Annotated in this window: 51 protein-coding genes and 1 tRNA gene (1 of these 52 cut by a window edge); 34 read left to right on the top strand and 18 right to left on the bottom strand. The window is 66.4% G+C overall.

What is annotated here, in order from left to right; translation table 11 throughout:
• Positions 1-158: 158 nt before the first annotated feature.
• The 3 genes from ACYQ4T_RS00255 to ACYQ4T_RS00265 form a co-directional block, all read right to left on the bottom strand.
• A complete protein-coding gene (locus ACYQ4T_RS00255; protein WP_459849766.1) occupies positions 159-1,625 on the bottom strand; it encodes a multicopper oxidase family protein in 1,467 nt (488 codons plus the stop codon).
• Positions 1,626-1,705: 80 nt separating this feature from the next.
• The gene (locus ACYQ4T_RS00260) at positions 1,706-2,044 is read right to left on the bottom strand and encodes a hypothetical protein (RefSeq protein WP_459849767.1); all 339 of its coding nucleotides are present in this window, start codon (positions 2,042-2,044) and stop codon (positions 1,706-1,708) included.
• A gap of 122 nt (positions 2,045-2,166) precedes the next feature.
• Positions 2,167-3,108, bottom strand: a complete 942-nt coding sequence (locus tag ACYQ4T_RS00265) for a diguanylate cyclase domain-containing protein (RefSeq protein WP_459852006.1) — start codon at positions 3,106-3,108, stop codon at positions 2,167-2,169.
• Between the two features lie 498 nt (positions 3,109-3,606).
• On the opposite strand from ACYQ4T_RS00265, the gene ACYQ4T_RS00270 reads away from it, so the two are divergent.
• A complete protein-coding gene (locus ACYQ4T_RS00270; protein ID WP_459849768.1) occupies positions 3,607-3,780 on the top strand; it encodes a Flp family type IVb pilin in 174 nt (57 codons plus the stop codon).
• A 121-nt stretch (positions 3,781-3,901) separates the two neighbouring features.
• On the opposite strand, the gene ACYQ4T_RS00275 is transcribed toward ACYQ4T_RS00270, so the two are convergent.
• Positions 3,902-4,831 (bottom strand): diguanylate cyclase domain-containing protein, encoded by a 930-nt coding sequence (locus ACYQ4T_RS00275; protein ID WP_459849769.1) that lies wholly within the window; start codon positions 4,829-4,831, stop codon positions 3,902-3,904.
• Between the two features lie 704 nt (positions 4,832-5,535).
• Here ACYQ4T_RS00275 and ACYQ4T_RS00280 point away from each other — a divergent pair.
• The 10 genes from ACYQ4T_RS00280 to ACYQ4T_RS00325 all read left to right on the top strand — a co-directional run bounded on the left by ACYQ4T_RS00280 (position 5,536) and on the right by ACYQ4T_RS00325 (position 14,695).
• A complete protein-coding gene (locus tag ACYQ4T_RS00280; RefSeq protein WP_459849770.1) occupies positions 5,536-5,709 on the top strand; it encodes a Flp family type IVb pilin in 174 nt (57 codons plus the stop codon).
• 7 nt (positions 5,710-5,716) lie between these two features.
• Positions 5,717-5,920 (top strand): Flp family type IVb pilin, encoded by a 204-nt coding sequence (locus tag ACYQ4T_RS00285; protein WP_459849772.1) that lies wholly within the window; start codon positions 5,717-5,719, stop codon positions 5,918-5,920.
• Between the two features lie 117 nt (positions 5,921-6,037).
• Positions 6,038-6,589, top strand: coding sequence for an A24 family peptidase (locus tag ACYQ4T_RS00290; protein WP_459849774.1), 552 nt, complete (start codon positions 6,038-6,040; stop codon positions 6,587-6,589).
• 287 nt (positions 6,590-6,876) lie between these two features.
• A complete protein-coding gene (gene cpaB / locus ACYQ4T_RS00295; RefSeq protein ID WP_459849776.1) occupies positions 6,877-7,830 on the top strand; it encodes a Flp pilus assembly protein CpaB in 954 nt (317 codons plus the stop codon).
• A 1-nt stretch (position 7,831) separates the two neighbouring features.
• Positions 7,832-9,280: a type II and III secretion system protein family protein gene (locus ACYQ4T_RS00300; protein WP_459849778.1), complete on the top strand. Its 1,449-nt coding sequence runs from the start codon at positions 7,832-7,834 to the stop codon at positions 9,278-9,280.
• A gap of 11 nt (positions 9,281-9,291) precedes the next feature.
• Entirely contained in the window at positions 9,292-9,966 is a 675-nt protein-coding gene (locus ACYQ4T_RS00305) for a CpaD family pilus assembly lipoprotein (RefSeq protein WP_459849780.1), read from the top strand.
• An 18-nt stretch (positions 9,967-9,984) separates the two neighbouring features.
• Complete coding sequence (locus ACYQ4T_RS00310) at positions 9,985-11,199, top strand: AAA family ATPase (RefSeq protein ID WP_459849781.1); 1,215 nt, start codon at positions 9,985-9,987, stop codon at positions 11,197-11,199.
• Between the two features lie 66 nt (positions 11,200-11,265).
• A complete protein-coding gene (locus ACYQ4T_RS00315) occupies positions 11,266-12,675 on the top strand; it encodes a CpaF family protein (protein WP_459849783.1) in 1,410 nt (469 codons plus the stop codon).
• Positions 12,668-13,684, top strand: coding sequence for a type II secretion system F family protein (locus ACYQ4T_RS00320; RefSeq protein WP_459849785.1), 1,017 nt, complete (start codon positions 12,668-12,670; stop codon positions 13,682-13,684). The genes ACYQ4T_RS00315 and ACYQ4T_RS00320 overlap by 8 nt, the downstream gene beginning before the upstream one ends.
• 36 nt (positions 13,685-13,720) lie before the next feature.
• Positions 13,721-14,695 carry a type II secretion system F family protein gene (locus tag ACYQ4T_RS00325; RefSeq protein WP_459849787.1) on the top strand — a complete coding sequence of 325 codons (975 nt, stop codon included), beginning with the start codon at positions 13,721-13,723 and terminating at the stop codon, positions 14,693-14,695.
• Between the two features lie 26 nt (positions 14,696-14,721).
• On the opposite strand, the gene ACYQ4T_RS00330 is transcribed toward ACYQ4T_RS00325, so the two are convergent.
• The gene (locus ACYQ4T_RS00330; RefSeq protein ID WP_459849789.1) at positions 14,722-15,552 is read right to left on the bottom strand and encodes a tetratricopeptide repeat protein; all 831 of its coding nucleotides are present in this window, start codon (positions 15,550-15,552) and stop codon (positions 14,722-14,724) included.
• 239 nt (positions 15,553-15,791) lie between these two features.
• On the opposite strand from ACYQ4T_RS00330, the gene ACYQ4T_RS00335 reads away from it, so the two are divergent.
• Both ACYQ4T_RS00335 and ACYQ4T_RS00340 read left to right on the top strand, forming a co-directional pair.
• Positions 15,792-16,328, top strand: coding sequence for a pilus assembly protein N-terminal domain-containing protein (locus ACYQ4T_RS00335; RefSeq protein WP_459849791.1), 537 nt, complete (start codon positions 15,792-15,794; stop codon positions 16,326-16,328).
• A gap of 177 nt (positions 16,329-16,505) precedes the next feature.
• Positions 16,506-18,242, top strand: a complete 1,737-nt coding sequence (locus ACYQ4T_RS00340; protein WP_459849793.1) for a TadE/TadG family type IV pilus assembly protein — start codon at positions 16,506-16,508, stop codon at positions 18,240-18,242.
• Between the two features lie 88 nt (positions 18,243-18,330).
• Here the strand turns inward: ACYQ4T_RS00340 and ACYQ4T_RS00345 are convergent, their stop codons facing one another.
• The 4 genes from ACYQ4T_RS00345 to ACYQ4T_RS00360 form a co-directional block, all read right to left on the bottom strand.
• Complete coding sequence (locus tag ACYQ4T_RS00345) at positions 18,331-18,957, bottom strand: TadE/TadG family type IV pilus assembly protein (protein WP_459849795.1); 627 nt, start codon at positions 18,955-18,957, stop codon at positions 18,331-18,333.
• A 2-nt stretch (positions 18,958-18,959) separates the two neighbouring features.
• The gene (locus tag ACYQ4T_RS00350; RefSeq protein WP_459849797.1) at positions 18,960-19,640 is read right to left on the bottom strand and encodes a TadE/TadG family type IV pilus assembly protein; all 681 of its coding nucleotides are present in this window, start codon (positions 19,638-19,640) and stop codon (positions 18,960-18,962) included.
• Between the two features lie 168 nt (positions 19,641-19,808).
• Entirely contained in the window at positions 19,809-20,273 is a 465-nt protein-coding gene (locus tag ACYQ4T_RS00355) for a DNA polymerase III subunit chi (RefSeq protein WP_459849799.1), read from the bottom strand.
• Positions 20,270-21,769 (bottom strand): leucyl aminopeptidase, encoded by a 1,500-nt coding sequence (locus ACYQ4T_RS00360; protein WP_459849801.1) that lies wholly within the window; start codon positions 21,767-21,769, stop codon positions 20,270-20,272. The genes ACYQ4T_RS00355 and ACYQ4T_RS00360 overlap by 4 nt, the downstream gene beginning before the upstream one ends.
• Before the next feature lie 362 nt (positions 21,770-22,131).
• Between ACYQ4T_RS00360 and ACYQ4T_RS00365 the strand changes: the two genes are divergently transcribed.
• The 5 genes from ACYQ4T_RS00365 (at position 22,132) to ACYQ4T_RS00385 (ending at position 27,893) form a co-directional block, all read left to right on the top strand.
• Positions 22,132-24,315 carry an LPS-assembly protein LptD gene (locus tag ACYQ4T_RS00365; protein WP_459849803.1) on the top strand — a complete coding sequence of 728 codons (2,184 nt, stop codon included), beginning with the start codon at positions 22,132-22,134 and terminating at the stop codon, positions 24,313-24,315.
• 227 nt (positions 24,316-24,542) lie between these two features.
• Entirely contained in the window at positions 24,543-25,826 is a 1,284-nt protein-coding gene (locus tag ACYQ4T_RS00370) for a peptidylprolyl isomerase (RefSeq protein WP_459849805.1), read from the top strand.
• Positions 25,823-26,698: a 16S rRNA (adenine(1518)-N(6)/adenine(1519)-N(6))-dimethyltransferase RsmA gene (gene rsmA, locus ACYQ4T_RS00375; protein ID WP_459849807.1), complete on the top strand. Its 876-nt coding sequence runs from the start codon at positions 25,823-25,825 to the stop codon at positions 26,696-26,698. The genes ACYQ4T_RS00370 and rsmA overlap by 4 nt, the downstream gene beginning before the upstream one ends.
• 158 nt (positions 26,699-26,856) lie before the next feature.
• On the top strand, positions 26,857-27,387 hold the full coding sequence (locus tag ACYQ4T_RS00380; RefSeq protein WP_459849809.1) for a hypothetical protein: 531 nt from the start codon (positions 26,857-26,859) through the stop codon (positions 27,385-27,387).
• On the top strand, positions 27,381-27,893 hold the full coding sequence (locus tag ACYQ4T_RS00385; protein ID WP_459849811.1) for a hypothetical protein: 513 nt from the start codon (positions 27,381-27,383) through the stop codon (positions 27,891-27,893). Before ACYQ4T_RS00380 ends, ACYQ4T_RS00385 begins: the two co-directional genes overlap by 7 nt.
• A gap of 558 nt (positions 27,894-28,451) precedes the next feature.
• On the opposite strand, the gene ettA is transcribed toward ACYQ4T_RS00385, so the two are convergent.
• From ettA to ACYQ4T_RS00410, 5 genes are all read right to left on the bottom strand, one after another.
• A complete protein-coding gene (gene ettA, locus ACYQ4T_RS00390) occupies positions 28,452-30,128 on the bottom strand; it encodes an energy-dependent translational throttle protein EttA (RefSeq protein ID WP_459849813.1) in 1,677 nt (558 codons plus the stop codon).
• Positions 30,129-30,219: 91 nt separating this feature from the next.
• Positions 30,220-30,972, bottom strand: a complete 753-nt coding sequence (locus ACYQ4T_RS00395; RefSeq protein WP_459849815.1) for an alpha/beta fold hydrolase — start codon at positions 30,970-30,972, stop codon at positions 30,220-30,222.
• Positions 30,973-31,015: 43 nt separating this feature from the next.
• On the bottom strand, positions 31,016-31,225 hold the full coding sequence (locus ACYQ4T_RS00400) for a DUF3606 domain-containing protein (RefSeq protein ID WP_459849816.1): 210 nt from the start codon (positions 31,223-31,225) through the stop codon (positions 31,016-31,018).
• 108 nt (positions 31,226-31,333) lie between these two features.
• Positions 31,334-32,347: a diguanylate cyclase domain-containing protein gene (locus tag ACYQ4T_RS00405; protein ID WP_459849818.1), complete on the bottom strand. Its 1,014-nt coding sequence runs from the start codon at positions 32,345-32,347 to the stop codon at positions 31,334-31,336.
• A 243-nt stretch (positions 32,348-32,590) separates the two neighbouring features.
• Complete coding sequence (locus ACYQ4T_RS00410) at positions 32,591-34,255, bottom strand: MFS transporter (protein ID WP_459849819.1); 1,665 nt, start codon at positions 34,253-34,255, stop codon at positions 32,591-32,593.
• 195 nt (positions 34,256-34,450) lie between these two features.
• Between ACYQ4T_RS00410 and ACYQ4T_RS00415 the strand changes: the two genes are divergently transcribed.
• The gene (locus tag ACYQ4T_RS00415; RefSeq protein WP_459849821.1) at positions 34,451-38,206 is read left to right on the top strand and encodes a hybrid sensor histidine kinase/response regulator; all 3,756 of its coding nucleotides are present in this window, start codon (positions 34,451-34,453) and stop codon (positions 38,204-38,206) included.
• Between the two features lie 124 nt (positions 38,207-38,330).
• Here ACYQ4T_RS00415 and ACYQ4T_RS00420 read toward each other — a convergent pair whose 3' ends face one another.
• A complete protein-coding gene (locus ACYQ4T_RS00420) occupies positions 38,331-39,017 on the bottom strand; it encodes a response regulator (protein ID WP_459849823.1) in 687 nt (228 codons plus the stop codon).
• 165 nt (positions 39,018-39,182) lie between these two features.
• Here ACYQ4T_RS00420 and ACYQ4T_RS00425 point away from each other — a divergent pair, with 165 nt between their 5' ends.
• From ACYQ4T_RS00425 to ACYQ4T_RS00475, 11 genes are all read left to right on the top strand, one after another.
• Positions 39,183-40,901 carry an ATP-binding SpoIIE family protein phosphatase gene (locus tag ACYQ4T_RS00425; protein WP_459849825.1) on the top strand — a complete coding sequence of 573 codons (1,719 nt, stop codon included), beginning with the start codon at positions 39,183-39,185 and terminating at the stop codon, positions 40,899-40,901.
• A gap of 1 nt (position 40,902) precedes the next feature.
• Positions 40,903-41,253, top strand: a complete 351-nt coding sequence (locus ACYQ4T_RS00430) for an STAS domain-containing protein (protein WP_459849827.1) — start codon at positions 40,903-40,905, stop codon at positions 41,251-41,253.
• 12 nt (positions 41,254-41,265) lie between these two features.
• On the top strand, positions 41,266-42,063 hold the full coding sequence (locus tag ACYQ4T_RS00435) for an MlaE family ABC transporter permease (protein ID WP_459849829.1): 798 nt from the start codon (positions 41,266-41,268) through the stop codon (positions 42,061-42,063).
• A gap of 4 nt (positions 42,064-42,067) precedes the next feature.
• Positions 42,068-42,961 (top strand): ABC transporter ATP-binding protein, encoded by an 894-nt coding sequence (locus ACYQ4T_RS00440; RefSeq protein ID WP_459849830.1) that lies wholly within the window; start codon positions 42,068-42,070, stop codon positions 42,959-42,961.
• Between the two features lie 43 nt (positions 42,962-43,004).
• Positions 43,005-44,024 (top strand): MlaD family protein, encoded by a 1,020-nt coding sequence (locus ACYQ4T_RS00445; RefSeq protein WP_459849832.1) that lies wholly within the window; start codon positions 43,005-43,007, stop codon positions 44,022-44,024.
• A gap of 1 nt (position 44,025) precedes the next feature.
• Positions 44,026-44,619, top strand: coding sequence for an ABC-type transport auxiliary lipoprotein family protein (locus tag ACYQ4T_RS00450; RefSeq protein WP_459849833.1), 594 nt, complete (start codon positions 44,026-44,028; stop codon positions 44,617-44,619).
• A 212-nt stretch (positions 44,620-44,831) separates the two neighbouring features.
• A complete protein-coding gene (gene pheA, locus ACYQ4T_RS00455; protein WP_459849835.1) occupies positions 44,832-45,809 on the top strand; it encodes a chorismate mutase in 978 nt (325 codons plus the stop codon).
• Positions 45,806-46,906 carry a histidinol-phosphate transaminase gene (hisC, locus tag ACYQ4T_RS00460; RefSeq protein WP_459849837.1) on the top strand — a complete coding sequence of 367 codons (1,101 nt, stop codon included), beginning with the start codon at positions 45,806-45,808 and terminating at the stop codon, positions 46,904-46,906. Before pheA ends, hisC begins: the two co-directional genes overlap by 4 nt.
• On the top strand, positions 46,903-47,784 hold the full coding sequence (locus ACYQ4T_RS00465; protein ID WP_459849839.1) for a prephenate/arogenate dehydrogenase family protein: 882 nt from the start codon (positions 46,903-46,905) through the stop codon (positions 47,782-47,784). The genes hisC and ACYQ4T_RS00465 overlap by 4 nt, the downstream gene beginning before the upstream one ends.
• Before the next feature lie 77 nt (positions 47,785-47,861).
• Positions 47,862-48,185, top strand: a complete 324-nt coding sequence (locus tag ACYQ4T_RS00470) for a chorismate mutase (RefSeq protein WP_459849841.1) — start codon at positions 47,862-47,864, stop codon at positions 48,183-48,185.
• Positions 48,186-48,395: 210 nt separating this feature from the next.
• Positions 48,396-49,820: a homospermidine synthase gene (locus ACYQ4T_RS00475; protein WP_459849843.1), complete on the top strand. Its 1,425-nt coding sequence runs from the start codon at positions 48,396-48,398 to the stop codon at positions 49,818-49,820.
• Positions 49,821-49,823: 3 nt separating this feature from the next.
• Here the strand turns inward: ACYQ4T_RS00475 and ACYQ4T_RS00480 are convergent, their stop codons facing one another.
• Positions 49,824-51,908, bottom strand: a complete 2,085-nt coding sequence (locus tag ACYQ4T_RS00480; RefSeq protein ID WP_459849845.1) for a mechanosensitive ion channel domain-containing protein — start codon at positions 51,906-51,908, stop codon at positions 49,824-49,826.
• A 223-nt stretch (positions 51,909-52,131) separates the two neighbouring features.
• Between ACYQ4T_RS00480 and ACYQ4T_RS00485 the strand changes: the two genes are divergently transcribed.
• From ACYQ4T_RS00485 to ACYQ4T_RS00495, 3 genes are all read left to right on the top strand, one after another.
• A tRNA-Gln gene (locus tag ACYQ4T_RS00485) sits at positions 52,132-52,205 on the top strand.
• Positions 52,206-52,336: 131 nt separating this feature from the next.
• Positions 52,337-52,537, top strand: coding sequence for a hypothetical protein (locus tag ACYQ4T_RS00490; protein WP_395018880.1), 201 nt, complete (start codon positions 52,337-52,339; stop codon positions 52,535-52,537).
• A gap of 94 nt (positions 52,538-52,631) precedes the next feature.
• The gene (locus ACYQ4T_RS00495; protein ID WP_459849847.1) at positions 52,632-53,750 is read left to right on the top strand and encodes a THUMP domain-containing class I SAM-dependent RNA methyltransferase; all 1,119 of its coding nucleotides are present in this window, start codon (positions 52,632-52,634) and stop codon (positions 53,748-53,750) included.
• On the opposite strand, the gene ACYQ4T_RS00500 is transcribed toward ACYQ4T_RS00495, so the two are convergent.
• Complete coding sequence (locus ACYQ4T_RS00500; RefSeq protein WP_459849848.1) at positions 53,747-54,544, bottom strand: HpcH/HpaI aldolase family protein; 798 nt, start codon at positions 54,542-54,544, stop codon at positions 53,747-53,749. The two genes, ACYQ4T_RS00495 and ACYQ4T_RS00500, sit on opposite strands and share 4 nt — an antisense overlap.
• A 43-nt stretch (positions 54,545-54,587) precedes the next feature.
• Complete coding sequence (locus ACYQ4T_RS00505; protein ID WP_459849850.1) at positions 54,588-54,815, bottom strand: hypothetical protein; 228 nt, start codon at positions 54,813-54,815, stop codon at positions 54,588-54,590.
• Positions 54,816-54,971: 156 nt separating this feature from the next.
• Between ACYQ4T_RS00505 and ACYQ4T_RS00510 the strand changes: the two genes are divergently transcribed.
• Positions 54,972-56,725: the 5' portion of a GcvT family protein gene (locus ACYQ4T_RS00510; protein WP_459849852.1), read on the top strand. Its footprint extends 682 nt past the window's final position; 1,754 of the gene's 2,436 nt are visible here — the first part of the coding sequence; the start codon lies at positions 54,972-54,974; the stop codon falls past the right edge of the window.

A 56,725-nucleotide genomic window follows, 5' to 3' on the forward strand; every position in this document is an offset into this window, starting at 1 on the left:
GGGTCTGCGGGTTGGCGATTACCATGTTCCCGCCACGCCGGGCAGGGGCCGCGGCGTCGGGGCACCCATGCTGAAACGCACGGGTGCCCGCGAACCGTCGGACGAACCGGGATTTTCGGAGCCGGGGCCGCCTGGAACTGGCGGCGCCGGGCCGTCCGTCAGGCGTAGGCGACCTCGGTCATCATGCCGGTCGCCATGTGATAGAGGTTGTGGCAGTGGAACAACCAGCGGCCGGGATTGTCGGCGTCGAAGGCCAGGGTCACGCTGCCGTTCACCGGCACCAGCACGGTGTCTCTGACCGCACCCGACAGCGGCTTTCCGTTCAGCGCCGTGACCTGGAAGTGATGGCCGTGAAGATGCATCGGATGCGCCATCATGCTCTGGTTCACGAGCTCCACGGCGACGCGCTGGCCGGCCGTGACCGCGAGCGGCACGTGATCCCGCCAGGTCCGACCGTCGAACGACCACTGATATGGCATCATGCCGCCGGTGAGGTTGAGGCGATGCGTGACATCGATCGGCTTTTCGGCGAGCGGTGACGCCGCGGCCAGCCGCGCCTCCAGCGCATTGTCGATCGGCGCCGCCGCCTGGCCGGCCTGGTCGGCGAGCTTGGCGATCGCCGCGCCCGGGGTCGCCAGGATGAAGCCGGTGCGCGCCGAGTCGCCCTCGCGCTGCGCCAGGATCGGGAAGGCGCCGCTCTCCGGCAACGCGATCAGCAGGTCCAGGCGCTGGCCTTGCGCCATCGGGAAGCGGCGGCCTTCGAGCGGCTGCACCGGATTGCCGTCGGCGGCGATCACCGTGCCGCTGAGCGCGCCGAGATCGATCCAGAAGGCGGTCGACGTGGCGCCGTTGATCAGCCGTAGATGCACCCGGCCGGCGCGTTCGACCCGGATCACTTCCGGATCGGCCAGCGTGCGGTCATTGGCGAGGAAGGCGTCGTAGGCGACGTCGTTGAGATCCATGCCGGCCATGCCGCCGCTCATGTTCATGGCGCCATGGTCCATCTGGCCCATGTCCATGCCCGGCATGCTGGACATGCTGCCGTGGTCCATGCCGGGCATGCCGCCTGCTCCGCCGGTCAGGTCGGCGAGGATCTCGCCCGGATCGCGGAAGCTGAAGTCGTGCAGCAGCACGGTCACCTCCTGCGCATCGCGCCGGCGGTCTTCTTCCGTGCGCACGACCAGCGGCGCCGCCATCAGGCTTTGCTCCTGCAGCCCGTGGTGCGAATGCATCCAGTGGGTGCCGCTGCGCGGCGCGAAATCGTAGGCCTGGCGCGCGCCAGCCGCGATCGGCTGCACATAGCCGGTATCGGTGACGCCGTCCTGGTCCGGGCTCGGTGTCTGGCCGTGCCAATGCACGATCAGCGCCTCGTCGATCTCGTTGACGAGCGCGAGATTGAAGCGCTCACCCGGATCGAGCGCGATACCCGACCGGCCGTCCGGGCCGATCAGGCCGAAGACCGAGGCGGCCTTGCCGTTGACCTCGATGGTCCGGCGCACGGCGCGGAGCGTCCGCGCCGTTTCGGCGCGCGCGGGAAATCCCGCCAGGCCGATGCCGGCGGCCAGGGTGGCGCCCAGGGTTGCCGTCGACACCAGAAAACGGCGTCGCGAAAAATTCTGATTCATGAGTTTCATCCAACCAAATGCCTAAGGGTCCGCGCTTGCTCTGGCGCGGATCGGATCGTGCGGTGTGGTTCGCTACGGTTTCAGGCGAGCGGCTTGGGCGGATGGGGCAGCGGGGCGGCGGTGATGCTCGCCGGCTGCAGCAGGGTGTGGAAATCATAGCCCCGCATTTCCGACGCCGCCGGCGCGGTCACGCCGGATGGTGCCACGGGCAGCGCCAGGGTCATGGCACAGACATTGACCGTGCAACAGAGGTCGACGCCGGGAAGATGCCGGACCGGTGCCGGGGCGTGGCGGCCCTGGTTGCAGTCCATGGCGGCATGTTTCTGAGCGGGCGCGGGAGGCGTCATGGCGAAAGAGGCCGGCGCCGCCGCGCCGATCAGGCCGGCGAGCAGGGCAAGGAGCGCGAGGCAGCGCGCCAATTTTCCTAGCAGACGTGACACCAAAGCGCGTCCAGGCAGCCGAAATCCGCCTAGATATGGGCGCTCATCGACGGAAAGGCAAATAGCGATCGCGGGGTGCGCTGCTCGAGCGCAGCCCGTGCTCAGGCCGCCGGCTCCTCGGGTGTCTCCATGTTGGCGGTGACCACCCGGTTCCGGCCGCTGTTCTTGGCCTGGTAGAGCATCCGGTCGGCGAGGTCGAGCAGCTCGTTGGCGCCGACATTGCGGCTCGGCCGGGCCGAGGCCAGGCCGACGCTCAAGGACAGGAACTGCCAGCCGCGGGAATGCTCGTGCGGGATGGCGAGGCGGCGCACCGCGAGCAGCAGGCGGTCGGCCACCAGGGCCGCTTCATTGGCGCCGGTATCCGGCAGCAGGATGACGAACTCCTCGCCGCCGTAGCGCGCGACCAGGTCGGCCGGGCGCAGCGCGGCGCCGGTCAGTGCCTTGGCGACCCGGCGCAAGGCCTCGTCGCCCGCCAGATGTCCGTAGGCGTCGTTGAACTGCTTGAAGTCGTCGACATCGGTCATCAGCAGGGAGAGCGGCGTCTTGCGCCGGATGGCGCTGCGCCACTCCTTCTCCAGGGCCTCGCCGAAGGCCCGGCGGTTGGCGAGCCCGGTCAGGCCGTCGACCGCGGAGAGGCGCCGCAGCTGGTCACGCTGGCGCTTCAGATCGATGTGGTTGCGCACCCGGGCCTTGAGGATCGGCGTGCTCAGGGGTTTGGTGATGTAGTCGATCGCGCCGAGCTCCAGGCCCTTCGCTTCTTCGCGCTCCTCGTCCATCGCGGTCACGAAGACGACAGGTATCTCGCGGGTGACGGGGTCGGCCTTCAGCTGGCGGCAAAATTCATAGCCATCGACGCCGGGCATGCGGATGTCGAGCAGGATCAGGTCCGGCTCCTCGGCGAGCGCGATCTTCATGCCGGTACCGGCCTCGGAGGCCGTCAGCACGCGGTGCTCGCCGCCCAGCATGGTCTTGATCAACTCGAGCGTGTTGGCGGTGTCATCCACCACCAGGACCGTGCTCGACTGTTGCGCAACAATGTTCATCAAGGCGTCGACTCGACTGCCCCCGCTCGCGTTGTCGGGCGAGGCTACCGGATCGGCCCCCCCGGAACAACGCCGAAGGACGGGCCGCCGAGGCCCGCACCCGCCCGCGACGATCGTCATCCCGGAAAATCGGACTTTCGACCGATGCTTTAGGAAAAATACCCGCGTATTCAGAGCGAACTTCGCCAGTATTCTCGGTGCGATTACTGGCGCGCTTCGCTTCGGAATCCCCGAGTAGTAACAGTGCTTTAACAGGTTTACCCGATATTTACCCGCATTCGATATAAACTTAGCAATTCTTCTTTACTAATTATTCAGCAATGCTCATGCATATCAATACATCAGCATGTGGGCGCTGCCGTCGGATTTACTTGTGGACACAGGAAGGACGCTTATCCTCTGTGACGTGGGCCGAGGCGATCTGGAGACGGGAACGTCGCCCCCGACCGACAAAGCGAGACCGCATGGTGCGGGTCGCTGCTTTACGAGGAGAGACCGATGAAGCGCATGAAAAAGTTCTTCAAGTCGGATCTTGGCGCGACCGCCATCGAATATGGTCTGATCGCCGCCCTGATCTCTGTTGTGATCATCGCTGCCCTGCAGCTGACCGGCAACAGCCTGAAGACGGTGTTCAGCAATGTCGGCGGCACGCTGAGCTCGGCGGCCAACTGACGGCGTCCGCTGCGGCAGGTTCGCAGCGGCTGAACAGGGCGGCCCTCCTCCGGGAGGGCCGCCTTTTTTCGTGGCGCCGCTTCTGCTTTCGGGAGCCGCCGCCCGGGCGCGGACGCCTCGCTCAGGCGTTCACTTTCTCCGGCTTGAACTCGATGACCTTGGCCTGGTTGCGGCCGGCGGTCTTGGCCGCGTAGAGCGCGTCGCCGGCCAGCTTGAACAGGCCGGCGCGATCGTTGTCGCGATGCGGGAAGCAGGAGGCGACGCCGATGCTGATGGTCACGATCGGCGCGGCATCGGAATGCGCATGCGGCAGCGCCAGGGCCCGCACCGCGGCCAGCAAACGATCGGTCACCACCTGCGAGCCCTTGGCATCGGTGTCCGGCATCAGCCCGACGAACTCCTCGCCGCCGTAGCGCGCGATCACGTCACCGGGGCGCATCATGGATTTCGCCAGCGCCTGGGCCACCATCTTCAGGCAATCGTCGCCGGCGAGATAGCCATAGGCGTCGTTATAGGCCCGCAGGTGGTCGATGTCGGCCAACAGCAGCGTCAGCGGCGCCTGGTGGCGCGCGGCGCGGCGCCATTCCTTGTCGAAATCCTCTTCGAAGCTGCGGCGGTTGGCGACGCCGGTCAGGCCGTCGATGGAGGAGAGTCGGCGCAGGAAATCGCGCTGCTTCTTCAGCTCCAGCTGGTTGCGCACGCGCGCCAGCACGATCGGCGGGGAGACCGGCTTGGCGAGGTAATCGACCGCGCCCATGGCCAGGCCCTTGGCCTCCTGGCGCTCCTGGTCCATCGCGGTGACGAACATCACCGGGATGTCCTTGGTGAAGGGGTTGGCCTTCAGCCGGTCGCAGATTTCATAGCCGTCCATCCCCGGCATCATGATGTCGAGGATGATGAGATCGGGCTCTTCGGAAGCGGCGAGGTTGAGAGCGTCGGGTCCGTTGGTCGCGGTGACCACGTTGTAGACCTCGCGCAGGACCACGTTGAGGATCGCGAGGTTGGTGGGCGAATCGTCGACCACCAAGATCAGTTCCTTTTCCCTGGTCATGCCGAGTGATGCTCTCCCGAACCCCGTTCCGCCCGGGACTTGTATCATCTTCCGGACCGATGCGAAACCGCAGAGCCGCGGAACCAACCGCACCGCGCCGGCGCCGGATATCGACCATATCCTCGTGCCGTGATGGCTTCGCCAAGCCCGGGCGTCCGCCGCCCGGTCCGCGATCGGTCGACCTGATATGGGCTTCTAATTCTGCCCGGATCTTGTTTCGCCGGAGCTCGTCTTGCCGCGTCCTTGCGGGGCGCTGCCGTGGCGCGATGCCGAGTCTTCACGCGGCCTGCGGCTGCGGTTCCCGGGAGGCGCGCGGAACCCGATCTTCGGCGCGGCGCGTTCCTAGGATTTCTTGCGCGCAAGCTTGCGGGGGGCGTTCCGATCCCGATCGGAACGGACCATCGCGGGTGGCGCCGGAAGTACCGATGATGCCGCTCCGGCCGGGTTGGGCTCGATCGCTCCCGCCGGCCGCCGCTGCGCCCTCTGCTTGGGACCGGGGCCGGCGCCAGGGCCTCGCTGTGGGCGCCATGGCGCCGATTCAATCCATGCCGTGAAACCGGGGGGTTAACGTGCTGACTTGCGGCGCACGGTTAAAACCGGTATCTATTCTATGGATAATCTTCCGCGGGTGGGGCCAGAATCGCCGGGTTCCTGCCAAGCGGTTTTTTGCGTGCTATTGGCGGCGAACAGAGGAAGAGACATCGATGTCGAAGATTCGCAAATTCTTCAAATCCGATCTCGGCGCCACCGCGATCGAATACGGTCTGATCGCCGCCTTGATCTCCGTCGTCATCATCGCCGCGCTGCAGTTGACCGGAAACAGCCTGAAGTCCGTGTTCAGCAACGTCGGGAGCACGCTGAGCTCCGCGGCAAACTAATTGTCACGTGTCTAAGCCGCTCGACGGCGCGGCCGGGCCCGTGCGTAACGGGTTCGGTCGCGCCGAGACCGGCGCCACGGCGATCGAATACGCGCTGATCGCCGCCCTCGTCAGTGTTTTCATCGTGACCTCGGTCGCGCTGACGGGAAACGGGCTGACGTCGGTCTACAACGTTCTGAACGCCGCCATGGTCGGGGTTTTCGGCAATTGACGCCGGCGGGCACCCGCGAAGTCTCGGCCCTCTCATGTTTATCCCCAGTCGATTGGATCCGCGCAAGTCGACCAGAAGCGCCGTCAGGTGCGGCGCCGTCTGGTGGAGCGCCGTCCGATGACCTTCAATCTCGCGCTGGTCCTGGAGCTGGGCTTCCTGCTCGCCATGCTGGTCGCGGCGGTCCGCGACCTGGCGGCCTGGTCGCTGCCCAACTGGCTGACCATCAGCGTCGCGCTCGGCTATTTCGCCTGGGCCTGGGCCAGCGGCGCGAGCTGGAGCGCCGTGGGCTTGGCGCTGGCGGCAGGCGCGCTGGTGCTGGCCGCGGGCTATCTGCTTTTCACGATCAACCTCTGGGGCGCCGGGGACGGCAAGATGGCTGCGGCGGTGGCGCTTTGGATCGGCCTCGGCTTCAACGTCGAACTGTTTCGCTTCTTCCTGGTGGTCTCGCTGGCCGGCGGAGTGCTGGCGATCGCCGCCTTGGCGATCCATTTCGCCACCGGCCAGCCCCAGCTGCCGCCCGGCGATGATGCCGGCCGCGAAGCCGCCCGGCGCAACCCGCTGAAGGCCAAGGCGCGCTATGGCGCGGCGATTGCGATCGGCGGCTTGGATTTCTGGCTGTGGCACAGTCAGGCCGGTTTGCTCGCGCGCGGCCTCATCGGGCTGAGCTAAGCCCGATTTCCTATGAAATTCCCGCCTGCCCAAAGGGTTAACGCTTTGGCCGGCCGGCGCCGGCGCCGCGCGCGCCAACCCCAGCACAACCGCCAATTCCCCCGTTAGCCATCCGCCAATATGGTTAACGCGCGCGAACAACGAGAGCTAGGCCGTTGATTTGGGATACTGAATTGCAATCAAGCCCCTAGCTTATTTGCTAACAATCCGCGATACTGCGCGCAGCGTGGCTCGGATCGGGGGTGATTCGGGGCGTCGCCTTGGGCCATGCATGGAGGGGATTGACTATGCGGCCAATTGTTATCGTCTTGATCGTCCTTGCTCTGGGGACAGCGGCTATTGCCGCCTTTCTGGTGAGCCAGTTTCTGGCATCACAGACGCCAGCACCGACGACTCAGGCGGTGCAGACCGGCACCCAGAATGTGCTGGTGGCGGCGCGCGACATGATGCCGGGGACGGTCCTGACGCCGGACGACATCCGCTGGGAACCCTGGCCTGAGACCTTGATCGACGAGCGCTTCATCGTGCAGCCGGCCCAGGTCGAGAACCAGGCTCCGGCCGCCGACCCGCAGCAGGAATTCGTCGACCGGATTGCCCGCCGCTCGATCATGGCCGGCGAGCCGATGAGCCGCGAAATGGTGATCAAGCAGGGCGACAAGAGCGTCACTGCCGCCAATCTCGCGCCCGGCATGCGCGCCATGACCATCAACGTGTCGCCCAACCAGGGCGTCGCCGGCCTTATTTTGCCGAACGACCATGTCGATCTCTTGATGGACGTTTCGGTGCGGGAGATCGTCGGCCTCGCCGGCTGGAAGGACGTGGTGCTGAAGTACGGCACCGAAACCATCATGCGTGACGTGCGGGTCGTGGCCATCAACCAGAAGCTCGCGCATGACCCCAAGGAAGGCGTGGCGGAGCCCGGCAACCTGGTGACGCTCGAGGTCACGCCGGACCAGGCCGAGCGCATCCTGGTGGCCCAGCAGGTCGGCACCGTGAGCCTGACCTTGCGCAGCATGGTGCCGGGGCTCAACGACAAGGATAAGGGCCAGACTTTCACCATGGACGTGCGGGCCTCGCGGGCGCTCTCCTCGCTGGTCGCCCTCGACCTTGAGGAGGACGAGGAAGCCTTGCCGAAGACCGCGGCCGAGGCGGTCAAGATGGCGAAGGAGCGGGCCAAGCGCAGAACCGATGTCAAAATCAATCGGGGTGGCTCGATCGCCGTCCAGAAGTTCGGTCAATAAGATGCACAAGCATATTCTCGCCGCCATCGTCCTCGCGGTCGTCCCTGCGATCCTGGGCGTGATCCCGGGCGGTTCGGGGGCCTTCGCGCAAACCGTGGTGACGACGCCTTCCGGCCAGGCGGCGCCGGGCCCGTTCCAGGAACTGGTGAAGTCGCTGACCGGCACCCCCAACGAGGTGGTGCCGCTGACCTTGAACAAGACGCTCGAGTTGAAGCTGCCGAACGCGGTCCGCGACGTGATCGTCGGCAGCCCGGCGATCGCCGACGTCGTGGTGCGCTCGCCGACCCAGCTGTTCCTGGTCGGCAAGGCGATCGGCGACACCAACGTCTTCCTGCTCGACGCCGAGGGCAAGATCATCGAGCGGTTCGAGGTCAACGTTCACGCCGACACCGATTCCGTGAAGAATACCCTGTCCAGCCTGCTGCCGGGCGAGCCGATCGAGGTGACCGGCGCCGGCAATTCCATCGTCCTCTCCGGCACGGTGAGCTCGGACGGCGTCGTCACGCGGGCGCAGGAAGTGGCGCGGCGCTTCGTCGATGAGGATGCGAAGATCGTCAACATGCTGCGGGTCGCCAACGAGCAGCAGGTGATGCTGCGGGTGCGCGTCTCCGAAGTCAGCAAGACCGCGATCAAGCAGCTCGGCATCGACTGGAATTTGAGCAACATCGCGCTCGGCGATGGCGTCATCAACGCGGTGCTGCCCGGCGCCACCGCGATCACCACGCCGGCCACGATCGCGGGCGCGGCGACCAATCTCGGTCCGATCGGCTCGCTGGACGTGACGCTCAGCATGCTGGAGCAGCAGAACCTGGCGAAGAACCTGGCCGAGCCGAACCTGGTGACCGTCTCCGGCGAGGTTGCGAACATCCTGGTCGGCGGCGAGACGCCGATCCCGACCGCGCAGGACAACAACTCGATCACCGTCGAGTTCAAGCCGTTCGGCGTGGCGCTCTCCTTCCTGCCGGTGGTGCTGGATTCCGGGCGCATCAGCCTCAAGGTGGGCACCGAGGTCAGCGCCCTCGACACCACCAACCAGGTGACGCTCTGCGCCGGCTGCTCGCCGGTCAGCGGCTTGAAGGTGCGGCGCGCGAACAGCGTGGTCGAGCTGCCGAGCGGCGGCAGCCTCATGCTGGGCGGCCTGCTGTCGAACGACATCACCACCGGCCTGCAAGGCATCCCCGGCGCGATGAACCTGCCGGTCCTCGGCCAGCTGTTCCGCTCCAACCAGTTCATCCACAACGAGACCGAACTGGTCATCACCGTGACCGCCCTGTTGGTGAAGCCGGTGCAGCCCAAGCTGCTCTCGGTGCCGACCGACGGCTTCGCGCCGGCCAGCGATCTCGACAACTACTTCCTCGGCCACCTGCAGAACATCTACGTCAAGCAGCCTGTGCCGACCGGCCACAACGCCCCGGCGTTGCAGGGGCCGATTGGCTATATCATTCAGTGAGGGAAGCGAAGATGGCAGCTTCACGATTGCTGATCCCGTCTGCGCTGCTGCTGGCAGCGCTGCTCGGCGCGTGCAACGCGCCGGACCTCGCATCCTACGACCCGCACGTCAAGTTCGGGGCGGACGTGGTGCAGAAAACGGCGGTTCTGTTCCTCGAGCCTTCCGCCAACGGCGCGGTGCAGAACGAGGATCGCCCGCGCCTGGCCGAGTTCGGCAAGGACTTCCGCGACCGTAATGCCGGCCCGATCGGCATCGCCATAGGCGCCACCTCGCCGGCCGACCCGGCGGCCGTCGCCTTCGCCGGTCATATCCGCGATGCATTTGCCGCGCAGGGCATCCCGGCCTCGGCCGTCAATGTGACGCTGCATCCGGAATGGAGCTCGGGCGCCGCGCATCGCGCGACCGTCATGTTTCCGATCTACGTGGCCGAAGTGCCGGATTGCGGCATGACCAACGAATATGCGGAAATCAACTTCTACAATCAGAATTGGGGCAACCTCGGCTGCTCGACCGAGCGCAACGTGGCGCTGATGGCGGTCAATCCGCTCGATCTGCAGCAGATGCAGCCGCCGTCTGGCCGCTGGGGCCAGCGCAGCTACGACGTTGTGACCAAATACGCGTCCGGACAAGTCATCGCGAGCCCGATCGAAGCCGAGCCGAGCTCAACGACGACAGGCGCCCAGTAAAGGAATAGGAGTGCCCGCGTGATTCATCGCTTCAACATCGAAGCGTTTCCGCTGAGCCGGGAGACCGAGGCGGCGCTCGAAGGCCTGCGCGCCGAACGCGAGTTCTCGAAGGTGAAGCTCGCCATCCTGTTCGGCGGCTTGCCGCGGGCAGTGAAGCATTACGCCGACAACCCGAGCCCGCGCGTCATCATCGTCGAGGATCCGAGCGGCATCGACCAGCTCATGAAGAACCTCGAGCAGATGGCCGAGGTCGTGGAGCCCGGTCGCAAGGTCATCGTCATCGGCTCGATCAACGACGTTCAGGTCTATCGGCGCCTGGTCAGCCAGGGCATCGCCGAATACCTGGTCGGCCCGGTCTCGACCCAGGAGATCGTCGAGGCGGTCGTGGAATCGATCCGCGACCCATCGCAGAAGGAGCAGGGACGGCTGATCTCGTTCATCGGCGCCCGCGGCGGCGTCGGCAGCACGACGGTCGCCTGCAACGCCGCCTGGGCCCTGGCCGACACCGCCAAGTCCGAGACCATCCTGGTCGATCTCGACCTCAACTTCGGCACCGCGGCGCTTTCCCTGAATCTCGATCCGAAGCAGGCCGCGGGCGACGCGCTGATCGACACCGAGCGGCTGGACGCGACCCTGGTCGAGCGCTTTCTGATGGAGCATGACGAGCATCTCAGCGTCATCTCGACGCAGGGCACGCTCAAAGAGCTCTATCGGCCGACCTCGGAGAGCGTCGAGCGCTTGATCGACATCACGCGGCAGATGGCCTCGACCGTCGTGGTCGATTTGCCGCGGCAATGGACCGACTGGGTCTCCAACCTGCTGGTTCTCTCCGACGAGGTGGTGATCACCGCGGCGCCGGATCTGAGCAACCTCCGGGACGCCAAGATGCTGGTCGATTGGATGCGCAGCCGCCGCGGCGAGCAGGCCAACGTGCGCCTGGTCCTGAACAAGCTCGACGCCGGCAAGAAGACCCAGCTCTCGGTGAAGGATTTCCAGGAATCCCTGCGCCTGGTCCCGGTCGGCGTGTTCTCCTGGGAGCCGCAGATCTTCGGCCAGCTTTCGAATAACGGTCAGGTTTTCGGAGAAGGCGCGCGGTCCCACAAGGCCGCCGCGACCTTCCGGCAAATCGCGACGACCTTGGGCGCCCGGCAATCCACCGCCGCGCGGGCGCCCAGTGGCGACCACTCCCTGCTCGGCTGGCTGAAGAAGAAGCCGAAAAAGCAGGCGAGTTGACAGTCGGCGCTTCCGGCCCGAAGCTTGAGCCAAAATGGCTTTTTGAAGCGAGGAGCCTGAACAGGAATGTTCGGCAAGCGTAACAATCCACCGGCCACCGGCGGCAGCCGCGCGCCGGCCGTCGCGGAAGCGCCGGCAGCACCGGCTCCAACCCCGGCACCGCGTCCGCCGGCAGGCGGCGTCGGCGGCCGCGGCGGCGAGCTTGATTCCCGTCTGGCGGAAATCAAGCTCAACGTGTTCAACGATCTGATGGCGACCGTCGATCTCGGCGAGTTCGCCAAGCTCGATCACAAGTCGGTGCGCGACGCGATCAGCGAGATCGTCTCCGAAATCATCAACATGCGGAACCTGACGCTGTCGGCTGCCGAGCAGCAGATGGTGATCACGGAGATCTGCAACGACGTCCTCGGCCTCGGGCCTTTGGAGCCGCTGCTGGCGCGCGACGACATCGCCGACATCATGGTGAACGGCGCCGACAAGGTCTACATCGAGACCAACGGCAAGATCGAGCTCACCGACATCCGGTTCCGAGACAACCAGCAGCTGATGAACATCTGTCAGCGCATCGTCTCGGCGGTCGGCCGGCGCGTCGATGAAGCCAGTCCGATCTGCGACGCGCGTTTGGCCGACGGCTCCCGCGTCAACGTGATCGCGCCGCCGCTCGCGATCGACGGGCCCGCGCTCACCATCCGAAAATTCCGCCGCGACCGCCTGACGCTCGACAAGCTGGTGAAGTTCGGCTCGATCACCCCGGCCGGCGGCCGGCTGCTCGAGATCATCGGCCATTGCCGGATCAACACCATCGTCTCCGGCGGCACCGGCTCGGGCAAGACCACGCTTCTGAACTGCCTCACCAACTACATCGACCGCACCGAGCGGGTCATCACCTGCGAGGACGCCGCCGAGCTCCAGCTGCAGCAGCCGCATGTGGTGCGCTTGGAAACCCGCCCGCCCAACCTCGAGGGCGTCGGCCAGGTCTCCATGCGCGATCTGGTCAGGAACTGCCTGCGTATGCGTCCCGAGCGGATCATCGTCGGCGAGGTCCGCGGACCCGAGGCCTTCGACCTGCTGCAGGCGATGAACACCGGCCATGACGGCTCGATGGGCACCATCCACGCCAACAATCCCCGCGAATGCGTCTCGCGTATGGAGAACATGATCGCGATGGGCGGCTATAACCTGCCGGCCAAGACCGTGCGCGAGCACATCGCGGGTGCCATCCAGGTGGTGGTCCAGGCAGCGCGCCTGCGCGACGGCTCGCGCAAGATCACCCATGTCTCGGAAGTGATGGGCATGGAAGGCGAGGTCGTGACCCTGCAGGATCTCTTCGTCTACGAGATCACCGGCGAGGACGCGCAGGGCCGCATCACCGGCCGCCACCGCTTCACGGGCCTCCGACCCGGCTTCTGGGATCGCGTCCGCTATTTCGGCAAGGAGCGCGATCTGGCCGAGGCGATGGAGGCCGGCAGTGCCTAACCTCGCCGCGAATCCCCAGCTCCTGATCTACGGGATTGCGGGGCTGGCGGCGGTGGCCATGCTCCTGCTCGGTTTCGGCATCTATGCCGCCGTCACGGCGCCGCAGGCGCGTCTGAAGCGCCGCATCAGCAGCGTCGTCGGCGATCCCCTGCCGGTGCTGGCCATTCCCGGAACCGGCCGCAAGGACGTGAACGCGGCCGGCAAGCGCAAGAAGCAGATCCAGGAGCGGCTGAAGCACGCCGAGGAGGCGCGCCAGAAGCGCCGCGGCTCGCGGCTCCGCGAGATGCTGGTCTTCGCCGGCCTCAAGATCTCGCCGCAGCAATTCATCATCTATGCGCTGGCCGGCGGCGCGATCCTCATGGGTCTCGCCTATATTTTCGGTGTGCCGCCGATCCTGCTGCCGGCCGTCGGGTTGATCGCCTTTCTCGGCATTCCGAAATTCGTTCTCAGCTTCCTGATCAAGCGGCGCCTGAAGAAATTCATCGCCGCTTTTCCCGATGCGATCGACATCATCGTCCGTGGCGTGCGTTCGGGTCTGACGGTCGGCGAGTGCCTGGCGATCATCGCGCAGGAATCGCCCGATCCGGTCGGTCCGGAATTCCGCCTGGTGAACGAGGCGATCAAGCTGGGCCAGCCGATGGCCGACGCGCTGCAGCGCATGAGCGATCGCCTGCCCAGCCCGGAGTTCCGCTACTTCACGATCGTGCTCGGTACCCAGCAGACCACCGGCGGCAACCTGGCCGAGACCCTGGCGAAGCTCTCCGACGTGTTGCGCCAGCGCAAGAAGATGAAGGACAAGGTGCAGGCCATGTCGAGCGAGGCCAAGGCCTCCGCCGGCATCATCGGCTCGCTGCCGCTGTTCGTCATGGGCGCGCTGACGTTTCTGGCGCCGGACTACGTGGCGCTGCTCTTCACCACCGAAACCGGCAACTTCCTGCTGGCGATCTGCGTCGTGGTCATGGGCACCGGCGTGATGGTGATGCGCAAGATGATCAATTTCGACATGTAGCGACCTGACGGGCGCTGCGTCGCACGGAGGCCTAGGATGCATATCTTCGACGACTGGGAATTCGGGTTCGATCTTGCGACCGTGATCATCTGCGTCGCCTTCATCGCCGCCTTCGCGTCGGTGATGGCGGTGGCGTCGATCTTCCTGCAGAACGACAAGTTCGCCGCCCGCCGCAAGGCCGTCGCCTTCAAGCGCGACGAGCTGCAGATCCAGCAGCGCGAAGGGTATAGCAACCGTCGCCGGCTCCAGCCGACGCGCTCGGAAAGCGCGATGCGCGGGGTCATCAAGCAGCTCCGGCTCGAGGACATGCTGGAGCAGAAGGACCTGAAGCGCCGCCTGATCCAGGGCGGATACCGCACCACCTCGGCGCCGGTCACCTTCACCTTCGTGCGGCTGGCCATGCCGATCGGCCTTGGGCTGCTGGCCTTCTTCTACAGCCTGTCGCTGTTCCCCGATTGGACCTGGCAGGGCAAGCTGATGGCCGCGGGCGTCGGCATCGGCTTCGGCTACCTGCTGCCGAAGCTCTTCCTCACCAACGCCGTGCAGAAGCGGCAGAAGACCCTGACCCGCGCCCTGCCGGACGCGCTCGACCTTATGGTGATCTGCGTCGAGTCCGGCATGTCGATCGAGGCCGCCTTCAACAAGGTCTCCGAGGAAATGGCGGAAACCGCGCCGCTGATGGCCGAGGAGATGGGGCTGACGGCGGCGGAACTCGCCTATCTCGGCGACCGCCGCAGCGCCTATGAGAATCTCGCGGAACGCACCGGCCTTGCGACCTTCCGCTCGCTGACCACCACGCTGCTGCAGTCGGAGAAATACGGCACGCCGATCGCGACCGGCCTGCGCGTGATCGCGCAGGAAAATCGCGACGCGCGCCTCAACGCCGCGGAGAAGAAGGCGGCGGCGCTGCCGGCGCAGCTCACCGTGCCGATGATCATCTTCTTCCTGCCGGTGCTGTTCATCGTGATCGCCGGACCCGCCGGAATCCAGGTCGCCGAGCTGATGAAGTAAGGCGCGCGCGGCGCCGGCTCGTGCCGCTATTGGACGCTTGACCCGCCCGGCGGCGGTGCCGACGCAGCGGCCTTGGCCGCGTTGGAGATCATCCGGAAATAGGCGTTGTTGTTGTCGGCGACGTCGGGCGGCAGATCCTTGCGCGCGAGCCGCTCGGCCGCGTCGGGATCGCCTTTCAGCGCCATCAGCAAGGCCAGGTTCTGCCGGGTCTGCGCCGAGGCGGTCGGCTGGTCGACGGCCTGCTCCAGCGTGGCGACGGCGCCGTCGAGATCGCCGCTCGACGCCTGCGACAGCGCGAGATTGTTGAGCACGGTCGGGTTGCTGGGCGAGGCAATCAGCGCCTGGGCATAGACGTCCCGCGCATCCGCGTAATTGCCCTGATAGTCATAGGCGACGCCCAGCGTGGAGAGGATCTCCCAGTCGTTCGGCGCCTGCTCCTTCGCCTCGAGCAAGGTGGGCAGCGCCAGATTATCCTGGTCGGCGGCGAGATAGGCCTTGCCGAGCTCGGTCAGCAGCGGGGGCGTCCGGCCCTGCTTGGCGATCAGCCGGCTGATCACGGCGATCGAACCCTGCGCCTGGCCGGCGAAACGCATGTTCCGCGCGAGGTTCAGGGCCAGTTCATGGTCGTCGGGGTTCTGCGCGAGCAGACCCTGGTAGATGCCGACGGCCTCGCTGTAGTTGTAGTTCGCCTCCGCCTGCTGCGCCGCGCGGAGCTGGGCGCCCTGCAGCGCGGTCGCGTCCGGCTTCACCTCGGTCGGCACCGGGGTACAAGCCGCGAGCAGCAGCCCGGCCGCAACCGTTGCCAGCAAGGCCCTGCGCCGGCCCTTCGGGCCCAATCGCCGTGTCGTCCCGACCATAGGGCAGTCTCCCCCGTGGTGGGTCTGCCGACTCCCGGACCAGCTCCGGGCCCCGAGGCAGGCCGCAACCAATTGATCATCTTATACATTTTCCACGGGAACGCAGCAAGCGGCATCCGCTGGCGGCGGCGTCCCCCGCAATCTGCATTGCCGCGGGCCCGCTTCTCGACTAGGATTAACAATTACCGGTTAAGGGTTGAGTCCGTTGTCGAACGGACGCGACCGGTGTGGAGGGGAAAATGCGCCGTCTGTTCGTTCTGGTGCCGATGCTGGCGGCATTGCTCATGGCCAGCGCCGCGATGGCGGATGGGCTCAATATCAACTGGCGCGAGGCGCGGGTGGTCAAGCTCGCCAAGCCGGCCTCCAGCATCATCGTCGGCGATCCGACCGTGGCCGACGTGACCCTGGACACGCCCACCACCGTCATCGTGTTCGGCAAGACACCCGGCGAGACCAACATCCTCGTCCTCAGCGGCGATCAGGAACTGCTCCTGGATTGGCCGGTGGTGGTGTCGCCGGTCTCGGCCCGCCATGTCAGCGTGCTCAACGCGATCGGCAGCACCGAGGCCCCGACCGAGGTGCTTTACGCCTGCGGCACCGAACGCTGCTCGCGCGTCCTCTCGCCCACCGATGTCCAGTTCAACGCCTCGGCCAGCAGCACCACCAGCAGCGACACCGACGCCAGCAAGTCGGCCTCGTCGTCCGAGAACAGCTACAGCTACGGCGTCGATCTGAACCAGAACGTCAACAAGACCACCACCGAGACCCAACAGTAGCCCTGGTCCCGGTGTGAGCCTTGGCTCGCGACGCCCGGAATCTGTCCGGCCGCATACCCGGGTGTTGGCCTGGGGTATTAATTCGAGCTAAATCAACGCTTTAACTCAGCGGGCCCCGATTGTCTAACGGGCGCTTCGCCCGTATCATGGCGCGGTGGGGCGAAAGAGGATCGGACCATGTCGATACGTTATGTTGCGTCTGGACTGAAGACCCGCCTGGCCGCCTTGGCCGCCCGGAACCGGGACTCCTACCGCCGCTACCTGCGCGGCGAGAGCGGCGCCATCGCGATCTATTTCGGCCTCTCCTGCCTCGTCTTCATCGGCGTGGCCGGTCTCGCGGTCGATGCCGCGCGCGGCTACCTGGTGAAGGCGCGGCTCTCCGAGGCGATCGACGCCGCGGCCTTGGCCGGCGGCAAGGCGCTGCAGACCGCCGGCGATCCCCTGAACAACAAGGTGAAGGCCGACGCGCTCGCCTTCTTCAACGCCAACTTCCCGAACGGCGCGATGGGCGCCAATGTGGTGACGCCGGTCATCAACGTCACCAACAACAACACCCTGGTCACCGTCTCGTCGAGCGCCACGATCCCGACCACTTTGATGAGCGTGCTCGGCTTCCAGCAGATGACCATGGCCGCCGCCGGCACGGTGGCGCGCGCCCAGAGCGGCCTCGACGTGGTGTTCTCCTTCGACGTCTCCGGCTCGATGGGTTCGCCGATGTCGAAGATCAACGCGCTGAAGAGCAACGCGACGGCGCTGGTCGATTCGCTCTATAAGCCGTTCACCACCGGCGGCCAGACCCAGATCGTCACCGTCGCCGGCGAAGACTATTCGCTGCTGAACATCGGCGTGGTGCCCTGGAGCTCCAAGGTGAACGTGTTCACCTATCCGAACACGACACCCGGCACCGTCACCGGCCCGACCGGCTCGACCTACACCCACCCGATGGGCGGCCGGAAGTATCCAGCCCTTGTTTCGCCTTTCGCCCTGACCTCCACCCGGCCGGGCGTCTACACGGCGGCGAATTCGGAAGTCCCGCTGCTGCTCAACCCCAGCTCCGGCACCGAGGTGCCGGGCGGCTGGCGCGGCTGCGTCTACGCCCGCTATTGGGAAGACGGGCTCGAGAGCACCGATGCCGACACCACGCTCGGCCCGACGGCGGCCTGGCCCGGCTGGGAGCCGATCCCGACCAACGAGGGCGAGGACTACAGCTCCTTCCGCGACTGCTACGCCGCTTATTGGAACCAGAACTCCGATGCCAGCGTCCCCGGGCCCGATCTCCCGGTGCCCAATCCCGGCTGGTGGGTGCCGCCGTTCGGCGCACGCCCCTTTGGCAGCTGCGCCGATTGCCCGGCCGTCGGCATCCTGCCGCTGCAGACCACGGCTGCGACGGTCAAGACCATGATCAACAGCCTGACGCCGGGTGGTGCCACCGACGCGCCGCAGGGCCTGTTCTGGGCCTGGGAAGTTCTGATGCCGGGCACGCCCTTCGACGAAGCCAAGGTCAGCCCGCCGTTCCAGCGCGCCCAGGCGATTGTGTTCATGACCGACGGCCAGAACTGGGGCAGCAACGGCGATGCCTATCACGGCTGGTTCGGCGATGGGACCGGCGCCGGCACCACGACCAGCAAGGGCAACATCACGATGCCCGACGGCACCAGCGTGAAGAACAACCTCGACAACCGCCTGCTGCAGCTGGCGGCGAAGATCAAGGGCACCAACCCGCTCGATCCCTCGGCGGTGAAGATCTACGTGATCCAGTACGTGGAGCCGAACGAGGATCTGAAGACCCTGCTGAAGGCGGTCGCGACCCAGCCGCAGGCGCCCTATTACTACTTCGCGCCCGACACCGCGTCGCTGGCCACTGTCTTCGACCAGATCGCCGCCAGCCTCTCCGCCCTGCGCATCGTCAAGTAGCGCATCGCCGGCCGAGAACTGAAAACGCCCGCCGAGCCGGTCAGGCTTGGCGGGCGTCGCCTTTTCGCCGGCTTGCGTTACCGCCTGCTCAGCATTGGGTGGCGGGGGGCGTGCAGGTGAGCGGCGGCGGGGTCATCAGGTTCTTGTTGCGCGGCCGCGTATAGGAAACCCGGTAAAGGGTCGAGCCCGAGTAGATCAGCGTCGAGAAGATCGGCTGATAGGTGAAGTAGACCTCGGCGGCGAGCACTTCCTCATTGGATCCCGGGCGGAGATCGACCGGCAGGCTGGTGCCGCTGGTGATCTTGCTGGCGGGCCCGGTGCCGCCGTTGTTCCGCTGCCAGGTCAGCGCGAGGCCGGCGCCGCCCGGGTTGTTGATCGAGCTGACATAGATCTTGCCGTTGGTCTCGACGTTATATGGCTGCATCATGACCTTGCCGGCGGCGAAGATATCGGTGAGCTGGTTCTTCTGCAGCGGCTCGTCCGCCTGGGCCACCAGGTCGGCGACGCCGGAAGCGGTGCGGGAGATCTTCTGCACGATCAGCACGTAGCGCGGCACCTCGAAGCAGCCGAGCAGGATCAGCAGCACGACCGGCAGCACCAGGGCGAACTCGATCGCGGTGACGCCCCGCTCGTCCTGCAGGAACCCTTCGCCGGCGACGCAGCGGCGCAACCGGGCCGGCAGTGCTTTCGAGAGGAAGCGGTTCTTCAGTCGCATGCTCAGCTCTTGCAGAAGCTGCTGCCGGAGAGGTTGGGCTCGTTCTTGACCACGATGCTGGAGCTCATCGGGATCATGTAGCGACCGGGTCTGCCCGGATCCGGCTGGCCGAGCCACTGGCCGATGATCGGGGTCAGGATCTTCCACTGGTAGCTCACGGTGTAGACCACGATGTTCCCGGCCGCACCCACGCCAGTGCCCGAACTGCCGGCCACGTCCCGGACCTTGTTGCAATTCGTGTCGGAGAAGGGCTCGCCGCTGTCGTATTGGCCGTTGCCGTTGAGGTCGCTGTATTGCTCGCCGTCCTTGACCGCGCTGAAGCTGCTGAAGACCTGGGTGGTGATCGTCGCCGTGTTGAGGTCGATCAGGTCGAGCGTGTTCTCGTTGAGGATGTAGCCGATCGTCATCAGCCGCGGGTCGTTACCGACCTTGAAGGCGGTCGGCACCTTGGCCTGCTGTGCCGCATCGAGCGTCTCGCCGGTCTGCGAGGTGATGCCGTAGCGCGAGGCTTCCTTGAGGCCGCCTTCCAGGGTCACCAGGCTGGCCATGCACAGGCTGATCTCCATGATCCCGAAGGTGATCATCAGGACGATCGGGAAGATGAAGGCGAACTCGATGATGGTCGCGCCCTCGCTCTGGCGGGCGAAGCGCCGGAACCTGGCTTGAGAGAAATGGCCGTTCATGGACCCTTACCCGCGGCGGACGAAGCCGGACCGTTAACCTGCTTAATCTATGGCTCGGGCGGCTTAAAGTCCAGTTAGCACCCTGAATCTCCTAGCAAAAACGCCAAAGCTTGCACCGGTATGTGATCTGGGTCGCCGCAGCGGGACCCCCGGTTCAAGCCTGCCGGATCAGGCCCGGGCGGTCTCCTGCCATTTGCCATTGTCGCCCTGCTGGAAATAGACCACGGCATGGCCGGCTTCCTTGCAGGCCTTCCACTCGGTCCGGGCGGCGGCGACCGCCGCCGCGTCATGGCCGTCGAACAGCGCGCAGACCAGCTTGAAATCGCCGATCCGGGGGTGCCGGGCGCCGTCGGAAAGGATCAGCACCGCGGCGCCGTTGGGGTTCTCGGCCGCGTCGCCGGCGGTGGTCAGGTAGATCGGCTGGCGGGCCGCTTCGCCGTCCCGGGCGGTGCCGTGGGGCAGGAAGGAATCCGGCTTGTAGGTCCAGAGCAGGGCCGCCAGCGCCTCCACCCGCTCGGTCGAGCCGGCCAGCACCAGGACGCGCTCGGCCCGCTGATGGCAGCGCTCGAGGATGACCGGCAGGACCTCCTCGAGCCGCGCCCGTTGCAGGTGATAGAAGCGGACCTCGGTCACTTATCCTCATAGTGGTCGGCGACCAGCCGATCCAAGAGCCGCACACCGTAAGCGGTCGCGCCCTTCGGCACGGTCGGCGTGTCCTTGTCCGACCAGGCCATGCCGGCGATGTCGAGATGCGCCCAGGGCGTGCCCTTCTGGATGAAGCGCTGCAGGAACTGCGCCGCCGTGATGCTGCCGCCGTAGCGCCCGCCGATATTCTTCATGTCGGCGGCGGGGCTGTCGATCAGCTTGTCGTAGGCCGGCGCCAGCGGCATGCGCCACAGCAACTCGCCGGTATCCTTGCCGGCCTGCGTCAGCCGGTCGGAGAAGGTGTCGTCGTTGCAGAACAGGCCCGCGTGCACCTGGCCCAGCGCCACCATGATGGCGCCGGTCAGGGTCGCGAGATCGACGATCGCCACCGGCTTGAACTGTTCCTGGGTGTACCAGAGCGCGTCCGCAAGGACGAGCCGCCCTTCGGCATCGGTGTTCAACACCTCGATGGTCTGGCCCGACATCGAGGTGACGATGTCGCCCGGCCGCTGCGCGGTGCCCGACGGCATGTTCTCGACCAGGCCGACCACGCCGACCGCGTTGACCTTGGCCTTGCGCGCGGCCAGCGCCCGCATCAAGCCGATCACCACGCCCGATCCCGCCATGTCCCACTTCATGTCTTCCATGCCGGCGGCCGGCTTGATCGAGATGCCGCCGGTGTCGAAGGTGACGCCCTTGCCGACGAAGGCGATCGGCTTGGCCTTGGCGTCGTCGGCGCCGTTCCAGCGCATCACCACCAGCTTCGATTCCCGCTCGCTGCCCTGGCCGACGCCGAGCAAGGCGCCCATGCCGAGCTTCTTCATCTCCGGCACGCCCAGCACCTTCACCTCGACATCGACTTCCGTGAGCGTCTTTGCCTGCTGCGCCAGCGTTTCCGGATAGATCACGTTGGCCGGCTCGGAGACCAGGTCGCGGGTCAGGAAGATGCCTTCGCCGATCTTCTCCAGCGGGTCATAGGCCTTCTTCGCGGCATGCGCTTCCGCGGTGCCGATGGTGAGCTTCTTCAGGCTCGGCTTGTGCTCCGGCTTCTCCTTGGTCTTGTACTTGTCGAACCGGTAGCTCCGCAGCTGCGCGCCAAAGGCGATGTTGGCGGCGATCTCGGCCTCGGAGAGCGGCGCGCCGGGGATCGCCTCGATCAGTACCGTCGCTTCCTTCTCGCCGGCGGCGTTGAAGGCGGCGACCAGCCGGCCACCGATCGCCTGCGCGGCCAGGGCGTCCAGCTTCTGCGCGGTGCCGAGGCCGATCAGCAGCACGCGGTTGACCGCGACGCCCGCCGGCGCCAGCAGGGTCAGGTGGTCCTCGGTGCCGCCCTTGAACCGGCTGGCGCCGATCGCCCGGTTGACCGCGCCCTTTGTCAGCTTCTCGACTTGCGCGGCATGGGATCCGAGCTTGCGGCCGTCCATGACGCCAACGGCCAAACTGCCGGTCTCCGGCAATTCCGGCTTCGCGAATGCGATTTTCATGCTTTCCTCGGCGATTGCGACCGGTGATCTCCGGCCCGTCCATTTGAAATCGGCTCAAGAGTTAGCATGGCGAGGCCGCCTCGCCAACCGGGAAGCGCGCGCGGCGACGACTCGCAAGTCCATGAAATCAGTGGACGAATGGACTTAACGTGCTAGTTTACCGGCCAATGAGCGCGGCCGGAATCCGGCCCTTCGAGGCCGCCGGCGAAACGGGGGAAAGCCCGGGGCGAGTCCAAGGGCTGTCGGCCGCCTGAATAAGACCATGAGGGGATCTTCGGGGTGGCGGCGTGAGGCGGCTCAAGCCTTCCAGCGGGTTTGCAGCGAGCGGGCAACCGACGGGTACGCCTGCGCAGGCGCGGCGCGTGCACCGGCTGCGCCGCTTTCTGCTCGGCGCCACCGTGCTGTTCTGCGTCTGGCATATGACACTCGGTGCGGCGCAGGCGAGCGACAGCCCGGTCGACTTGATCGCCGACGAGGCAGGCTACGACCAGCAACTCGGCGTCTACGTCGCGCGCGGCCATGTCGAGATGGCGCAGGACGACCGCGTCGTCATGGCCGACACCATCACCTACAACGAGCGCTCGAAGACGATCAGCGCCTCGGGCAATGTGACCTTGCTGCTGCCGAGCGGCGACACCGTCTTCGCCAACTACGTCGATCTCTCCGACGACTTCCAGAACGGCGTGATCAGGAGCTTCCGCGCGCTGCTCAGGGACAAGTCGCGCCTCGCCGCCTATTCGGCGCAGCGCGTGGGCGGCACCAAGCAGATCCTGAACAAGGCGGTCTACACGCCCTGCCTTCCGTGCAAGACCGACCCCACGCGCCAGCCGGTCTGGCAGATCAAGGCCGACCAGGTGGTGCGCGACGAAGCGGCACAGACCATCACCTATCACGGCGCCTGGATGGAAATGTGGGGCGTGCCGGTGTTCTACACGCCGTTCTTCCAGCATCCGGACGTGGAGGTGAAGCGGCAGAGCGGCCTCCTGAACCCGGGCTTCTCGGTCTCGTCCGGCCGTTCCGGCGTTCAGGTGCGGCAGCCCTATTTCATCACGCTCGGCGACGACAAGGACGTGACCATCACGCCGATCGCCCGCGTCACGGGCGAACCCGACCCGGCGGGCGGCGTGCTCCTGGGCGAGTACCGGCAGCGCGTGCCCAACGGCGTATTCACCCTGGCGGCTTCCGGCACCTACGAAGCCGAGCCGGAGGATGACGACGAGGACAACCGCAAGCTTCGCGGCCATGTCGCCGGCCAGGGCCTGTTCGACTTGAGCCGCGACTGGCGCTGGGGCTTCAATTTCAAGAACGCCACCGACCGGGATTATCTGCGGCAGTACCATCTGGGCTCGCGCCGCTGGCTCGAGGACACGCTGTGGAGCGAGGGCTTCTTCGGCCGCAGCTATTTCGAGGCGCGCGGCTACGGCTGGCAGACCACCGACGACAGCCTGCGCGACGACACCGCGCCGATCATCGCGCCGCTCTTGAACTACAACTTCACCAGCGAGCCCGGTGCCGGCGGCGGCTACTGGGGCCTCGACGTCGGCATGATGAACCTGGTGCGACGCGAGGGCCGCGACTCTTTTCGCGTCTCGATGCATCCCAGCTGGAACCTGCCCTATACCAGCTCTTGGGGCGACGTCTGGGAGCTCAACCTGTCGGTCGCCGCGGATCTCTACGCCACCAACCGCACCGATCCTCAGAGCGACAACTTCGACGCCTCGGAGGACACGCCGACTTTCGACGGCGTCACCGGCCGCGTCTTCCCGCAGGGCAGCCTGAAATGGCGCTATCCCTTCGTGAAGCCGGGCGAGACCTTCACCCAGGTGCTGCAGCCGATCGTGCAGCTGGTGATGTCGCCCGACTGCTGCAACACCGGCAAGATCCCGAACGAGGACAGCCGCGCCTTCGAATGGGACGACACCAAGGTGTTTTCGGCCGACCGCTTCACCGGCCTCGACCGCGTCGATTCCGGCTCGCGCGTCAACTATGGCTTCGACTGGAGCGCCTATAACAACAGCGGCGGCCGCGCCGAGGTCTTCCTCGGCCAGAGCTACCAGTTCATCCGCAGCCACGACGAGCCGGAGAACAGCGGTATCCGCAGCGACCTCACCGACCTGGTCGGCCGGGTCGCGCTGCAGCCGAACGAGCTCCTGAACGCAACCTATCGCTTCCGCTTCAACGTCGAGGACGCGAAGATGAAGCGGCAGGAAGTCAGCCTCACCGCCGGTCCACAGGAATTCTACGGCTCGGTCAACTACATCCATCTTTCCGACAACGACGACTTCGGCAGCCGCGAGCAGATCTATGGTTCGCTGAACACGAAATTCCTCGACTATTGGTCGGCCTCGGCCGGCGCCAGCTACGACCTGGTCGGTAAGGAGATCAACGGCCTCTACGGCGGCTTCGGCTATAATGACGAATGCTTCGGCTTCAACCTCAACGCCCAATACAGCCCGGACGGCGACACCGACATCTCGTCGGGCAAATTCGCCGCTTTCGTGACCTTCACCTTCAAGAATCTCGGCGACATCGGGGCTTCCTTCTGACGATGTCTCGCCCGATCAGCATATCTTGGGCGGCGGCGCCGGATTCGGTCGGGATCAGCCGGCGGATTGCGTTATCGTGACGGACTTGGTTGACTGGTCTAGAACCCGAGGGGCGGCGGGTCGTCGACCGGGGCGTCGGCCTGGGCATCGACCGGGAGTGGGTTGGATTGGAGATCGGATTGTTCGCTAGCTTGCAATCGCGGAACGGAATGCCGGGCGTCCGCCGGATGGCTTGGCCGCGCTGCCTCGCCATGCTCTTCCTCGTCCTGGCTGTCGCGGTCGGCGCCCGAACCGCCCTGGCGCAGGACGAGCTGAAGATCGCCGCGGTCATCAACGACGACGTGATCACCCAGCTCGACGTGGTCGCGCGGCTGCGCGCCGCGATGCTCTCGGCTCGGCTGCAGGATACGCCGGAGACGCGGCAGCAACTCCTGCCCAACGTCATGCGTTCGCTGATCGACGATCATCTCAAGGTGCAGGAGGCGCGGGCGCAGGGCGTCACCGTGGGCGACGGCGAGATCAACGGCCGCATCGCCAGCCTGGCGAGCCGCAACAATATGTCGCGCGAGGAGTTCGAGAGCTACCTCAACGGCAACGGCATCCTGATCTCCGCGCTGATCGACCAGATGCGTGCCGACATCGCCTGGAGCCGCCTGGTGCAGCGCAAGCTGCGCTCCACCATCCGCATCACCGACGCCGAGATCAACGAGGCGCTGGCGCGGGCCAAGGCCGGGCAGGGCAAGGCCGAGTATCGCATCTCGCAGATCTTCCAGGCGGTCGATGCGCCGAAGGATGCACCCGCCGTGCAGCAGTCGGTGCAGCGCCTGCTGGACCAGCTGAACAGCGGCGCCGACTTCGCCTCGCTGGCGACGGAGTTTTCGCAGGACACCAGCGCCTCCGACGGCGGCGACATCGGCTGGCGCCGACCCGACCAGGTCGATCCCGCGATCGCCGCCCAGCTGACGCCGCTCGGCAGCGGCGACGACGTGCGCGGCAAGGTGCTGGGGCCGATCCAGGGCACCGGCGGCTACTACCTGATCCGGATCGAGGACGTCCGGACCGGCAGCGAATCGGTGGTGGCGCCGGGCTCGGTCCATATGGTGCGGCTGGTCTGGCCGCTGACCCCGAACGCCTCCGAGCGCGAGGTGAAGGCGGCGCAGGAGCAGGCCGATGTCTTCTCCAAGAAGGAGGCGCATAGCTGCGAGGAGTTCGAGCGCCTGGCGCAGGACGCGCGGCCGGCGGTGTTCCAGGATATGGGCCGGCCGCAGGTCGATGACATGCCGGCGGAAATCCGCAACATGGTGATGACGCAGCCGGTCGGCGAGCCGACCAGCGCCATCCGCGGCGATGCCGGCGTCGCGATCTTCGTGGTTTGCGACCGCGGCGATACCAACGGCCAGGTGTCGCGCGTCGCGATCGCCGACCGGCTTGCCTCCGAGCGGCTCGAGACCCTCGCCCGCGGATATCTCAGCGATCTCCGCCGCGCGGCCTATATCGACATCCGCCTATGAGCAACGAGACCACGGAACTGCTGGCCAAGGATGGCCTGCCGCCGCTGCGCGAGGTCTTGCGCCGGCACGGCATCGAGGCCAAGCGCGCGCTCGGCCAGAACTTCCTGTTCGATCTCAACCTGACGCAGAAGATCGCCCGCAGTGCGGGCAAGATCGACGAAGGCACGGTGATCGAGGTCGGCCCCGGTCCCGGTGGTCTGACCCGCGCCCTCTTGATGGAGGGGGCCCGGAAGGTGATCGCGATCGAGCGCGATGCCCGTGCGCTTCCCGCGCTGGCCGACGTCGCCGCGCGCTATCCCGGCCGCCTCGAGGTGGTGGAGGGCGACGCCCTCAAGGTCGATGCCGCCAAGCTCGGCGAGGCGCCGCGCCGCATCGTCGCCAACCTCCCTTACAACGTGGCGACGCCGCTGCTGCTGAACTGGCTGGAGCAGGCGGAAGCTTTCGCCTCGCTGACTTTGATGTTCCAGAAGGAAGTCGCCGACCGCCTGACCGCGACGCCGCGCAGCAAGGATTATGGCCGGCTCTCGATCGTGACCCAGTGGCGCTGCACGGCGAAGCAGCTGTTCGACATCCCGCCGCGCGCCTTCATCCCGCCGCCGAAGGTGACCTCGACCGTGGTGCAGCTGATCCCGCACCCGCAGCCGCTCTACCCCGCCGACCCCCGCGACCTCGAAGCCGTCGCCGAAGCCGGCTTCGGCCAGCGCCGCAAGATGCTGCGCCAGTCGCTGAAGACCCTGCCGGTCGAAGCCAACGCGCTGCTCGACCGCGCCAACATCCGCGACACCGCCCGCGCGGAAGAACTCAGCATCGAAGAATTCTGCCAGCTCGCCCGCGCCTTCGGCGAAATGCGCCGCAGGGGGCGGAGCGGCTAGGGCCGACCCCCAGCCGAAGAAGTCCCCTCCCCCAAGATCGGGGGAGGGTTAGGGAGGGGGTTGATGCAGCCGGGATGCCGGCAGAGCAATGATCGGCGAAAGATCCAGTGGGCGTCATTTCATGCTATCCTGCGTCCATCGGTTGCATGGGACAATTCATGCGCGTCCTCCCTTTCTACCTGGTCCTGAATTTCGTTGCTGTCTGCAGTTCTGCTCTGCATGCGGACGAGAGCGTGGGCCGCTTCCTCGGCTTGGGTTACGACGATCCGAGTGGCGACAGTCCCTATGGGCCGCTGACGTGGCGCGGCGAAAGGCTGTGGGTCGAAACCAACGAGGGCCAAAGGCTCGTCGATCCCGCCACCGCCGACGTTCTGTATCAGCAAGCTGGGCAGCTGAGGTTGAGCCTCTACGCCTGTACCGGCGAAGGCGCCGCCACGGTGTTTTGGTTCGACGACTTTCAGAGCAATCGGATTGTCTGGCGGTCGATGGACGGTCGAGAGAGCGGAGAGCTGCGTGGTTTTGCGCGGAGCGACGATACCGGCTGGCCCATGATCGATATCGGAACGAAACAACTCGTCAGTCTAGTGGAAACCGGAATCGACTCACGGCGCCCGGCCTGCCCGCAGGACTATCAGCAGTCGCTGTTCCGAAAGGCCAGATTGGCGCCCTCGTCGACGATGACGTGCTGAACGGATTCAAGGTGCTGGCGCCCGGCCTCATCGAGGTGGACTCATATCGCGGCGGCATCGACACGGCGATAATCCTTCGCGTCGAAGTGCGCGGTAGCTCGGCAGAGGTCAACCGAAGTTGGGCTTTGGAGGATCTATTGGAAGAGCTCCTCTTGTCGCCGATCGTTGGCGTCTATAACTGGCCAAGGTTAGCGCCGGACGGCAGCCTGTCCTTTACGCTCGTGAAGCGGCACGAGGGGAGTGTGGTGAAGGACATCCAGAGTTGCATGGTCAACAACCTCGACAGCGGCGAACCGAACGCAAGGTGCGAATCTGAAACCTCAGTTGTTGATGTGGAAGCCATGCAACATCCGGAGCGAACTCGCTGTGGGACCTGCTATGGCGCGGGAACCTCGCCGTCTGGTCGCTGGAGCGCCTGGATGAAGGAAGTGGCCATCGACAACGATAATGATGTCGGAACTGTCGAGCTCTACCTTGCCCCCACCGCCGACCTGCTGAAGCCCTGATCGCAGCGAATTCCGGCGCGAGGAATTTCACTTGCATACTCCCGAATTCAGAAGATTCGCAGGACCAGCCGCGCCGTTTGTGGTATGATAGCTGCCTGCCCTCCGAAGCGCACAACGCGTAGGCGGGCGCTGTTTGAAATGGTCCATCGCTCAGCATTGACCCGGCATGACTGCGCTGGTTCTACTGGATCGATCGCTGCATTGACCGAGCATGTACGGATCGCGCGGGCTCGGCAGATCGCTCTGCATTGACCGAGCATGTACGGATCGCGCGGGCTCGGCAGATCGCTCTGCATTGACCGAGCATGTACGGATCGCGCGGGCTCGGCAGATCGCTCTGCATTGACCCAGCATGTACGGAATGCCGATCCAGCACCCGCGCTGCTGCGCCGCAACGCAGACCGGACGCAGACAGAGCAAAAAAATCGGGCGCCGGTCGGACGAGCGAAATGCTTTCCGCTCAAGAGGTTGAGCCGATCTTCCGGATCGAAGCCGTTGCGTGTCGGCGCGGCGGCGGCGGTGCCGCAGCACCGCCGCCCCGTCTGCTTAAGCCGTCTGCTATTGCCGGACCAGCGGCTTGTACTTGATCCGGTGCGGCTGGTCCGCGTCCGAGCCCAGGCGCTTGTGCCGGTCGACCTCGTAGTCCTGGTAATTGCCTTCGAACCATTCCACATGGCTGTCGCCTTCGAAGGCCAGCATATGGGTGGCGATGCGGTCGAGGAACCAGCGGTCGTGGCTGATCACCACGACGCAGCCGGCGAACTCGGTGAGAGCTTCTTCCAGAGCGCGCAAGGTGTCGACGTCGAGGTCGTTGGTCGGCTCGTCGAGCAGCAGGACGTTGGCGCCGGACTTCAGCATCTTGGCGAGATGCACGCGGTTCCTTTCGCCGCCGGAGAGCTGGCCGACCTTCTTCTGCTGGTCGGTGCCCTTGAAGTTGAAGCCGGCGACATAAGCCCGGCTCGGCATCTTGCGCTTGCCGAGCTCGATTTCCTCATGGCCGTCGGAGATCTCCTCCCAGACGGTCTTGTCGGCGCGCAGGCTGTCGCGCGACTGGTCGATATAGCCGAGCTTCACCGTGTCGCCGACCTTGAACGTGCCGCTGTCCGGCTTCTCGCTGCCGGTGATCATGCGGAAGAGCGTGGTCTTTCCGGCGCCGTTCGGGCCGATCACGCCGACGATGCCGCCCGGCGGCAGCTTGAAGGAGAGATCCTCGATCAGCAGCTTGTCGCCGAAGCCCTTGGTGAGATGCTGCGCCTCGATGACGAGATCGCCGAGGCGCGGGCCGGCCGGGATGTAGATCTGCGCCTGCTCGACGCCCTTCTCGTTCTGCTGGGCGAGCAGCGCTTCATAGGCGTTAATGCGCGCCTTGGACTTCGCCTGCCGCGCCTTGGCGCCCTGGCGGATCCATTCCAGCTCGCGGCTGAGGGTGCGCTGGCGCGAGCTCTCGCTCTTCTCCTCGATCTCCTCGCGCTTGGCCTTCTGCTCCAGCCAGCCGGAGTAGTTGCCTTCGTAGGGAATGCCGCGGCCGCGATCCAATTCCAGGATCCAGCCCGCGGCATTGTCCAGGAAGTAGCGGTCGTGGGTCACCGCCACCACGGTGCCGGTGTATTCCTGCAGGAACTGCTCCAGCCAGGCGACCGATTCGGCGTCCAGGTGGTTGGTCGGCTCGTCCAGGAGCAGCATGTCGGGATGGGAGAGCAGCAGCCGGCAGAGCGCGACACGGCGCCGCTCACCGCCCGAGAGCTTGGTCACGTCGGCATCGCCCGGCGGGCAGCGGAGCGCGTCCATCGCGATCTCGACCTTGCGGGTCACGTCCCAGGCATCGGCCGCGTCGATCTTCTCCTGCAGCTCGGCCTGGCGCGCGAGCAGGGTGTCGAAATCCGCGTCCTCCTCGCCCATGGCGTTGGAGACTTCCTCGAACTCCTTCAGCAGCGCCGCGGTCTCGCCGACGCCTTCCATCACGTTGCCGAGCACGTCCTTCTCGGGATCGAGCCGCGGCTCCTGTTCCAGGTAGCCGACCGAGACGCCTTCGGCGGCCCAGGCCTCGCCGTTGAAGTCCTTCTCGACCCCGGCCATGATCTTGAGCAGGGTCGATTTGCCGGATCCATTGTGACCCAGCACGCCGATCTTGGCGCCGGGCAGGAAGCTGAGCCAGATGTCTTCCAGGACCTTCTTGCCGCCGGGATAGGTCTTGCCCAGACCCTTCATGACATAGATGTACTGATAGGCGGCCATTCCGCGCGCTCCCAAGATGCAAATTGCAGGATTTGCGCGGTCTTTTAGACCATCGGGCGCGAAAGCAAAAGCCCCGGCGCGGGCTGCGGCTTCAGGCCAGTTTTTCCAGGAAATCCGCCGCGGTCTCGAGCACGGTGCCGGTTCGCTCGCGATAGGGCGCGTGGCCGCAATCGGCGAGCTCCAGCCGCCGGGTCGCGGGCACGACCCGCGCGATCCGGTCGAGCTGCCCCAGGCTGAAATAGGGATCGTCCTTGCCTTGGATCAACAGGGTCGGCGCGCTCACCCGCGGCAGCAGGTCCTCGATGCTCCAGCCGGCGAAAGCCGGATCCAGCCAGGTCTCGGCCCAGTGGGCGAAGACCCGGTCGGGATCGCGGTGATGGCGCGCGAGCTTGGCCCGGAGCGCGCCACTCGCATAGGCGTCGCGCACCGCGACGATCGCCGCCGTCGTCTGCGGCTCGACCGTGACATGCGGCGCTTCGAGGATCAGGCTGGCGACGCGTTCCGGTGCGGTCGCCGCCGCGATCAGCGCAATGGCGGCGCCGTCGCTGTGCCCATAGAGATGCGCGCGCTCCAGCCCGAGCGCATCGAGCAGCAGCGGAATGCGCGCCGCTTCCCGCTGCAGGTAGTCGCGGCCGGGAGGGGCGGGCAGTGGATCGGACTGGCCGAAGCCCTGCCGCGACCAGGCGATGACCGGCCGCCCGGTCCGCGCGGCCAGCCGCTCGGGAAAATCGCGCCAGGTCGTGGCGGCGCCCAGCGCCTCATGCAGCAGCAGGATCGGCGTTCCCGTACCCGGCCACCGACGGAGATCCAGATTGATGGAGTCGATTGGGACGCGTTCGCTCATCGCCAAGACGTGCCGCAGCACGCCCGGGCTGGCAAGGGGCCCGTCAGATGCGGGCGTTGCTGCCCAGCGCGCGCGCCACGTCCTTGGCTACCGGCCCGACCTTCCGGACCGCGGCCTTCACTTCCCAGTGGGTCACGCCGAGCTTCGCCGACCAGTCTTTCAGCGCGTATTCTTCGTTGACGTCGATGCGATCCGCGCCGCTCGCTTCCCAGCTGCGCTGAATGGTCCCGGCAGTCGTCTTCTCTTCCGCCATCGTGTTCAACTCCTCGACTTGCCCCCCATTAAGCGCGGTCGGCTGGAATTGTTCCCGCAAGCGCGAGAAGCGCGGAAATCCTGGTGGCAGAAAGGGTTATCCGGCGGCTTACCGGGGGCTGTCGCTGCCCTGCTTGCGGGCGCGCTTGGCCGCGTACATGGCCTGGTCGGCTTTGTCGATCAGGGCGGCCGCGTCGGTGCCGTCGTCGGGGAAGACTGCGACGCCAAGGCTGGCGCCGAGCTTGAGCTCCTGGTCCTCGAAGCGGAGCGGGGCGTCGATCTCGGCGCTGATGCGGCTGGCCTGGAGCTCGACGCCGGCGCGGCTCTTCACGTCCGGCAGCACGACGCCGAACTCGTCGCCGCCCAGCCGCGCCACGGTGTCGCTTTCCCGGCACATGCGGCGCAGGCGCACGGCGAGTTCGCGGATTGCGGCGTCGCCGGCGCGGTGGCCGAACCGGTCGTTGATCGGCTTCAGCCCGTCCATGTCGAGATTGACGACGCCGAGCGGGCTTGCGTTGCGCGCCGCCAGCAGCAGGCCCTGGCGCAGCCGGTCGAATAACATCGCGCGGTTGTAGATGCCGGTCAGCGGATCGTGAGTCGCGCGGTAATAGAGATCGTTGAAGTCGGACGCCTTGTAGATGGCCGCGCCGATCAACCCGGTCATCAGTTCCAGCACCTTCCGGTCCCGCGCCGCGAAGGCCTCGGGTGCTCGCGCGGCGATCTTCAGGACGCCGATCGTGCGGCCGGAATAGACCAGCGGGGCCACCATCATGGAACGCAGCCCGACGCGCCGGCAGGCCTCGCGATCGACCCGGTTGTCGCCCTCGCTGTCCCGGCATTCCAGGATCTCGCCGCTCTGGACGCAGAAACCGGAGAGGCTGCCCTGGCGCTGCAGCCGCAGGCCGAGCTGCCCTTCGGCCATGCCCGAGGCGGCGCGATAGACCATCTCGTCGCCCTCAGCCATCTCGACGATCGCGCCCTCGGCGCGGGTCAGGCCCCGGATCCGGTCGACCACCAGGGTCAGCATGGCGCCGAGGTCCATGCCGAGCTTCGCGATGTCGTTCTGTGCCTGGATGATCCCCATCAGGTCGTCCGACTGGAGACCTGCCGCTTCCGCGCTCATGCCGCCCCCTATCACCAACATCGATGCACTGCCGTATCGCGCTACGAGATGCAGGTTCCGCCGCCTAGGATCGGATTCAAGGGTTGATTTATGCTGAACGCGTTACGGTTAAGCAGCGAAGGAGGGATTCTACCGCTGTGCGTTCCCGGCAAAGAAAAGCCCCCGTCCACGCGGGACGGGGGCTTGAGATACGCCTCGGCTGGCCGAGGAACCGAGGGGACTGGCCCCCGGTCGGCCAGGCGCCTACCAGACGTCGATCTTGTGGTCCTTGGTTTCGTGGATGAAGATGAAGCCGATCACGGCGGTCATTGCGGCGACCACGATCGGGTACCAGAGGCCGTAATAGATGTCGCCGCTGGCCGCCACCATCGCGAAGCTGACCGTCGGCAGGAAGCCGCCGAACCAGCCGTTGCCGATGTGATAGGGCAGCGACATCGAGGTGTAGCGGATCCGGGTCGGGAACAGCTCCACCAGCATCGCGGCGATCGGTCCGTAGACCATGGTCACCAGGATGACCAGCACCACCAGGATCAGCAGCACCATGACGTAGTTGATCTGCGCCGGGTCCGCCTTCGCCGGATAGCCCGCCGCAGTGACCGCGTCGGTCATCGCCTTGGTGAAGGCCTCGGTCTGCGCCTTCATGTCTTCCGGCGACAGACCGTGGCCCTCGAAGCCGGGGATCACGGTATCGCCGACCTTGACCTGCGCGACGGTTCCGGCCGGCGCGGCCTCGTTCTCGTAGTTCACCGCGGCTTTCGCCAGGAAGCTCTTGGCGATGTCGCAGGAGGTCAGGAACTTCGCCGTGCCCACCGGATTGAACTGGAACGAGCAGCGGGCCGGATCCGCCACCACCGTCACCGGCGCCGAGGCCTGCGCGGCATAAAGCGCAGGGTTGGCATAGTAGGCCAGGCCCTTGAACAGCGGGAAGTAGGCGAAGACCGCGATCGCGCAGCCGGCCAGGATGATCCGCTTGCGGCCGATCTTGTCGGAGAGCGCGCCGAACACGATGAAGAACGGCGTGCCGATCAGCAGCGATCCGGCGATCAGCAGGTTCGCCGTCGTCGCATCGACCTTCAGGGTCTGGGTCAGGAAGAACAGCGCGTAGAACTGACCCGTGTACCAGACCACGGCTTGGCCGGCGGTGAGACCGAGCAGCGCCAGGATCACGATCTTCAGGTTCGGCCAGCGCAGGAAGGATTCGGTCAGCGGCGCCTTGGAGCCCTTGCCCTCTTCCTTCATCCGCTTATAGACGGGGCTCTCGTTCAGCTTCAGGCGGATGTAGACCGAGATACCCAGCAGCAGGATCGAAATCAGGAACGGAATGCGCCAGCCCCAGTCGCCGAAGGCTTCCTCGCCCAGGGCCAAGCGGCAGGCCAGGATCACCAGCAGCGACAGGAAAAGGCCGAGCGTCGCCGTGGTCTGGATCCAGCTGGTCATCAGGCCGCGCTTCCCGGCCGGCGCATGTTCGGCGACATAAGTCGCGGCACCGCCATACTCGCCGCCGAGCGCCAGGCCCTGCAGCAGTCGGAGCGCGATCAGGATCACCGGCGCCGCGATGCCGATCGAGGCATAGCTCGGCAGCAGGCCGACCACGAAGGTCGAGAGGCCCATGATGGTGATGGTGATGAGGAAGGTGTATTTGCGGCCGACCAGGTCGCCGACCCGGCCGAACACCAGCGCGCCGAACGGCCGGACCGCGAAGCCCGCGGCGAAGGCCATCAAGGCGAAGATGAAGCCCGCGGTCGGGTTCACGCCGGAGAAGAACTGCTTGCTGATGATCGCTGCCAGCGATCCGTAGAGGTAGAAGTCATACCATTCGAACACCGTGCCGAGCGACGATGCGAACACGACTGTGCGCATTTCGCCTTTCTCGCTGCCGGCACTGGCGGAACTGGCGTAAGCGGTCATAGCCTGGTCTCCCCAAAGATGTTTCATCCCACCGGCGTCCCTGGTTCTTCTTTCGGCGCGCGGAAAGGCGCATTCCGAGGCCGGACGCCATGTTTTTTGATAGTCCGCGGCCCCGCAAATGGAACCCTAGACATTGGTCGTAGCCTTGCTCCGCCCGATGGACAGGCCCTTAAGCCTATGCGTTAATTGGTGGAAATGGCCCTCAGCCACGTCATACTCGCGCTCTCGCTGGTCTATCTCGGCCTGCTGTTCGCGGTCGCGCATTTCGGCGAGCGCCATGCCCTGCGCTGGTCGCGCGGCCGACTCGGGCCGATCATCTATTCGCTGTCGCTGGCGATCTATTGCACCTCCTGGACTTTCTACGGATCGGTCGGCCGCGCGGTCACCAGCGGCTACGATTTCGCGCTGATCTATGTCGGCCCCGCCGTGGTGATGATCGCGGCGCTGCCGCTGATGCGCCGCATCGTGGCGGTGGCCAAGCGCCAGAACGTGACCTCGATCGCCGACTTCCTCGGCGCCCGCTACGGCCGCAGCCGCGGCGTCGCCGTGCTCGCGACCTTGATCGCCGTCATGGGTGCGATGCCGTATCTCGCGCTGCAGCTCCAGGCGGTCTCCTTCAGCTTCGCGGCCCTTTCCGGCAATGCGGATGGGACCGGGCCGATCGGTGCCGGCACGCCGGCCTGGCTCGACACCGCCTTCATCGTCGCGCTGATGATGGCAGCCTTCACCATCCTCTTCGGCGTGCGCCATGTGCAGGCCAGCGAGCAGCACCGCGGCATGATGCTGGCGATCGGCTTCGAATCCCTGATCAAGCTTTTCGCCTTCCTCGCCGCCGGCATCTACATCGTCTGGCACATGTTCGACGGCCCGGCGGACCTGGTGGCGCAGTCGCAGGCGATCTCCGGTGCCGGCAAGCTTGCGACCTCCGGCTTCAACGCCAACTGGCTGGCCATAACGCTGCTCTCCGGCTTCGCTTTCCTCTGCCTCGACCGCCAGTTCCACGCCGCGGTGGTGGAGCACGATCACCCGGCGAGCCTCTCGACAGCCCGCTGGCTGTTCCCGCTCTACCTGCTGCTGATCAACGCCTTCGTGGTCCCGATCGCCATGGCCGGGCAGGTGCTGTTCGGCGCCAGCGGCATCCCGGACACCTACGTGCTCTCGCTGCCCTTGAGCGACGGCGCCAATTGGCTCGCGACCTTCGTCTTCATCGGCGGCCTTTCGGCGGCGACCAGCATGGTCGCGGTGGCCTGCATGGCCTTGAGCGGCATGGTCGGCAACGAGCTGGTGATGCCTTTCCTGCTGCGCGGCCGGCATCAGGATGCCGATCTCGGTCGTCTCGCGCTGCTGGTCCGCCGCATCGCGGTGGTGGTGATCCTGCTCGCTGCCTATGCCTTCTACAAGACCATCGCCGGCCTGCTGCCGCTGGCCACCATCGGTCTGGTTTCTTTCTGCGCGGTCGCCAATCTGGCACCCGCCTTGATTCTCGGCCTCTACTGGCGCGGTACCCATCGGCACGGCGTGATCCTCGGCCTGTTCGGCGGCTTCGTGGTCTGGCTCTGGGCGATCCTCTGGCCGACCATGCAGCCGGGCGAAGCTGCACCCCTGCCGCCCTGGGGCGTGCTCGGCTGGTTCGACCCAATGCCCCGCGGCTTCGTGCTCAGCCTCCTGGTCAACGTGGCGCTGCTGATTCTGGGCTCGCTGCTGGCGCGCCAGACCGCGCGCGACAAGCAGCAGGCCGCCGCCTTCATCGACGAGGCGACGCCAAAGACACGGGCGCAGCACACCGCCCCCAAGGACGAGTTGCACCAGCTCCGCGAACTCGCCGCTCGCTTCATCGGCCCCGAGCGGGCGGAGGAAGCCTTTCACGGCTTGAATCTCTCGGGCGCCGCCGCGGCCGAGTTCACCGAGCGCCTGCTCTCCGGCACCATCGGTGCTGCTTCGGCGCGCGTCGTGGTCACCATGTCACGGCGCAAGGGTGCCTGGCTCCCCGGCTGGCTGCCGGGCTCCGTGCGCGAGATGCTGAACGAGGCGACTGCGGCGATCCGCTACAACGCCGACGTGCTGCGCAAGACCCTCGACCATATGGGCCTCGGCATCGCGGTCTTCGACCCGACCGGCAAGCTCGAGGTCTGGAACGAGCGCTTCGCCATGCTGACCGGGTTGGATCGCGCGACCCTCGCCGCCGGCATCGATGTCGCGACTCTCTCTCGGGCAGCGCCCGCGCTCGCCGCCGTGGCGCCACCGGAGCCGAAGCCGGTCAGCGAAATCCGCCTGGCGAGCGGCGCCGTCACCGAGCTCCGCGTCGATCCTTTGTCCGGCGGCGGCATCGTCGTCACCGCCAACGACGTGACCGAGCGCGTGCGCACCGCGGAGGCCCTGCGCGACAGCGAGCGGCGGATCCGCATCATCACCGACAACGTGCCGGTGCTGATCGCCTATGTCGATCGCGACCAGCGCTATCGCTTCACCAACCGGCCCTATCAGGCCGCCTTGCGTCTCCGCCCGCACGAGGCGGAAGGCCAGCGCGTTGCCGACGTGCTGGGACCCATCCGCTACGGCCGCCTGAAGCCGCATATCGACCAGGTGCTGAACGGCCGGCCGCAGAATTTCGAGATCGACTTCCCGACCAACGACGCGAAGATCGAGGTGGCGCAGGGCAGCTACATCCCGCATTTCGATGAGCGCGGGCAGGTCGTCGGCTTCTTCCTGCTCTATGTCGACACCACCGAGCGGCGCCGCGCCGAGACGGTGCTCCGGACCCTGAACGAATCGCTGGAGAAGCGCGTGGTCGAGCGCACGGCCGAGCTCGAGACCGCCCGCGCCCGCGCCGAGGATGCTAATATCGGCAAGACCCGCTTCATCGCCGCCGCCAGCCACGACCTGCTGCAGCCGCTGCATGCGGTGCGCCTGTTCGTCGCGGCGCTGTCAGAGCGCTATCGCGACGAAGAGCTGGTGCGCAAGGTCGATCTGGGCCTGGGCGCGGTCGAGGCCTTGCTCGACGCCCTGCTCGACATCGCCAAGCTCGATGCCGGCGCGATCAAGCCGGAGAAGCGGCCGGTCCCGATCGGCCCGCTGCTGCAATCGCTGACCGAGGCCTTCGCGCCCGTGGCCAAACGCAACGGCATCGAGCTCCGGCTGGTCGGCAGCGCCGCCTGGGTCGATACCGACGTAGCGCTGCTCCGCCGCGTGCTGCAGAACTATCTCTCCAACGCGATCCGCTACGGCCGCAGCGGGGGCCCACGCCCGCGCGTGCTGCTCGGTTGCCGGCGCCGCGGCGGCTCATTGCTGATCGAGGTCTGCGACAACGGCCCCGGCATCCCCGAGGATCAGCAGGCGACCATCTTCCAGGAGTTCACGCGCCTGCGCCCGACCGACGACGCCGGCGAGCGCGGCCTCGGGCTGGGCTTGGCGATTGCCGACCGCATCGCCCGGATGCTCGGCCATGACCAGCATCTGCGCTCGACCGAGGGCAAGGGCGCTGCCTTCGGCATCGAGGTGCCGCTGGCCCTCTCCGAGACCCGCGCCCGTTTGGCCGCACCGTCGGAGGAGACGCGCGCCGATGCCTTGAGTCGCGCGCCCTTCGTCGCCTGCATCGACGACCGCGTGCAGGTGCTGGAAGGCATGACCGCTCTGCTCGAAAGCTGGGGCTGCACCACGGCCACGGCGCATGACGCCGACCAGCTCCTGGCCAAGCTCGTCGGCGCCGAGCGTCCCGACCTGCTGCTGATCGACCTCCACCTGGGCGACGACCGCCCCGATGGCATCCAGGAGCTGACCAAGCTTCGCACCGCCTGGGGTCCCGGCGTGCCCGTCGCGCTGATCACCGCCGACCGCGACCCTTCGGTCGCCGCGCGGGCGCGCGCGTTGGGCCTGGACGTGCTGCTGAAGCCGGTGAAACCGGCGAAACTGCGTGCCCTGCTGGCGCACTTGAACGTGAAGTCGGTTGCCTGACACACGTCAACCGCGGGCTTGACCCGCGGTTCTCGTGCCGAATGAAGCTCGGATCGAGATGCCCGGACCCGTCCGCGAATGCGGACATTCGTCCGCTAGGCCCGGGCATGACGCGGTTGGAGAGTCACTCCTCGGCTGCAACCACCGCCTTCTGCACCGGCTCCAGCGACAGCCGTTGCGCGGCGATCACCGCCTGGGTGCGCGAGGTGGCGCCCAGCTTCCTGAGGATCTCGGTGACATGCGCCTTCACCGTGGGCTCGGTGATCTGCATCTCGTAGGCGATCAGTTTGTTCGGCTTGCCCTCGGCCATCAGCAGCAGCACGCGGTGCTGCTGCGGCGTGAGCCTTGCGGCCTTGGTGGCGATATCGCGATCGTTGGCGGCCAAGGCCTGGTCGCTGGCTTCGGGCGGCAGCCAGATGACGCCGTCGAGGATCGCGCGGATCACTTCCAGGAACCGCTCGGCCGGCGCCAGCTTCGGGATGAAGCCGGCGGCACCCATCTCGATGGTCTGGCGCATCGCCGCGGGATTCGTGGTCGCCGAGACGATCGCGATCGGGATGGTGGGAAAGGCACCGCGCAGCGCCGCAAGACCCGACAACCCCTGCATCCCCGGCATATCGAGATCGAGGATCAGGAGGTCGGTCTCCGGCGCCGCGCCGAGCGCCGCCTGCGCCTCGGCGAAGCTGCCGGCGAAGGTGATCGCGGGCGCACCGAAGGCGCTGCGCAACGCCGAGGCCAGCGCATCCCGCACCATCGGATGATCGTCGGCGATGACGAATGACAGTCCGGCACCGACCTGCGTCGGGTCCACGTGGTTCTCCCCTCCCTGGTTGGCCCAAGCTTACACATCCGGGCCCCTTGCGGAAATGATAACCGGCGATTTTGCGCTGCGGCGTGAACCGGTTAGAGGCGGGATGCGACCAAGGCCCGGGGCTGATAGACTACCCGAATCACGCAACGGTCGAGCAGTTAGCCCTTGCTTCAGAACAGTCCCGGCGAAACCAAGTTGGAAGCCGAGGAGCTCCGCCTCGCCGCGGAGCTCTCGCGGTCCTTCGCCTCTTCGGACAACGTCGAGGCGACGGTTCGGCTTGCGCTGGGCAACGTGATGCAGCTCCTGAAAGTGGAGGCGGGCAGCCTGTTCCTGGTGGACGAGGCCAAGGGCGACCTGGTCTGCCGCGCCAGTCTCGGCCCCAACAGCATCGAGGGCCTGCGCGTGCCTGCCGGCCACGGCATCGTCGGCCGTTCGGTGATGGAAGACCGCATCGAGGCGGTCGAGGACGTCTCGCGCGACGCCGGCTTCTTCGCCAATGCCGATGCGACCTCCGGCTTCGTCACCCGCTCGATCCTTTGCGCGCCGATGAAGGTCGGCAAGAGGGCGATCGGCGCGGTCGAGGTCCTGAACAAGCAGAACGGCCAGCCCTTCGACCTGCGCGATCGCGACATGCTGCAGGTCATGGGCAATGCCGCCGCGCTCGCCATCATGAATGCGCGCCTCGCCGACCAGCTGGTCGAGCAGGAGCGCATCAAGCGCGAGCTGGAACTGGCCTCGGAAATCCAGCGCAGCCTGTTGCCGCCGGCCGACCCCGATCTGCCGATCCAGGGCATCAACCGCCCGATCCGCGAGGTCTCCGGCGACTTCTACGACTATTTCAGCCTGCCGGACGGCGTCATCGCCTTCTGCCTCGGCGACGTCTCGGGCAAGGGCATGAACGCCGCGCTGCTGATGGCCAAGACCGCGGCCTTGTTCCGCTGCCTGGGGAAGACCATCCGCGCGCCGGCGCGCCTGCTCTCGATCCTCAACCGCGAGATCTGCGAGACCACCAGCCGCGGCATGTTCGTGACCATGCTGGCCGGTCTCTATGATCCGGCTAGCGGCTTCCTGCGCTTCGCCAATGCCGGCCACCTGCCGCCGATCTTGCGCAAGCCACATGCCGGGTTCCGCAGCTTCGAGGCCGCGGCGCCGCCGCTCGGGATCCTGCGCGACGTCGCATTTCCCGAGGAGGAAGTGCGGCTCGACAAGGAGATGTTCCTGGTCTTCTCCGATGGCGTCACCGAGTACCGCTACGGCGACCAGGAGGAGCTCGGCCCCGAGGGCGTCGATATGCTGCTGAACCTCTCCGAAGGCCGGCCGCTGCACGAGCGCCTTGAAGGCATCCTCAAGGAGCTGAACAGCGGTGGCTGGCGCGCCAAGGACGATATCACTCTGCTGGCGATCGACGATTCCCTGGCCGGCCAGATCTGGCGCCGGGTCCCCTCGATCGCGAGTGCCGAGAGCCGCTCCGATTTCATGTTCGGCCTGACCATCCCGGCGGAAGCCGACCGGCTGAAGCTCATGCGCCCGGTCCTGGCGGCGGCCGGCAAGGCCGCGGGCTTCTCCGACGACGAGGTGGCGGACCTGGAGCTGGCGGCCAGCGAGGCGGCAGAGAACATCATTCTACACGCTTATGGTGAGGGCCAGCGCGGCGATATCACACTGGCGGTGCACCGGCTGGAAGACGGCTTGATGTTGAGAATCAGGGATTTCGCCCCGAAGGTCGATCAGGCTAAAATAAAGCCGCGGCCGCTGGACGAGGTCCGGCCGGGGGGCCTTGGCACGCATTTCATCCGCGCGGTGATGGACGACGCCAATTTCATTCCCCTGCCGGACGGCGAGGGGAATCTGTTGGAATTGGTCAAGCGCCGGAAGAAGGATTGAGATGGCAGTCGCCGGCATCACCGAAAGCGAAGGACGCCTGATCGTTGCCCTGGAAGGCGAGATCGACCTGGAGCAGGCCGGGGCGGTGCGCCGTGCCCTGCTGGACGCCCTGAAGAAGGGCCGCACCGTGCTCGTCGACCTTTCCCAGGTGACCTATATCGACTCCTCCGGCATTGCCAGCCTGGTCGAAGGCCTGCAGGTCGCGAAGAAGCAGAAGAGCGACCTTGCGCTGGTCGCGGTCAGCCAGCGGGTGCGCCGGGTGCTGGAGCTTGCCCGGCTCGACAAGGTGTTCCAGATCCACACCGATCTCGCTGCGGCGACCGCCGCGAATGCGGGTTCGTCCGGCCATTGACGCTGAATTGTCATGAACGTCGCAATCCGGGGCTTTGAAGAAATCGGCCGGCGCTCCGCCGGCTTTTTCGACCAGATCGGCTACGGCGCGACGCTGTTTGCTGAATCGCTCTACTGGCTGCTGGTCGGCTGGCGCCGGCGCCAGCCGGTGCGGATCCGGATGATCTTCCACGAGATGCAGCAGATCGGCGTCGCTGCCCTGCCGATTGCGACCCTGCTCTCCGGTACGATCGGCCTCATGCTGGCGATCCAGTCGCTGTACTCCCTGGGACTGTTCGGCGCCGAAGCCTATGCCTATATCGGCATCGCACTCTCGGTGGCCCGCGAGTTCTCGCCGCTGATCATGGCGATCCTGGTCGCCGGCCGGTCCGGTTCGGCGATCGCGGCGCGGCTCGCCACCATGACCATCAACCAGGAAGTCGACGCGCTGCAGGTGATGGGCATCAATCCGGTGCGCTACCTGGTTTCGCCGGTGGTGGTGGCGCTCGCGCTGATGCTGCCCTGCCTCGCGATGTGGGCCAACCTGGTCTCGGAGTTCACCGCCGGCTTCTATGTCTCCGCGGCGCTCAACTCCTCGCTCGGCGCCTTCGTCAACGATTCGCTCACCGTGCTGAAGACCGGCGACATCTGGCACGGGATCGGCAAGGCGACCCTGTTCGGCGTGCTGATCGCCCTGGTCGCCGTGGTCAACGGCTCCAGCGTCTCCGGCGGCGCCGAGGGCGTCGGCAAGGTCACCACCATGTCGGTCGTGCAGTCGATCTGCATGATCGTGGTGGCCGACATGCTGTTCGCCTATATCGCGACGCGGTGACGGCATGGAATCCGCGGACCAGACCCAGCACCAGATCGACGCGCTGCACCACATCGCGGCCCTGCGCGCGGAATCGACCGCGCATCGCCCGACCGAGGCCGAGCTGATGGCGCGGCCGAAAGTGGTCGAGGTCAATCATCTCGACTTCTCCTTCGGCGCGCGCCAGGTGCTCTACGACATCAACCTCGACGTCCGGGCCGGCGAGATCATGGTGATCATGGGCGGCTCCGGCTCCGGCAAGACCACCTTGCTCCGGCACCTGGTCGGCCTGATGCCGCCGCAGCCGGGCAGGGTCAAGCTGCTCGACAAGGATATGGGATCGCTGAAACCGAACCAGCTCCTGGATCTGAAGCGCAAGATCGGCGTCGCCTTCCAGTTCGGCGCCCTGTTCAGCTCGATGACCGTCGCCGAGAACGTGAAGCTGCCGTTGCGCGAGCTGACCCGGCTCGAAGAGAAGACCATGGACATCATGGCGAACATGAAGCTCGAGGTGGTGAACCTCTCGGGCTTCGGTGCGCTGATGCCTTCGGCGCTTTCGGGCGGCATGGTCAAGCGGGCCTCGATCGCGCGTGCCATCGTCATGGACCCGAAGCTCCTGTTCCTGGACGAGCCTTCGTCGGGCCTCGATCCGGTGGTCTCCTCGGCGCTGGACGATCTCATCCTGAAGCTGCGCGAGGCGATGGACATCTCGGTGGTGGTGGTCAGCCATGACATCGACAGCGCCTTCAAGATCGCCGACCGGATCACCGTCCTGGATCAGGGCCATATCCTGGCGAGCGCCCGGGTCGAGGAGATCCGCAGCTCGACCAACGAGCGGGTGCAGAACCTCTTGAACCGTCGCTCGGTTGAGAAGGAAGTCGACCCGGCGGAATATTTGCGGCGCCTGACGGGTGATTAGCGGACCGGCGACTGAGGCAAGAGAGTAGGGGAACAGGGGATCGATGCGGAACTATTCCATCAGTTATGTGACGGTCGGCGTCTTCGTGACGGCGATGATCGTCGCATTGATCGTGACCCTGACCCTGATCGCGGGGCAGACCGGGCCGCGCGACCATTACCGGGTCCTGTTCGACAACGTGACCGACCTCAAATACGGCACCGTCGTGCGCTACGAGGGCTTCCCGATCGGCACCGTAGATAAGATCGTGCCGACCTACGAGAACGGCAAGTATCGCTTCGGCGTGATGATCGGCGTGCAGAAGGACTGGAAGTTCCCGGCCGATTCCAAGGCCGGCATCCGCGCTTCCAGCTTCCTTGCCGCCAAGACCATCGACATCTCGGGCGGCAAGTCGGACGACCTGATCGCGGTCGGCGGCGACATCCCCGGCACCGGCGCCGGCGACATGTTCGCGCTGATGTCCGGGTTGGCCGGCCGGGTCGGCGCGCTGCTCGACAGCGGCGTGGTTCCGCTGATCGAACAGCTGAAGACCTCGATCAAGACGCTGACCGAGACCGCCAACAGCCAGATCGGCGGCGTCGGCGGCGACGTGCGCGGCCTCATCGCCAATGCCAGCGGCCATCTCGACACGATCTCGGCCAACGTCACCGAGTTGACCACCAGCATGCAGGTCAGCGTCGATCAGCTGCAGAAGGTCCTCTCCGACGGCAACGTCAAGCAGGTCGACCAGATCCTGGCCAATCTCGACAAAGCCAGCCTCAACGCCGACAAGACCCTGGCGCAGTTGAACCGGCTCTCGCTGGAGGTCAACGGCGTCGCGGAATCGATCCACGCCATGGTCGATCGCAATTCCAAGAATGTCGACAAATCGACGGCGGACCTCGAATACATCCTGCGCACGGTCTCGGCGAATATCGACGCGATCACCAACAACCTCGAAGGAACCACGCGGAACATGAACGAGTTCAGCCGCCTGATCCGGCAGAATCCGGGCCTGCTGATTTCCGGCGGCAGCCCCGAGGCCGACAAGGGCCTGACGCCCGTGCCGAATGGAGGGCAGTGAGATGGGGCGCTTCCTGAAGCTCCTGCCGCTTGCCGCCATCGCCCTGGTCGTGGCCTGCGCGGCGCCGACCGTGCCGAAGGAGCAGTATTTCCGCCTGGTCGCCACGCCCGCGACCGAGAAGCTGGCGCATCCCTTCGCCGGCATTGTCGAAGCGGCGCCGCTCGGCGCCGACGGCGTCACCGGCGAGCGCCCGCTGCTCTACACCGCGAACGGCGGGACCAAGCTGGAACAGCGCAACTATGCCTATTGGACCGAGCTCCCGACCGCGATGATCCGCGACCAGCTGGTCGCCTACTTGCGCTCGGCCGGCGCGGCGGATCAGGTGGTCCCGTCGGAGCTCCGCATCGGCGCCAACTATCGCATCCAAGGCGACATCAAGCGCCTGGAGCAATCCGCCGGCGACAAGAACGACAGCGGCATCATCGAGCTGGAGCTCTCGGTGATCGACCAGAGCACCGACCAGCTGATCATGAGCAAGATTTACCGCGCCGAGACCCCCTCGGCCGACCATTCGATCGACGGTGCGGTCGCGGCCTTGAACGCCGGCCTGCAGGACGTGCTGAAGCGCTTCGCCGCGGATATCGACGTCCGGTAGTCTCGGATAGCGCGCGCCCCGGATCTTCAGCCGCGGTCGCGATGCTCGGGATCCGGCCCCGGGGCAACAGCCGGTAACCCCCTGGCGAATCGGCTGAATGCCGGGGCGCACACCCCCTATGTCAATGTTTTCTTTGCATTCCCTGTGCTTGGCCGCTATCTGTTGGGCCGCCCGCGCGCTGCCGGAAATAGAGTAGAGCTAGACCCTGGACCATGGCCGAACACGACGACCAGCTTGCCGCCCTCCGGCGCCAGATCGACAGTGTCGATACCCAGCTGCACGACCTGCTGATGCAGCGGACCGAGCTCGCCGTGCAGGTGGGCGAGGTGAAGGCCAAGGCGCAGCCGATCGGCCGCACGCCCAGCGAAGGTGCCAAGTTCGTGCGCCCGGCCCGCGAGGCGAAGATCCTGCGCCGGCTGATCGCGCGGCACAAAGGCAAGCTGCCGAAGGCGGTGATGGTGCGGATGTGGCGCGAGATGATCTCGGCCCTGCTGCAAGTCGAGGGCCCCTTCGTCGTCGCGGTCTACAACCCGCCGGAGGAGCCGGGCTATTGGGATATCGCCCGCGACCATTACGGCTGCCGGGTGCCGATCCTCGGCTTCGACCGCTTGAACCACGCGATCTCCGCGGTGCTGGACGGGCAGGCGACGGTGGCCGTCCTGCCGCTGCCGCATGAGGGCGACCGCGATCCCTGGTGGCGCCGTATCGCCGTCAAGCAGCCGAGGGTGCCGCATGTGATCGCGCGCCTGCCGTTCGGCGATCCCGGCAACCAGCGCGGCCGCGGGCTGCAGGCCTTGGTCATCGGCACCACGCCGAACGAGCCGACCGACCACGACCGCGGCCTGCTGGTGGCCGAGACCCGCGAGCCGGTCAGCCGCAGCGCCATGCGCGACGCGCTCAACACCGCGAAGCTCACCCCCGTCTTCATCCAGGCCTTTCAGGAGCTGGGCGGTCCGGATCAACAGGTGGTCGAGGTCGAAGGCTTCCTGGCGCCGGACGACGCGCGCCTCTCCGCCCTGGCCAAGGCGCTGGGTCCTGAATCCCGCGTCATCGCGATCGGCGGCTATGCCGTGCCGCTGACCGCCGCGGAGCTGGCCGGCGAGCCCGCGAAGACGCCCGAGCCCGCGAAGGCAGCCGAGCCGCCGAAAGTAGAGTCCGGGCCGGAAGCGACGTCGGGAGATGCGGCATGAGCCTCACCGTCCGTCCCGGCATCCTCGACATCGCGGCCTATGTTCCGGGCGAGCACGCGCTCCCCGGCGACGGCCCGGTCTACAAGATGTCCTCCAACGAGAGCCCGCTCGGTGCCAGCCCGGCGGCGATCGCCGCCTATCGAGAACTTGCCAGCGAGCTGCACCGCTATCCCGACGGCGGCGCCACCGCGCTGCGCGAAGCCTTGGCCGCGACCATCGATGCCGATCCCACGCAGATCGTCTGCGGTGCCGGTTCGGACGAGATCCTGCAGCTCCTGACCCGCGCCTATGCCGGGCCTGGCGACGAGGTGCTTTATTCGCAGCACGGCTTCCTGGTCTATCCGATCGCGGCCCAGTCGGTCGGCGCCAAGCCGGTCGCCGCGCCGGAGAAGAATCTCAAGACCGACGTCGATGCGCTGCTGGCCCATGTCACGCCGCGCACCAAGATCTGCTTCGTCGCCGAGCCGAACAACCCGACCGGCTCCTATATCGGCGCCGCCGAGCTGAAGCGGCTGCGCGACGGCCTGCCGGAGCAGGTGCTGCTGGTGGTCGATGCGGCCTACGCGGAGTTTGTCGACAAGCCCGACTACTGCGACGGCACCGATCTGGTGAAGTCGCATGACAACGTGGTCATGAGCCGCACTTTTTCGAAGATCCACGGCCTTGCGGCTCTGCGCCTCGGCTGGGCCTTCTGCCCGCCCGCGGTCGCCGATGTGCTGAACCGCATCCGCGGCCCGTTCAACACGCCGGCGCCGGCGCTGGCCGCGGGCGTTGCCGCATTGGCCGATACCGGGCATGCCGCCAAGGCCAAGGCGCATAACGATCACTGGCTGCCCTGGCTCAGCGCCCGGGTGAACGAGATCGGGCTGAAGGCGCATCCTTCCGTCTGCAACTTCCTGCTGGTGCAGTTCCCGAAGGATCCCAAACTCTCAGCCGACGCCGCCAACGAGTTCCTGAAGTCGCGCCGCATTATCGTGCGCAAGATGGGCGCCTACAGCCTGCCGGATTGCCTCCGCATCACCATCGCCGAGGAACCGGCGGTGAAGGCCTGCGCCCAGGCGTTGGCCGATTTCGTCAACCGGGCGGCCACGCAATGAGCCATCTCTTCGATCGTGTCGCGATCATCGGCATCGGCCTGATCGGCTCCTCCTTCGCCCGCGGGTTGAAGCTGAAGGGCCTGGCGCGCGAGATCGCGATCCACGACGCCAGCGCCGATGCCATGCGCGACGCCAAGGCGCTGGAGCTCGGCCACCACTACTGCGCCAGCGCCGGCGAGGCGGTGGCCAACGCCGACCTGGTCGTGCTGGCGGTGCCGCTCGGCGCCTATGCCGACCTCGCGCCGATGGTGGCGCCGAACCTGAAGAAGGGCGCCATCCTCTCCGACGTCGGCTCGGTGAAACAGGCGGTGATCCGCGACCTCGGGCCGTCGCTGCCCGAGGGCGTGCATTTCATCCCCGGCCACCCGCTCGCCGGCACCGAGCATTCCGGCCCGAAATCCGGATTCGCGGAGCTGTTCCACGGCCGCTGGTGCGTGCTGACGCCGCCGCCCGGCACCGATGAAGACGCGATCACGCGGCTGAAGGCGCTCTGGGTCGGGCTGGGCAGCCAGGTCGAGATCATGGCCGCCGGGCATCATGACCAGGTGCTGGCGATCACCTCGCACCTGCCGCATCTGATCGCCTACACGATCGTCGATACCGCGACCTTCCTCGAGGACGAGACCAAGCAGGAAGTGATCAAGTTCTCGGCGACCGGCTTCCGCGACTTCACCCGCATCGCCGCTTCGGACCCGATCATGTGGCGCGACATCTTCCTGAACAACCGCGAGGCGGTGCTGGAGATGCTCGGCCGCTTCACCGAGGACCTGACCGCCTTGCAGCGCGCGATCCGCTGGGGCGAGGGCGAGAAGCTGCAGGAAGTGTTCACTCGCACCCGCGCCATCCGCCGCGGCATCATCGACGCGAAGCAGGCGTGAGTGGTGGGACCGGCCGCCGCATGGACATTGCGGCAGTTTGACCTTATCTGACCGGGGATCGACACAGGATGACCGCCATGAAATCGGCCGCTCTCGCTGACGATTCCGCAAGCCTTCCGGCCTGTGCCGACATGAAGGAAGTCCGCGCCGCGATCGACGCGATCGACCGGCGCATGGTGGCCCTGATCGCCGAGCGGCTGCACTACATCGACGAGGCGGCGCGGATCAAAGCCGAGCGCGACACGGTTCGCGACGACGCGCGGGTGGCCGACGTGCTCGCCAAGGTGCGGGCCGAGGCGCAGCGCTTGGGCTGCGACCCCGAAGTCGTCGTCGCGGCCTATAAGGCGTTGGTCGAGGCCTCGATCGCGCACGAGTTCACCGCCTTCGACGCAAAGTCTTGACTTCTCGTCATGCCCGGACTTGATCCGGGCATCTGTCTCCAATCGGCGCGAGATGCGCGGCCGTCCGCGAAGGCGGATATGCTTCCGCTGTGCCCGCGCATGGCGATGGAATGGCCAAGCGCCGCTAGGGGTTTAGCGTAAAATTCTCTTGCGGGGCGGGGCGATTTCCCGTAACGGGACCCCTTCTGTCTTTCTTAGAAGAGGTGGGGGATGACCGCCAAGTTCCCGTACAAGGGCCGCATTCTCATGATCGGCTACGGCTCCGTCGGCCGTTGCACGATGCCGCTCCTGGAGCGCCATTTCGACATGCCGATGAGCCGGATCACGGTGGTTGATGCGGTCGACAATTCCGCCGACGCCGCGCGCTTCATCGCCCAGGGCTTGAACTACGTGGTCAACCCGCTGTTCGACCACAACCTGGCGAAGACGCTGGCGAAGTATGTCGGCAAGGGCGATCTCATCCTCAATCTCTCGGTCGAGGTCTCCTCGCTCGCCCTCATCGAATGGTGCGCGAAGGCGGGCGTGCTCTACCTCGACACCTGCATCGAGCCCTGGGCCGGCTATTACGACAACGCCAAGATCCCGGAGGAGGAGCGCACCAACTATTTCCTGCGCCACTCCGCGCTCGAGCTCGGCAAGAAGTTCAAGAAGGGCAGCCCCTCAGCACTGCTGACCCACGGCGCCAACCCGGGCCTGATCTCGCATTTCATCAAGCAGGCACTGCTCGACGTGGCACGGTTCCGTGGCCTCGACGCCAAGAAGCCGACCACGCGCGAGGGCTGGGCCAAGCTGATGCAGAGCTGCGGCGTGAAGGTGATCCATGTCGCCGAGCATGACCTGCAGGTCTCCGCCGTGCCGAAGCGGCCGAACGAGTTCGTCAACACCTGGTCGATCCCCGGTTTCGTCGGCGAGGGCTGCCAGCCCGCCGAATTGGGTTGGGGCACCCATGAGAAGAAGCTTCCGGAGAATGCCGTCGAGCACAAGGTTGGCTGCAAGGCGGGCATTTTCCTGCGCCAGCCCGGCTGCATCACCGAGATGCGCTCCTGGACGCCGCATGGCGGGCCGATGATCGCCTATCTCATCACCCACGGCGAATCGATCAGCACGGCGGACTATTTCACCGTCACCGAGAAGGGCAAGCCGGTCTATCGCCCGACCGTGCATTACGCCTATCACCCGTGCAACGACGCGGTGCTGTCGGTGCGTGAGTTCCAGATGAAGAATTTCAAGATGCAGGACGACGTGCGCCTGCTGGGCGAGGAGATCGAGGACGGAATCGACGAGCTGGGCTGCCTGCTGATGGGCGATTTCGGCGCCTATTGGTACGGCTCGCAGCTCTCGATCCACGAGGCGCGCCGGGTCATGGGGCCGGAGTTCAACGCGACCTCGCCGCAGATCGCCTCTCCGGTCCTGGCCGGCGCCATGTGGCTGATCCAGAACCCGGACCGTGGCGTGGTCGAGCCCGAGGACATCGACCACGACTACATCATGGAGGTCTGCCGGCCCTATCTCGGGCCGGTGGTCGGCTGCTGGTCGGACTGGACGCCCTTGAAGGACCGCGACGTGCTCTTCCCCGAGCCCAATCTCGACCGCAAGGATCCCTGGCAGTTCGAGAACTTCCGCGTCCGGCGCTGAGGACTAGGCCGGCGGCGCGGCGGGCTTTGCCAGCGCGACCGCCTGCTGTGCCGCCGCCGCGACGCTGCCGCCCTCGGCGACCCGGACGGTCGGCGAGGCGAAGCGGATGCCGTTCTCGTCGAACGCAGTCTTGATCTGCGCCAGCGCCTTGCGGCGGATGGTGAACTGCTCGTTCGGCTTGGTCATCATCTTCATGCGGATCTGGATGCCGTAATCGCCGAACTGCTCGACGCCCTGCATCTTCAATGGCTCGAGGATGTGCGGCTTGAAATCGGGCTCGGCGGCCAGGTCCTTGCCGATCTGCTTGATCAGCTTCTTCGCTTTCGCCAGATCGCTGTCATACGTGATGGTGACGGTAAGCTTGTCGATCACCCAGTCGCGGCTCATGTTCTGCACCGCGCCGAGCTCGCCGAAGGGTACGGTGTAGAGCGGCCCGCGGTGGTGCCGGAGTTTCACCGAGCGCAAGGAGAAGGATTCCACCGTGCCCTTGTAGCTGCCGCTCTGGATGTACTCACCGACCCGGAACGCGTCGTCCAGCAGGTAGAACACGCCGGAAATGATGTCCTTGACCAGGGTCTGCGCGCCGAAGCCGATCGCGACACCGGCGACGCCGGCGCCGGCCAGCAGGGGCCCGATCTGCACGCCCATCGAAGAGAGCACCATCAGGCCGGCCATGGTGAACAGCATGACGAACAGAACGTTCCTGAGGATAGGCAGCAGCGTCCGCAGCCGCGAGCGCTTGGCCGCGGCCGGCAGCGTGTCGCCCGGGCCTTCGTTGATCTTGTAGTCGATCAGCGCGCGGGTGATGCGCCAGGCGATGTCCGCGGCGAGAAACAGGATGATCGCGCTGACGCCGCCGCGCAGCAGCCTCGTCCCAAGCGTGTCGTTGGCGGTCAGGCTGGTAAGGTCGAAGTGCCAGGCATGGGCCAACAGCAGCACCGTGGCGATGACGAGGCCGGCGCGCAAGCCGCGCTCGGCCAGCACGCGATAGGCGGTCGCGGCTTGCGACTCCCTGGTTGCGGCATCCGCGGGCGGCATCAGGCTTGTGACCGCGCTGTGGGAAACCCGGATCGCGAATGGCAACGCGCAGGCGACGACTGCGAGCCAGAACACCGCCATCAACCCGGCCGCCCAGAGCAGCCAGAGCAGCAGGCCATAGGCCGAAAGCAACAGGCTGATGGCGCGCCGCCGTGCGTCCTGGGTTTCCGGCCGCCGCCAGACCGCTTCGAGCCAGAGCGCCAGCAGCACCAGGCCGAGCAAATAGGCGATCAGCTGCCGCCCCGACAGGGAGAAGCCCAAATGCGTGAGCAGCGTCGCCGTCACCCAGCCGAAGGCGAACCAGCCGACCATGATCGCGAGGCGGCGCGACCAGTGGTGGGCGGCGGCGCTGTCGATCGGCAGCAGGCGCTGTGGCGGATCGTCCGGTGCTGTGAAGAAGCGGCAGAGCAGCAGCGCCGCCCGCGCCAGGACAAAGACGAAGAGATAGCCCGCGAGGCTTTGCCGCATCATGGGCGGGAGGTCGATCAGCGCAAAGATCACGAAGCTGCCGAGCGCGAAAGCCAGCAGCTGCGCGACCGCCACGGCGAGCCGCAGGCCGGCGGACTTGAGCCGCGTCCCGGCCCGGATCTGGCCCTCGATCCAGGGCGTGATCCCGAGGGCGCGGGACTTGAGCAGCGCCTCCGCCACCAAGCCGATCGTCACGGAAAGCACGACCAGGATCAGCACTTGCCAGAACCGGCTGCCCTCCATCTCGCCGCGGAAGGTCGCGACGGCGGCGGCAAACTGGTCGGGCAGGGTCGGCCAGGCCTGGACGAGGCCGGTCAGGTGCTGGTGGAAGGCGGCGATGCGCCCGGCCAAATATCCGGAAGGCGAAGCCATGGGGCTGTCCGCGGCAGCTTCGGCTTGCTTCGCCGTGGCGGCGGTGCCTTGGGACTGCAGCCAGGCCTTGACCCCGGGATCCTCGAGCAGGCGCAGCAACTCGCGGATTTGGGGCTGCGCCGGTTCCGGCGCCTGGGTCTGGGCGGCAAGAGGTGTCAGGGCCGACAGGGTCAGCAACAGCCCGAAGACCGCAATCGAGATCCGCAGCATTGCCACCCCGCTCGCACCAGACCGGATGCGCCGGCTGCATCCTCGCCTGATCCGGGCGGCGTCACGATGCATTTACTGTAAGCTACGCCGGTCGGAAGCGAATCTTCGTGCTGTCCTATGCACTTAGGGGTGGTTTCTGGGAAGTTGCAGACCGCCCGGCCTTTGACTATGGTGCGGCCCGCCGAACCGACCCCATCCGGTCCGTTCCGCGCATCCCAGGCATTGGGGCGTAGCCAAGCGGTAAGGCAGCGGGTTTTGGTCCCGCCATCCCAGGTTCGAATCCTGGCGCCCCAGCCAGCCCAGTTCTTCCTCCGCAAGACAAAGCGAAGCAACCGCAGGCGCCGCTCGGGCGTTCTGAAGCGACGTCTTGTCACTTGTCGGCGGTTAGGAACTTCCGGACACTGATCAAAACAGGGATGGAGGCTCGTATGTTCAAGGTCTTCAAACTCGAGATCGGCGGCGACCAGACGCTGCTTTCCGGCAGTGTCCCCAGCAAGGCGGAGGCGATCACCCTGGCGGAAGCCGAGATCGCGCCCTTCGAATATCGCGGCTACAACGACGAGCACGGCTTCTTCTGGGGCCGCAACGACGACGACCAGAAGCACGTCCGGGTCTGGCTGGAGCGCTGACCGCCGAACTCCGCAGCCGACGATGCGTGGGTTCCTCGAGGTCTAGCCGTGTCGGGGGTGCATCGCCCGGCCTTTGTGCTAGGGTCCGGCGCATATGACGACTTCCGCCGATTTCGAGATCTTCCTGGTGACCGCGCCGGGCCTGGAAACTGCGCTCGCCGCCGAGGCGCGCGAGAAGCGTTTTCGCGACCCCAGGATCATCAAGGGCGGCGTCACCGTGCAGGGCGGCTGGCCCGAGGTCTGGCGCGCGAACCTGGAACTGCGCGGCGCCGCCCGCGTGCTGGCGCGGATTGCCGAGTTTCGCGCGATGCATGTGGCCCAGCTCGACAAGCGATCGCGCAAAGTCGCCTGGGGTGAGATCCTGCGCGCCGACCAGCCGTTCTGGGTCGAGGCGTCCTGCAAGGCCTCGCGCATCTATCACCAGGGCGCCGCGGCTCAGCGCGTGACCAAGGCGATCCAGGACACGCTCGGCGCTCAGGTCTCCGAAGATGCCGAGGTCGTGGTCAAGGTGCGGATCGACGACGACCTCTGCACCATCAGTGTCGATACCTCGGGCGAGTCGCTGCACAAGCGCGGCCACAAGGAAGCCGTTGCCAAGGCACCGATGCGCGAGAATCTGGCGGCCCTGTTCCTGCGGCAATGCGGCTTCGACGGCGCGGAGCCGCTGGTCGACCCGATGTGCGGCTCCGGCACATTCGTCATCGAAGCGGCGGAGATCGCGGCTGGATTGAAACCTGGCCGGTCGCGGCGCTTTGCCTTCGAGCAGTTGAAAACTTTCGATTCCGTTGCCTGGAATCGGCTGCGTGCCGGCAAGCCCGTGGCGCTCCCTGAAGGCGTCAAGTTCCATGGCAGCGACCGCGACGCGGGCGCGGTGGCGATGAGCCGGGCCAATGCCGAACGCGCCGGCGTCGCGTCACTGACCCAATTCAAGCAGCAGGCGATCAGCGACCTGACGCCGCCGGAAGGCAAGCCGGGCCTGGTGATCGCCAACCCGCCCTACGGCGCGCGGATCGGCGATCGCAAGCAACTAACCGCGCTTTATCGCGCGCTCGGCCAGGTTCTGCTCGCCAGATTCAGCGGCTGGCGGGTCGGCATCATCACCAACGAGGTGCCGCTGGCCGAGGCAACCGGCCTGCCGTTCCGGCCGCCGGGCGATCCGGTGTCGCATGGCGGCATCCGGGTGCGCCTGTTCCAGACGCCGCCGCTCCTCTAGTAGCGCTTGGCCTCGCCGACCGTCTTGCCCGAGGGCGCGTTGTCGCGCACGCAGGCCAAGGCCGCATCGCGCAGCAGGGCGACATCGACCGCCAGCGGCACCATCTTGTAGCCGGCGGCGAAGAGCTCCTTCGGCGTCGCGCCGGCGCTGGGCACCGTGCCCATGATGCGGCCGGACTTCTTGATCGCGGCCTCGGCCTCGGCGACCAGCTTGCGCACGTCGGGATGGTCGAGCTGCTCCAGCCGGCCGATCGAGCCGCCGAGGTCATTGACGCCGATGAAGGCGACATCGACGCCCTCGACGGCGGCGATCTCCGCGGCGTGTTTCACTGCGGACTGGGATTCGATCTGCAGGATCAGCAGCAGGTTGTCGTTGGCGCGGTGGATGTAGTCCTTCACCTTGCCGTAGGAGGAGGCGCGCACCACCGGCGCGGCATAGCCCCGGGCGCCCTGGGGCGGGTAGCGGCAGGCGCGGACGGCTGCGCGGGCCTCATCGGCGGTTTCGATCTGCGGGATCATCAGGCTGTCGGCGCCGACTTCCAGGATCCGCTTCAGGAAGATGGGATCGTTCGAGGGCACGCGGATGACCGCGGTCATGTCGGTCAACTGCGCCGCGCGGATCATCTCGGTGGCGGTCGCGATATCGCCCTGGCCGTGCTCCAGGTCGATCACCACGAAGTCGAAGCCGGCATGGCCGAGGATCTCGACGACGGTGGAACTGCCGGTATCGACCCAGCAGCCGAACACGGACTCGCCCTGGGCGAGCCGCCGCTTCAAGACATTTTCGCGATACATGAAATTCCGCCGGAGGAGGTTACGACTCCGGGAGTTCTAGCACCTAACGCGCCTTGGCGGCGAGCCAGAGCCGGTGGCCGTTGCGGAACCAGACCGCGATCAGGCCGAGGAGCAGGGCGCAGGCGAAGACCCCGAGGGTGCTGCCGGAGGGGCCGGCCGCTTCGCCGTCGCGCCACTGGCGCAACAGCAAGCCGGTCAGCGAGCCCAAAGTCACCATGATGACCAGGGTGCCGAGGGCCCAGAGCCGGAAATGGTGGCGGAAGTCGCTCATGGGGCGAACTTATAGGGTGATTCCTAACAATCCGGAAATTCAGGAAAAGCCCTTATTCGGTAACAAAAAACGCATTGGCTTAGGGGTTTTCGGCCGATTAGCCTCTGCCGCCAAGGACCAAAAAGGCCGTTTTCACCAACTCCTTAGGATCGATCCATGAAGTCTCAAGCCCGTGTAGTCGTGATCGGCGGCGGTGTCGTCGGCTGTTCCGTGCTCTACCACCTGACCAAGGCGGGGTGGAAGGACGTGGTCCTGGTCGAGCGCGACCGGCTGACTTCGGGCTCGACCTGGCATGCCGCCGGCGGCTTTCATACGCTCAACGGCGACCCCAATGTCGCCAAACTGCAGGGCTACACGATCGGACTCTATAACGAGTTGGAGAAGATCTCCGGCGAGAGCTGCGGGCTGCACCGGTCGGGCGGTCTCATTCTGGCGGAGACACCGGAGCGGCTGGAATGGCTGAAGATGGCCCATGCCCGCGCCCGCTATCTCGGCCTCGAGACCGAGATGCTGACCATGGCGGAAGCGAAGAAGATGCATCCCATGCTGGAGGAGCAATACTTCGTCGGCGCCATGCTGGACGCCGCCGACGGCAACCTCGATCCCAACGGCACCACCAACGCCTATGCCAAGTCGGCGAAGATCGCCGGCGCCGAGATCTACCAGGGCACCCGCGTGAAGGATCTCCAGGCCCGCAAGGACGGGAGCTGGGACGTCATCACCGACCAAGGCAACATCCATGCAGAGCATGTCGTCAATTGCGGCGGTCTCTGGGCCCGAGAGGTCGGCCGCATGGTCGGCCTGGAGCTCCCCGTGCTCGCCATGGAGCATATGTACCTCGTCACCGAGGACATGCAGGAGGTGATCTCCTACAACAAGGAGCGCGGCCACGAGCTGCCGCATATCATCGACTTCAAGTCCGAGATCTACATGCGCCAGGAGCGCCAGGGCATGGTGCTCGGCACCTATGAGCAGGCCTGCGTGCCCTGGCAGCCGCGCGAAACGCCCTGGACCTTCGGCCAGGAGCTGCTGCAGCCGGATCTCGACCGGATCGCGCCCAATCTCGAGCTCGGCTACAAGCATTTCCCGGCGCTGGAGAATGCCGGCATCAAGCGCGTCATCAACGGCCCCTTCACCTTCTCGCCCGACGGCAACCCGCTGGTCGGCCCGGTGCAGGGCCTGAGGAACTTCTGGTGCGCCTGCGCGGTCATGGCGGGCTTCAGCCAGGGCGGCGGCGTCGGCCTCGCGCTCTCGCAATGGATGGTGAACGGCGATCCCGGCTTCGACGTCTGGGCGATGGATGTCGCCCGCTTCGGCGAATGGGCGACCCGCAGCTACACCAATGAGAAGGTGCGCGAGAACTACGCCCGCCGCTTCTCGGTCCGCTTCCCGAACGAGGAGCTGCCCGCGGCACGTCCGCAGCAGACCACGGCGCTCTACGACACGATGCTCGCGCAAGGCGCGGTCATGGGTGATTCCTGGGGTTTGGAAACCCCGCTCTGGTTCGCGCCGAAGGGGGTGGAGCCCAAGGACATCGTCTCCTTCCACCGCTCCAACGACTTCAAGCATGTGAAGGCAGAGGTGCTCGGCACGCGCAACGGCGTCGGCGTCACCGAAATCGCCAACTTCGCCAAGTACCGCTTCGAGGGCCCGGGCGCCGAGAGCTTCCTCTCGCGCCTGATGACCAACAAGATGCCGCGCACCGGGCGCATCATCCTCACCCCGATGCTGAACCCGGGCGGCAAGCTGATCGGCGACTTCACCATTGCGAAAGCGGCCGACGAGAAGTTCTACATGTGGGGCTCCAGCCAGGCGCAGAAATATCACATGCGCTGGTTCGAGCAGCATTTGCCGGCCGACGGCTCGGTCAGGGTCCACCGCTACGACATGGGCCTGGTCGGCCTCTCGGT

This window comes from Dongia sp. agr-C8 (assembly GCF_054658695.1).

Excerpts from the sequence above, each read along its gene's own strand:
- ACYQ4T_RS00280 (WP_459849770.1), top strand. The coding sequence starts at position 5,536 with ATGTCGAAGATTCGCAAATTCTTCAAATCCGATCTCGGCGCCACCGCG.
- ACYQ4T_RS00435 (WP_459849829.1), top strand. The coding sequence starts at position 41,266 with ATGAACGTCGCAATCCGGGGCTTTGAAGAAATCGGCCGGCGCTCCGCC.
- ACYQ4T_RS00275 (WP_459849769.1), bottom strand. The coding sequence starts at position 4,831 with ATGACCAGGGAAAAGGAACTGATCTTGGTGGTCGACGATTCGCCCACC.
- ACYQ4T_RS00500 (WP_459849848.1), bottom strand. The coding sequence starts at position 54,544 with ATGTATCGCGAAAATGTCTTGAAGCGGCGGCTCGCCCAGGGCGAGTCC.
- ACYQ4T_RS00470 (WP_459849841.1), top strand. The coding sequence starts at position 47,862 with ATGAAATCGGCCGCTCTCGCTGACGATTCCGCAAGCCTTCCGGCCTGT.
- ACYQ4T_RS00380 (WP_459849809.1), top strand. The coding sequence starts at position 26,857 with ATGCGCGTCCTCCCTTTCTACCTGGTCCTGAATTTCGTTGCTGTCTGC.
- ACYQ4T_RS00505 (WP_459849850.1), bottom strand. The coding sequence starts at position 54,815 with ATGAGCGACTTCCGCCACCATTTCCGGCTCTGGGCCCTCGGCACCCTG.
- ACYQ4T_RS00410 (WP_459849819.1), bottom strand. The coding sequence starts at position 34,255 with ATGACCGCTTACGCCAGTTCCGCCAGTGCCGGCAGCGAGAAAGGCGAA.
- ACYQ4T_RS00330 (WP_459849789.1), bottom strand. The coding sequence starts at position 15,552 with ATGGTCGGGACGACACGGCGATTGGGCCCGAAGGGCCGGCGCAGGGCC.
- ACYQ4T_RS00305 (WP_459849780.1), top strand. The coding sequence starts at position 9,292 with ATGGCAGCTTCACGATTGCTGATCCCGTCTGCGCTGCTGCTGGCAGCG.
- hisC (WP_459849837.1), top strand. The coding sequence starts at position 45,806 with ATGAGCCTCACCGTCCGTCCCGGCATCCTCGACATCGCGGCCTATGTT.
- ACYQ4T_RS00265 (WP_459852006.1), bottom strand. The coding sequence starts at position 3,108 with ATGAACATTGTTGCGCAACAGTCGAGCACGGTCCTGGTGGTGGATGAC.
- ACYQ4T_RS00290 (WP_459849774.1), top strand. The coding sequence starts at position 6,038 with ATGACCTTCAATCTCGCGCTGGTCCTGGAGCTGGGCTTCCTGCTCGCC.
- ACYQ4T_RS00255 (WP_459849766.1), bottom strand. The coding sequence starts at position 1,625 with ATGAATCAGAATTTTTCGCGACGCCGTTTTCTGGTGTCGACGGCAACC.
- rsmA (WP_459849807.1), top strand. The coding sequence starts at position 25,823 with ATGAGCAACGAGACCACGGAACTGCTGGCCAAGGATGGCCTGCCGCCG.
- ACYQ4T_RS00300 (WP_459849778.1), top strand. The coding sequence starts at position 7,832 with ATGCACAAGCATATTCTCGCCGCCATCGTCCTCGCGGTCGTCCCTGCG.
- cpaB (WP_459849776.1), top strand. The coding sequence starts at position 6,877 with ATGCGGCCAATTGTTATCGTCTTGATCGTCCTTGCTCTGGGGACAGCG.
- ACYQ4T_RS00405 (WP_459849818.1), bottom strand. The coding sequence starts at position 32,347 with ATGAGCGCGGAAGCGGCAGGTCTCCAGTCGGACGACCTGATGGGGATC.
- ACYQ4T_RS00360 (WP_459849801.1), bottom strand. The coding sequence starts at position 21,769 with ATGAAAATCGCATTCGCGAAGCCGGAATTGCCGGAGACCGGCAGTTTG.
- ACYQ4T_RS00490 (WP_395018880.1), top strand. The coding sequence starts at position 52,337 with ATGTTCAAGGTCTTCAAACTCGAGATCGGCGGCGACCAGACGCTGCTT.
- ACYQ4T_RS00495 (WP_459849847.1), top strand. The coding sequence starts at position 52,632 with ATGACGACTTCCGCCGATTTCGAGATCTTCCTGGTGACCGCGCCGGGC.
- ACYQ4T_RS00270 (WP_459849768.1), top strand. The coding sequence starts at position 3,607 with ATGAAGCGCATGAAAAAGTTCTTCAAGTCGGATCTTGGCGCGACCGCC.
- ACYQ4T_RS00350 (WP_459849797.1), bottom strand. The coding sequence starts at position 19,640 with ATGAACGGCCATTTCTCTCAAGCCAGGTTCCGGCGCTTCGCCCGCCAG.
- ACYQ4T_RS00440 (WP_459849830.1), top strand. The coding sequence starts at position 42,068 with ATGGAATCCGCGGACCAGACCCAGCACCAGATCGACGCGCTGCACCAC.
- ACYQ4T_RS00415 (WP_459849821.1), top strand. The coding sequence starts at position 34,451 with ATGGCCCTCAGCCACGTCATACTCGCGCTCTCGCTGGTCTATCTCGGC.
- ACYQ4T_RS00340 (WP_459849793.1), top strand. The coding sequence starts at position 16,506 with ATGTCGATACGTTATGTTGCGTCTGGACTGAAGACCCGCCTGGCCGCC.
- ACYQ4T_RS00430 (WP_459849827.1), top strand. The coding sequence starts at position 40,903 with ATGGCAGTCGCCGGCATCACCGAAAGCGAAGGACGCCTGATCGTTGCC.
- ACYQ4T_RS00450 (WP_459849833.1), top strand. The coding sequence starts at position 44,026 with ATGGGGCGCTTCCTGAAGCTCCTGCCGCTTGCCGCCATCGCCCTGGTC.
- ACYQ4T_RS00315 (WP_459849783.1), top strand. The coding sequence starts at position 11,266 with ATGTTCGGCAAGCGTAACAATCCACCGGCCACCGGCGGCAGCCGCGCG.
- ACYQ4T_RS00465 (WP_459849839.1), top strand. The coding sequence starts at position 46,903 with ATGAGCCATCTCTTCGATCGTGTCGCGATCATCGGCATCGGCCTGATC.
- ACYQ4T_RS00370 (WP_459849805.1), top strand. The coding sequence starts at position 24,543 with ATGGCTTGGCCGCGCTGCCTCGCCATGCTCTTCCTCGTCCTGGCTGTC.
- ACYQ4T_RS00475 (WP_459849843.1), top strand. The coding sequence starts at position 48,396 with ATGACCGCCAAGTTCCCGTACAAGGGCCGCATTCTCATGATCGGCTAC.
- ACYQ4T_RS00480 (WP_459849845.1), bottom strand. The coding sequence starts at position 51,908 with ATGCTGCGGATCTCGATTGCGGTCTTCGGGCTGTTGCTGACCCTGTCG.
- ACYQ4T_RS00335 (WP_459849791.1), top strand. The coding sequence starts at position 15,792 with ATGCGCCGTCTGTTCGTTCTGGTGCCGATGCTGGCGGCATTGCTCATG.
- ACYQ4T_RS00325 (WP_459849787.1), top strand. The coding sequence starts at position 13,721 with ATGCATATCTTCGACGACTGGGAATTCGGGTTCGATCTTGCGACCGTG.
- ettA (WP_459849813.1), bottom strand. The coding sequence starts at position 30,128 with ATGGCCGCCTATCAGTACATCTATGTCATGAAGGGTCTGGGCAAGACC.
- ACYQ4T_RS00395 (WP_459849815.1), bottom strand. The coding sequence starts at position 30,972 with ATGAGCGAACGCGTCCCAATCGACTCCATCAATCTGGATCTCCGTCGG.
- ACYQ4T_RS00400 (WP_459849816.1), bottom strand. The coding sequence starts at position 31,225 with ATGGCGGAAGAGAAGACGACTGCCGGGACCATTCAGCGCAGCTGGGAA.
- ACYQ4T_RS00345 (WP_459849795.1), bottom strand. The coding sequence starts at position 18,957 with ATGCGACTGAAGAACCGCTTCCTCTCGAAAGCACTGCCGGCCCGGTTG.
- ACYQ4T_RS00445 (WP_459849832.1), top strand. The coding sequence starts at position 43,005 with ATGCGGAACTATTCCATCAGTTATGTGACGGTCGGCGTCTTCGTGACG.
- pheA (WP_459849835.1), top strand. The coding sequence starts at position 44,832 with ATGGCCGAACACGACGACCAGCTTGCCGCCCTCCGGCGCCAGATCGAC.